This window comes from Specibacter sp. AOP5-B1-6 (assembly GCF_052376555.1).
In the GTDB taxonomy this organism is placed as follows: domain Bacteria; phylum Actinomycetota; class Actinomycetes; order Actinomycetales; family Micrococcaceae; genus Specibacter.
The window spans coordinates 57,672-101,145 of sequence record NZ_JBQSVT010000016.1; the positions used below are offsets into that span (position 1 = coordinate 57,672).

The 43,474-nt window shown below is 63.2% G+C and carries 41 protein-coding genes, 1 other RNA gene, 1 pseudogene and 1 riboswitch (1 of these 44 running past the window's edge); of the genes and pseudogenes, 28 read left to right on the forward strand and 15 right to left on the reverse strand.

Annotated elements, in window-relative coordinates; translation table 11 throughout:
• The 7 genes from ACT3TS_RS10225 to ACT3TS_RS10255 form a co-directional block, all read left to right on the forward strand.
• Positions 1-153, forward strand: partial view of a hypothetical protein gene (locus tag ACT3TS_RS10225; protein WP_444531406.1) — the final stretch only. The gene continues 813 nt to the left of window position 1, outside the view; the window shows 153 of its 966 coding nt (coding positions 814-966); its start codon lies off the left edge, out of view; it ends in the stop codon at positions 151-153.
• A complete protein-coding gene (locus ACT3TS_RS10230) occupies positions 150-1,493 on the forward strand; it encodes a glycosyl transferase (protein WP_444531407.1) in 1,344 nt (447 codons plus the stop codon). The genes ACT3TS_RS10225 and ACT3TS_RS10230 overlap by 4 nt, the downstream gene beginning before the upstream one ends.
• The gene (locus ACT3TS_RS10235) at positions 1,490-1,975 is read left to right on the forward strand and encodes a hypothetical protein (RefSeq protein ID WP_444531408.1); all 486 of its coding nucleotides are present in this window, start codon (positions 1,490-1,492) and stop codon (positions 1,973-1,975) included. The genes ACT3TS_RS10230 and ACT3TS_RS10235 overlap by 4 nt, the downstream gene beginning before the upstream one ends.
• An 85-nt stretch (positions 1,976-2,060) precedes the next feature.
• Positions 2,061-2,699, forward strand: coding sequence for a glycosyltransferase family 2 protein (locus ACT3TS_RS10240; RefSeq protein ID WP_444531409.1), 639 nt, complete (start codon positions 2,061-2,063; stop codon positions 2,697-2,699).
• A gap of 4 nt (positions 2,700-2,703) precedes the next feature.
• On the forward strand, positions 2,704-3,141 hold the full coding sequence (locus tag ACT3TS_RS10245) for a DUF2304 domain-containing protein (protein ID WP_444531410.1): 438 nt from the start codon (positions 2,704-2,706) through the stop codon (positions 3,139-3,141).
• Between the two features lie 53 nt (positions 3,142-3,194).
• On the forward strand, positions 3,195-4,247 hold the full coding sequence (locus tag ACT3TS_RS10250; protein WP_444531411.1) for an acyltransferase: 1,053 nt from the start codon (positions 3,195-3,197) through the stop codon (positions 4,245-4,247).
• Between the two features lie 58 nt (positions 4,248-4,305).
• Entirely contained in the window at positions 4,306-5,436 is a 1,131-nt protein-coding gene (locus ACT3TS_RS10255) for a glycosyltransferase (RefSeq protein ID WP_444531412.1), read from the forward strand.
• Positions 5,437-5,491: 55 nt separating this feature from the next.
• Here the strand turns inward: ACT3TS_RS10255 and ACT3TS_RS10260 are convergent, their stop codons facing one another.
• Entirely contained in the window at positions 5,492-7,270 is a 1,779-nt protein-coding gene (locus ACT3TS_RS10260) for a cell wall-binding repeat-containing protein (protein ID WP_444531413.1), read from the reverse strand.
• Here ACT3TS_RS10260 and ACT3TS_RS10265 point away from each other — a divergent pair.
• The 16 genes and pseudogenes from ACT3TS_RS10265 to ACT3TS_RS10340 all read left to right on the forward strand — a co-directional run bounded on the left by ACT3TS_RS10265 (position 7,269) and on the right by ACT3TS_RS10340 (position 24,204).
• The gene (locus ACT3TS_RS10265; RefSeq protein WP_444531414.1) at positions 7,269-7,745 is read left to right on the forward strand and encodes a hypothetical protein; all 477 of its coding nucleotides are present in this window, start codon (positions 7,269-7,271) and stop codon (positions 7,743-7,745) included. The two genes, ACT3TS_RS10260 and ACT3TS_RS10265, sit on opposite strands and share 2 nt — an antisense overlap.
• 493 nt (positions 7,746-8,238) lie before the next feature.
• A complete protein-coding gene (locus ACT3TS_RS10270) occupies positions 8,239-9,462 on the forward strand; it encodes a CpaF family protein (RefSeq protein WP_444531415.1) in 1,224 nt (407 codons plus the stop codon).
• Positions 9,462-10,316, forward strand: a complete 855-nt coding sequence (locus ACT3TS_RS10275) for a type II secretion system F family protein (protein WP_444531416.1) — start codon at positions 9,462-9,464, stop codon at positions 10,314-10,316. The genes ACT3TS_RS10270 and ACT3TS_RS10275 overlap by 1 nt, the downstream gene beginning before the upstream one ends.
• Positions 10,313-11,251 carry a type II secretion system F family protein gene (locus ACT3TS_RS10280; protein WP_444531417.1) on the forward strand — a complete coding sequence of 313 codons (939 nt, stop codon included), beginning with the start codon at positions 10,313-10,315 and terminating at the stop codon, positions 11,249-11,251. Before ACT3TS_RS10275 ends, ACT3TS_RS10280 begins: the two co-directional genes overlap by 4 nt.
• Before the next feature lie 73 nt (positions 11,252-11,324).
• Positions 11,325-11,588 (forward strand): hypothetical protein, encoded by a 264-nt coding sequence (locus ACT3TS_RS10285; RefSeq protein WP_444531418.1) that lies wholly within the window; start codon positions 11,325-11,327, stop codon positions 11,586-11,588.
• Between the two features lie 182 nt (positions 11,589-11,770).
• A complete protein-coding gene (locus tag ACT3TS_RS10290) occupies positions 11,771-12,118 on the forward strand; it encodes a TadE/TadG family type IV pilus assembly protein (protein WP_444531419.1) in 348 nt (115 codons plus the stop codon).
• A complete protein-coding gene (locus ACT3TS_RS10295) occupies positions 12,099-12,560 on the forward strand; it encodes a hypothetical protein (protein WP_444531420.1) in 462 nt (153 codons plus the stop codon). The genes ACT3TS_RS10290 and ACT3TS_RS10295 overlap by 20 nt, the downstream gene beginning before the upstream one ends.
• Positions 12,557-13,066, forward strand: a complete 510-nt coding sequence (locus ACT3TS_RS10300) for a pilus assembly protein TadG-related protein (protein ID WP_444531421.1) — start codon at positions 12,557-12,559, stop codon at positions 13,064-13,066. The genes ACT3TS_RS10295 and ACT3TS_RS10300 overlap by 4 nt, the downstream gene beginning before the upstream one ends.
• A gap of 56 nt (positions 13,067-13,122) precedes the next feature.
• Positions 13,123-14,241, forward strand: a complete 1,119-nt coding sequence (prfB, locus tag ACT3TS_RS10305) for a peptide chain release factor 2 (RefSeq protein ID WP_444531422.1) — start codon at positions 13,123-13,125, stop codon at positions 14,239-14,241.
• Positions 14,242-14,674: 433 nt separating this feature from the next.
• Positions 14,675-15,370: pseudogene (gene ftsE, locus ACT3TS_RS10310) on the forward strand (cell division ATP-binding protein FtsE); the annotation flags it as partial.
• A 239-nt stretch (positions 15,371-15,609) separates the two neighbouring features.
• Positions 15,610-16,524 (forward strand): permease-like cell division protein FtsX, encoded by a 915-nt coding sequence (gene ftsX, locus ACT3TS_RS10315; RefSeq protein ID WP_444531423.1) that lies wholly within the window; start codon positions 15,610-15,612, stop codon positions 16,522-16,524.
• Positions 16,525-16,672: 148 nt separating this feature from the next.
• A complete protein-coding gene (locus tag ACT3TS_RS10320) occupies positions 16,673-18,130 on the forward strand; it encodes a peptidoglycan DD-metalloendopeptidase family protein (RefSeq protein WP_444531445.1) in 1,458 nt (485 codons plus the stop codon).
• Between the two features lie 150 nt (positions 18,131-18,280).
• Positions 18,281-18,763, forward strand: a complete 483-nt coding sequence (smpB, locus tag ACT3TS_RS10325; RefSeq protein WP_444531424.1) for an SsrA-binding protein SmpB — start codon at positions 18,281-18,283, stop codon at positions 18,761-18,763.
• A 103-nt stretch (positions 18,764-18,866) separates the two neighbouring features.
• Positions 18,867-20,201, forward strand: a complete 1,335-nt coding sequence (locus tag ACT3TS_RS10330; protein ID WP_444531425.1) for a glycoside hydrolase family 3 N-terminal domain-containing protein — start codon at positions 18,867-18,869, stop codon at positions 20,199-20,201.
• 129 nt (positions 20,202-20,330) lie between these two features.
• Positions 20,331-20,696: a transfer-messenger RNA gene (gene ssrA / locus ACT3TS_RS10335) on the forward strand.
• Positions 20,697-21,027: 331 nt separating this feature from the next.
• Complete coding sequence (locus ACT3TS_RS10340; protein WP_444531426.1) at positions 21,028-24,204, forward strand: SpaA isopeptide-forming pilin-related protein; 3,177 nt, start codon at positions 21,028-21,030, stop codon at positions 24,202-24,204.
• A gap of 114 nt (positions 24,205-24,318) precedes the next feature.
• On the opposite strand, the gene ACT3TS_RS10345 is transcribed toward ACT3TS_RS10340, so the two are convergent.
• From ACT3TS_RS10345 to ACT3TS_RS10360, 4 genes are all read right to left on the reverse strand, one after another.
• Positions 24,319-26,916: a LuxR C-terminal-related transcriptional regulator gene (locus tag ACT3TS_RS10345; RefSeq protein ID WP_444531427.1), complete on the reverse strand. Its 2,598-nt coding sequence runs from the start codon at positions 26,914-26,916 to the stop codon at positions 24,319-24,321.
• Positions 26,917-27,186: 270 nt separating this feature from the next.
• Positions 27,187-27,894, reverse strand: coding sequence for a hypothetical protein (locus ACT3TS_RS10350; protein ID WP_444531428.1), 708 nt, complete (start codon positions 27,892-27,894; stop codon positions 27,187-27,189).
• Positions 27,891-28,625, reverse strand: a complete 735-nt coding sequence (locus ACT3TS_RS10355) for a hypothetical protein (protein ID WP_444531429.1) — start codon at positions 28,623-28,625, stop codon at positions 27,891-27,893. Before ACT3TS_RS10355 ends, ACT3TS_RS10350 begins: the two co-directional genes overlap by 4 nt.
• Positions 28,626-28,735: 110 nt before the next feature.
• Positions 28,736-29,128, reverse strand: a complete 393-nt coding sequence (locus ACT3TS_RS10360) for a hypothetical protein (RefSeq protein WP_444531430.1) — start codon at positions 29,126-29,128, stop codon at positions 28,736-28,738.
• Between the two features lie 290 nt (positions 29,129-29,418).
• Here ACT3TS_RS10360 and ACT3TS_RS10365 point away from each other — a divergent pair, with 290 nt between their 5' ends.
• From ACT3TS_RS10365 to ACT3TS_RS10375, 3 genes are all read left to right on the forward strand, one after another.
• Positions 29,419-29,718 carry a DUF4193 domain-containing protein gene (locus tag ACT3TS_RS10365; protein ID WP_444531431.1) on the forward strand — a complete coding sequence of 100 codons (300 nt, stop codon included), beginning with the start codon at positions 29,419-29,421 and terminating at the stop codon, positions 29,716-29,718.
• 80 nt (positions 29,719-29,798) lie between these two features.
• Positions 29,799-31,448 carry an AMP-binding protein gene (locus tag ACT3TS_RS10370; protein WP_444531432.1) on the forward strand — a complete coding sequence of 550 codons (1,650 nt, stop codon included), beginning with the start codon at positions 29,799-29,801 and terminating at the stop codon, positions 31,446-31,448.
• Between the two features lie 15 nt (positions 31,449-31,463).
• Positions 31,464-31,868 (forward strand): DUF2568 domain-containing protein, encoded by a 405-nt coding sequence (locus tag ACT3TS_RS10375; RefSeq protein WP_444531433.1) that lies wholly within the window; start codon positions 31,464-31,466, stop codon positions 31,866-31,868.
• Here the strand turns inward: ACT3TS_RS10375 and ACT3TS_RS10380 are convergent.
• From ACT3TS_RS10380 to ACT3TS_RS10415, 8 genes are all read right to left on the reverse strand, one after another.
• The gene (locus tag ACT3TS_RS10380; RefSeq protein WP_444531434.1) at positions 31,865-32,620 is read right to left on the reverse strand and encodes a metal-dependent transcriptional regulator; all 756 of its coding nucleotides are present in this window, start codon (positions 32,618-32,620) and stop codon (positions 31,865-31,867) included. The genes ACT3TS_RS10375 and ACT3TS_RS10380 overlap by 4 nt on opposite strands.
• Positions 32,621-32,636: 16 nt before the next feature.
• Complete coding sequence (locus ACT3TS_RS10385) at positions 32,637-33,893, reverse strand: Nramp family divalent metal transporter (RefSeq protein WP_444531435.1); 1,257 nt, start codon at positions 33,891-33,893, stop codon at positions 32,637-32,639.
• A 117-nt stretch (positions 33,894-34,010) separates the two neighbouring features.
• Positions 34,011-34,781 (reverse strand): class I SAM-dependent methyltransferase, encoded by a 771-nt coding sequence (locus ACT3TS_RS10390; RefSeq protein ID WP_444531436.1) that lies wholly within the window; start codon positions 34,779-34,781, stop codon positions 34,011-34,013.
• Between the two features lie 133 nt (positions 34,782-34,914).
• Positions 34,915-36,360: an aminotransferase class V-fold PLP-dependent enzyme gene (locus ACT3TS_RS10395; RefSeq protein ID WP_444531437.1), complete on the reverse strand. Its 1,446-nt coding sequence runs from the start codon at positions 36,358-36,360 to the stop codon at positions 34,915-34,917.
• Between the two features lie 41 nt (positions 36,361-36,401).
• A riboswitch (SAM riboswitch) is annotated at positions 36,402-36,515 on the reverse strand.
• Between the two features lie 159 nt (positions 36,516-36,674).
• Positions 36,675-37,490, reverse strand: a complete 816-nt coding sequence (gene hisN, locus ACT3TS_RS10400) for a histidinol-phosphatase (protein ID WP_444531438.1) — start codon at positions 37,488-37,490, stop codon at positions 36,675-36,677.
• A 472-nt stretch (positions 37,491-37,962) separates the two neighbouring features.
• Entirely contained in the window at positions 37,963-39,081 is a 1,119-nt protein-coding gene (gene rsgA, locus ACT3TS_RS10405) for a ribosome small subunit-dependent GTPase A (RefSeq protein ID WP_444531439.1), read from the reverse strand.
• A gap of 3 nt (positions 39,082-39,084) precedes the next feature.
• Complete coding sequence (aroA, locus tag ACT3TS_RS10410) at positions 39,085-40,425, reverse strand: 3-phosphoshikimate 1-carboxyvinyltransferase (protein ID WP_444531440.1); 1,341 nt, start codon at positions 40,423-40,425, stop codon at positions 39,085-39,087.
• Between the two features lie 6 nt (positions 40,426-40,431).
• The gene (locus ACT3TS_RS10415; protein ID WP_444531441.1) at positions 40,432-40,947 is read right to left on the reverse strand and encodes a DoxX family protein; all 516 of its coding nucleotides are present in this window, start codon (positions 40,945-40,947) and stop codon (positions 40,432-40,434) included.
• Between the two features lie 277 nt (positions 40,948-41,224).
• Here ACT3TS_RS10415 and ACT3TS_RS10420 point away from each other — a divergent pair, with 277 nt between their 5' ends.
• Positions 41,225-41,920 (forward strand): sigma-70 family RNA polymerase sigma factor, encoded by a 696-nt coding sequence (locus tag ACT3TS_RS10420; RefSeq protein ID WP_444531442.1) that lies wholly within the window; start codon positions 41,225-41,227, stop codon positions 41,918-41,920.
• Positions 41,921-41,922: 2 nt separating this feature from the next.
• Complete coding sequence (gene rsrA, locus ACT3TS_RS10425) at positions 41,923-42,183, forward strand: mycothiol system anti-sigma-R factor (protein WP_444531446.1); 261 nt, start codon at positions 41,923-41,925, stop codon at positions 42,181-42,183.
• Here the strand turns inward: rsrA and ACT3TS_RS10430 are convergent.
• The gene (locus ACT3TS_RS10430) at positions 42,180-42,809 is read right to left on the reverse strand and encodes a group III truncated hemoglobin (protein ID WP_444531443.1); all 630 of its coding nucleotides are present in this window, start codon (positions 42,807-42,809) and stop codon (positions 42,180-42,182) included. The genes rsrA and ACT3TS_RS10430 overlap by 4 nt on opposite strands.
• 6 nt (positions 42,810-42,815) lie before the next feature.
• Positions 42,816-43,283: a hypothetical protein gene (locus ACT3TS_RS10435; protein ID WP_444531444.1), complete on the reverse strand. Its 468-nt coding sequence runs from the start codon at positions 43,281-43,283 to the stop codon at positions 42,816-42,818.
• Positions 43,284-43,474 lie beyond the last annotated feature (191 nt).

Genomic DNA, 43,474 nt, shown 5'->3' on the forward strand with positions numbered 1-43,474 from the left:
GTGGGGGAAGCCGTGCGTGAGTCGTTGGCGGATCCTGCCGCGTTGTCGAGGGAACTGGCGAGTGTCGACTACATCCGCCGGACACACTCCCCGGAGGTTTTGCTGCCACGCCTGATCTCAGGGTACGAAAAGGTGTTGGGGGCCAACGCGTGAACCGCCCCCATCTGCTGTATATCGCCTTCGCATTTCCGCCAAGCTCGGCATCGTCCGTCTATCGCTGCACAGCCGTCGCCAATGGTTTTGTTGACGCTGGTTGGGACGTCACCGTGCTGACCGTGGAAGCGGAGATCTGGGCAGAGCTGACCGGCATGGACAACCAACTGCTGGAGGCTGTCGACCCCCGCATCAACGTGGTGCATGTTTCCGACGGCGGCTCCGAGGAGCCGGGGCGGCGCGACATACGCCGCTACTCCCGGTTCCGCATTGAAGCTCCTTATATATGGAAGGAAGTGTTCCGGCGCCGCAGCCGCAAGGGATTCCCCGAAGACTTCCATGCCCTGTGGCACAGGCCTGCCAGCCAAGCCGCACAGGAAATTCACCGCGGCAAGCCGGTGGACCTGGTCATGGCATCAGCCAGCCCGTATGTCTCCTTCAAGGTTGCCGGGGAATTGGCAGACGTTCCGTATGTGCTGGACTACCGGGATGCCTGGGCCTTCAACACCTTCACGGGGGCCGAGATTTTCAGTGTGTCTTCCGAGCGCGGACAACTGGAACATGGATATCTGCGGGGCGCACTGCAAAGCTGGTTCGTCAATGATCCAATTCACGACGAATATGCCCGCCGCTACCCCGAGGTGAGTGCCGAGATGAGGGTTGTGCCCAATGGTTTTGACCCCCAGCCCGGCCATGGCAGGCCGACGGCGGGGGCAACCGCTGAACCCCGCTTCGGATATTTGGGCACCCTGCAGTACACGGCCGTTCCACTGGCCGAATTCCTGGCCGGCTGGGACAACGCATTTGGCAATGAAGCCACAGCCCCGGCCCACGCCATCTTCAAGGGGAAGTTGAGCCCCACCGGCCTCGTGCCAGGCAATGTCCTGGAGATATTCAATTCAGGTCGACACCGGGGGTTGGCTTATGAGGGCCCGATCTCCAAGCGTGACGTCGCCAGTTTCTATCAAAGTGTCGACGCGTTGCTGCTCATCCTTCCGCCCGGAAAATATGTCACCGGCGGCAAGACCTCCGAGTATTTGGCTACCGGGCTGCCGATCGTTTCCATCCACGCAGCCGACAGCGCCGCCGCAACAATTCTGCGGGAATACCCGCTGTGGTTTGAAGCCAAGGACCTGTCCGAAGAAGGCATTGCGGACGCGCTGAAGGCCTGCGCCGCGGAACTGGCATCCCCGGACCCGCAACGCTGGGCTGCGGCGTGGGAGTACGGCCAGAGCTTTGAACGTTCTGCCACCTTGCGTCCCGCAATTGCCGAACTCCGGACCATGATCGAGGACGACTCCTCGACCGGCCCACAGACTGCCGATAGGAACAACACGTGAGCAAGACAATCCATGTGGCAATGCTGGTGGCCGGCAAGGACAGGGCTGATCTTGCGATCCAGGACCTGTGGCGCACTGCCCAACTGGCCGTGCCTGCACACGTTCGGCTGACAGGCACCGCTGTCTACGTTGCCGGGCCGGGCGAGCCAGTATTGGCAGGACAGCTCGGGCTCGATGTCGTGCAGCTTGAAATCCGTGGTGAAAGCTTCGCCGGACGGGCGGCGTTGGCCTTGGCAACAAGGCCCGGTCCGCTGGGCGTTGTCGGCCGCCTGCTGGACTACAACCTCGCGTCGCGCCGCCCCGCAAGGGCCATGGCCCGAAACCAGGCCTTGACTGAGCGGTTATGTGCCTCGGACATCGTTGTGTCAGCCGATCAGCGGGCTGATCGGGCCCTCTGGAAGCTGCGCAACAAGACGGCGGCCTCGCTTATCCATGGGCCCTTTGCCATGGCCAATGTACTCTCAGCGATGGCCCGCGATTGAAGAACCGTCCAGCGGCAGCAGGCCCGGTCGAGGCGCGCTTGTGTGGGATACTGTCTTGGTGAGTCGAACTTGGATAGTCATCCCCATGTATAACGAGGTGTCGGTGGTTGGCACCGTTATTGCGGGGCTGCGAGAGGTATTTCCCTTCGTGGTGTGCGTCGACGACGGCAGTACCGACGGCTCCCAACAAGCAGCACGTGAAGCCGGAGCCGTGGTCATTCAGCATCCAGTCAATCTGGGACAGGGCGCCTCGCTCCAGACCGGCTTTGAATACGCCTTGGGCGATCCGGAATTGGATTGCATTGTCACCTTTGACGCGGACGGGCAGCACCGGGTCGTTGACGCGTTGGCAATGGCCGGGCGCATCAAATCCGGTGAAGCGGATGTTGTGCTTGGATCGCGTTTCCTGGACAAGCGCACCCAGATGTCCTTCGCCAAGCGGACTGTATTGAGAACCGCGGCAATCCAGTCGCGAATGGCCACCGGCATGGCACTGACGGACGCCCATAACGGACTTCGGGCCTTCAGCCCCCAGGTGGCCCGCAAGATTCACCTGACTCAGAACAGGATGGCACATGCCTCCGAGCTGGTCCACCAGCTGGCTGAGATGAAGCCGGTATGGGTTGAACATCCTGTAGAGATCATCTACACCGATTACTCCAAGGCCAAAGGTCAGTCTCTGCTGAACTCAGTCAACATCCTCGCAGACCTCTTGTTTAGGTGACACAGTGCAAATAGTCGTCCAAATCGCCCTTGTCCTTGCCGTCATTGTCGTTTCCCTTGCCTTGATGCGGGGAGGATCCAACGCCAGGCACTTGGCCATTCGCCGGATCCTGCTCATCCTCTTTGCCTGCATCGCCGCATTGTCCATCTTCTTTCCTGGTCTATTGAGCCACGTTGCCCGCTTCTTTGGCATCGGCCGTGGCACGGATCTGGTGCTGTACGGACTGATAGTCAGCTTCCTGGTGTTCATGGCCACCACATACCAGCGGTTCCGGCATATGGAGACAGCATTGACCAAACTCTCCCGCAGGATCGCAATTGACGAGGTCAACAGAACGGCATCCCCGGTGGCCGTGGCCGCTGGAATGTCCACGCAGCCCGTCGAAGGTGCTGCGTCGGGTCCCAGACCAGAGACTGAGCTTGGCAGCCAAGCTTCCGGATGAGTGACGCGTGGAAAGCCGCACGCGGAATCCAAAGCGAGCCAACTGCACCGGCCATGGCCGGTCAGCGCAACTATGGCCTGGATATCTTGCGCATCGTCAGTATTTGCGGTGTGGTGGCCATCCACGTTTTCGGGCTTCGAGTGGGCTCCGAACCCAAGGAAGGACAGGGCTGGTGGGCCGCGACCGCCATCGACATATCCTTCATCTGGGTAGTGCCGGTGTTTGTGATGATCTCCGGAGCATTGATCCTTGGCTCCCGGCTCGTGGCGGCCTCGCCGGCGTCCTTTTATCGTAAACGGGCAGCGCGGCTCATTCCGGCACTGATTTTTTGGAATGCCGTGTACTTGATTGGCGTGCGAATTTGGATGCGTCACGAGGATTTGTCAGCCGTACGGATCGCGCAACTGCTGTATGACAGCTCCGTGTTCACTCAGCTGTACTTCCTGTGGCTCATTCTAGGCCTCTACGCGATATCACCACTGCTGGCATCATTTATCGCAGGCAAAGGCAGCCGTCGCGCATTGACCACCGCCGGCGTGCTGCTGGCAGTGAGCGTTTTGGCGTTCATGGGGTCGGGAATAATGGGATATTTCGGTGTCTCTCGACCCATATCACTGAATGTTTTCACGTATTGGCTCCCCTATGTGGGTTATTTTGCCGCAGGCTATGCCTTGCGAAACCTGCGCCTCAAGGGACTTGCCTTAGGTGCTGCGGCCTTGGGCACCGCAGCGTTGCTGGCCTTCACCGTGTGGCACTTCGGACATCGGGGCGTGTTTCCAATGCTGGACGCCCTGCTGCCGGTTTCCTATCTGGGTGCGGGGGTTGCCCTGGCAGCGTTGGGGGTGTTCGTCGTCGGACTTTCGGTGTGCGGGTTCATTGCAGTCCCTGCGCCGACCGGCAAAGTGCTTGTCGCCCTGTCCAACGCGTCCTTTGGCGTGTTCCTGGTCCACCTCGTGGTTTTTGAAGCGATCCGCCTGAACGTGCCGGTTGTTCGTGACGCAACGTCGTTCCCGGCAATTGCCTGCGCATATCTGGTGACATTGGCAGTTAGCTTTCTCATTTCCCTGCTTGCCGCGAAGTTACCGCTGCTCCGCCGGGTCTTTTGACGGCCTGCAGGGGCCCCGGCTTTCACTGGTGGCCCAATAGTCGGCAATAATGGGAGGCATGACGCACCTTCCTTCGCTGCTTATCCTGACTTTTTCGCCCATTCGTTCCGACCCCCGGGTCTTGAAGCAAGTGGAGTTGTTCAAGGACAAGTACCGCGTGAGCACCTGCGCCTATGGCGATGCCCCCGACGGCGTGGAGGAACACTTTGCCTTGCCAGCGGACTCACGTGGCTGGCCCTCTGACAAGGTCGGTCTGATCAGCCACCAGTACGGGCGAGTGTATGACGGACTGCCTGCCGTACAGTCTGCGCGGGCAATCCTGCCCAAGGGCAAATTCGATGTGATCCTGGCCAACGATCTCAACACGCTGCCGCTCGCCTTGGAACTTGAGCCGCGGCTTGGCGTGCACGCCGATCTGCATGAGTTCGCGCCGCGGGAAAAAGAAGACAACGTCAAATGGCGTTTGTTTATTGCGCCCTTCATGCGCTGGCTCTGTTCCCGCTACCTCCCGCTCGCAGCCTCGGTAACAACGGTTTCCCAAGGGATCGCGGATGAATATACCAAGGACTACGGCATGCCGGTGAAAGTTGTCACCAACGCCGCCCCCTACGCGGCCGGGACAGTGCGCCCCGCTGGCGAGCGGATCCGCCTCATCCACAGTGCTGCGGGGCAGCGCTACCGCAAATTGGAGAACTTTGTCGAGGCCATGAAGGACGCACCTGCGTGGTTGACCCTTGACATGATCGTCATGCCCAACGAGCCGGACTATGTTGCCGAACTGAAGGCCCTGGCAGCCGACGTTCCGGCGATTACTTTCCGGGACCCGGTGCCGTACAAGGACCTGGTCCGTACGCTGACTGAATACGATGTCTCCATAGTGTTTCTGCCGCCCACCAACTTCAACCTCAAGAACGCGTTGCCCAACAAGTTTTTCGAGGCGGTGCAGGCCCGCATTGCACTCATTGTTGGCCCATCACCTGCCATGGTGGGCTTGGTAAAGGAGCACGGATTGGGTGCCATTACCAAGGATTTTTCGGCGCAATCGCTGCGTGAAACGCTCTTTGCACTGACTCCCGAAGCGATCGACCGTTGGAAACAGTCAGCCGATGCGGCGGCCAGGCCTTTGTCAGCAGAGTCGCAGGTTGCCGTCTGGGAGACTGTGATTGCTGACATTGTGGGAGCTGGCTAATTTACTGCCAATGCGGTGGGTGCAGCCGCGGCCGGCACAACCATGGCAGGTGGAACTAACGCCCGTAGTTCTGCAGCTCCTGCAGCACTCCGTTGCTGACGCTGCCGGTGCCGCCCAGGATGACGATGCGTTGCGGTTTGATGCGCTTGAGTTCGGCGCGGACGGAGTTTGGCAGGACATTGGGGGCAGTCAGCAGGACCGGGCTGCCCTTGCGGGCTGCTGCGGCTGAGCCGGAGAGTGCATCAGAATACACCGCCCCGCTGGCGATGTAGACGGTTTGGGTCCCCACCCAATAGCTCGACCTTGATACGGAGGCCGAGACCTCGTACCTGTCGGCTCCGCTAATCCGGCTGACGGAAGTGCTGTACCGCTTCAACAGATTCATGACACTGTTGCTGACACTGCCTGTGCCGCCAAGAACCACAATCCGTTGGGGCTTGAGCCGGATCAGTTCTGCGCGGATGGCATCGGGAAGGATGGTCTTTGCGGTCAGCAGCACGGGGCCGCCCTGGTGGCCGGCCAAAGCCGACGCCGAGAGAGCGTCCGTATAGATTGCTCCGCTGGCAACATAGGCGATGCCTGTCCCGGCCTTGAACGTCGACTTCGAAACACCCGCAGAGACAACGTAGCGGTCCTTGCCGCTGATACGGCTGACGGAGGGGCTGTACTTCTTCAGCAGGCCCATGACGCTGTTGCTGACGGTGGCGGGCCCGCCAAGGATGACGATGCGTTGGGGCTTGAGCCGGGTGAGCTCTGCCCGGATGACATAAGGCAGCACGCCTGTCCCGGTCAGCAACACGGGGCCGTCGTTGTGCCCTGCCGCTGCCGAACCTGAAAGGGCATCGGTGTAGACCGCGCCGCTGGCGATGTACGCGGTTTTGGTGCGGGCCGGGAACGTGGATTTGGACACGGCCGCCGAGACTTCATATCGGTCCTTGCCGTTGATTCGTGTCACGGTGGTTCCCGCGGCAAACTTTTTCAGGCTGGCCAGGGATCCGTTCCAAACGTTGGAGTCGCCGGCAAAGGGACCGGTGGAACTGAATTGCCACATGCTGTAAACGGGCCAACCGGCCGGAAGCTGGAGTTTTGCACCACCGGTGTATGCGGCGATGTGGAGGGGCTGATTCTTGAACACTGTCGAATCGCCTGTGCAGGATTGCCACCAACCCAGGTTCGTGTAGATCATGGGCAGCCGCCCGGTCTTCGCCTGCACCCGGTTGGAGAAGGTCTTGATCCAGTTGACCATTTCACTGGAGTTCAGGCCGTAGCAGTTGGCGCCGTAGGGATTGTTTTCAATGTCAAGCAGGGGCGGCAATGTTTTTCCGTCTGCCTTCCACGCGCCGCCATTCTTGACGAAATAGTCCGCCTGCGAAACGGCAGAGGACTGGTTGGGCCGTGCAAAGTGGTAAGCCCCGTGCAGCATGCCCACCTTGGCGGCGCCTGCAAGGTGGGAGTTCCGGGAAGCGTCCGTGAAGTTGTTGCCCTCGGTGGCCTTGACGTACACAAAGCGGGCGCCCTTGGACCATTCGCCCGCCCAGTTGACGGTGCTTCTTGTATAGCCTGAATCGGCCTGCCAACCGCTGACATCCATGCCGAGAATTCCGCCGGCAGGTGTCCACAAGGGGGCTGCCGCCGACTTCACTGCCAACTTGGCACTGAGGGCTTTCGCGGTGATGGGGGCGTCGGCTGCGATGCCCACCTCTTCCTTCGCGAGCCCCTGGCCCATGAAGGCACCCGGATTCGGCAGGTTGTCGTCGTCTTCGGCTGTCGGTGACGCCTCGGCCGTCGGTGATGCCGTGGCGGTCGGTGACGCGTCGGCAGTGGCCGAAGGCATGGCTGTCGGTTCCGTGGTTTCCGCCGGTGTCGCGGAAGCCTCGGGTGCGGATTCGTCGCCAGAGTCGCCAGCGTCAGCGGGGACCGGCGTGGTTGTGTCCACGGGGGCCGATGGTGTGATCTCTTCCGGTGGTGCGACGACTTCCGGAGAGGTCTCCGGCGCGGGGGCGGGATCGGGCGCGTCCACGGGCGGAACCGCGGGATCTGTCGTCTCCGCTGGCGGTGCCGTCTCTGTTGGCTCTGCGCTCTCGGCAGGATCCGGCGACGCCTCCGGCTCAGCGGAAGGCTCGGGTGCGGCCGGGGTCTCAGGTGATGCCGCCGTCGTGCCTGGCAGTGTTGCAGCATGGGCGGGGACAGCTCCCAGCGAGAAGACTAGGGAAAATGTGAGCAACCCTGCCGCTGTGAACGAACCGGTCCGGCGTACCGAAGCCTTGCTCGGGGTGGTCAACAACTTGGAGAGTGTGGCAGGCAATTGAAAGCTCCGGAACATCGCAGGGGACCAAAGCTTTTCATTGCGGGGGCTGCAATGGGCGGCTTCAAGACGTGGGGTCAATGCTGCCAGCCTACTATCGAGTTGCAGGCATTGGCAGGGTTGGCAGTTTATCGTCCATGGGGCATGGTTGCTGCGGCGGGCTTGAAATAGAACATGCCGGCTTCGAAATGTTGGGTCCGCGTCGAAGGGAGTGGACGCGTATTCGTCCGTCATCGGATAGCGTGGCGCCCCGGCACTGGCGCATTTGTTACGGCACCTAATTTCCTCACGAGTCCCCGCAATGTCGGATGTCCGGGACTGGTGTCCGGGCGACCTCGGCGGCGCTGTTCGACACCGGGGCTCCGTTGGGGGCTGTGCCGGTTCCGGTGAGGTACTTGTCCACAGAACATATTTTCGCTCTGGCGCGCCTTCCCCACCGGGTCTAAGCTCCTGAACAAAGAGTGGACAAACACCGCAAAGGGGCGGACGTGGTCTGATTGGATGCATTTGCACTGCTGGAGGATGAAGTCAGGGAACTCATCCGCAGAAAGGGACTAGATCCGCTCAGGCAGGGTCCGGAAGTGCTTGCCCTAATTGATGCAGCGTTCAACGACTACGGCGAAAGGGCGCTTCTTGGTGCAGTCCCGGCCCTGGGCCAAGGAGACGACGTCAAGCGGCACGTGTTCAACGCCGTCGCCGGTTTCGGTGCCTTGCAGCCGTTCCTTGACGATCCCGACATCGAGGAAATCTGGCTCAATGCGCCCGACCGGGTGTTTGTGGCCAGGCAGGGGGAGTCAGAGCTGACGGGGCTGGTATTCACGGCCCAGCAGGTGCGCGACCTGGTGGAACGGATGCTGAAGAGCTCCGGCAGGCGCCTGGATCTCAGCTCGCCGTTTGTGGATGCCGCGCTCCCGGACGGCAGCCGCCTGCACGTGGTGATTCCGGACATCACCCAAAACCATTGGGCCGTGAACATCCGCAAATTTACTGCCCGGGCCAGCCGGCTTGACCACCTCGTGGAACTGGGATCGCTCACCCCGCAGGCGGCCCGTTTCCTGGGTGCTGCCGTCAGCAGCGGACTGAACATCCTGGTGTCGGGTGCCACCCAGGCCGGGAAAACCACCCTGCTCAACTGCCTTGCGGCCGGCATCGGCTCACGCGAGCGCGTCGTGACCGTGGAGGAGATCTTTGAGCTCAAGGTGCCGCTGCGCGATGTTGTGGGCCTGCAATGCCGCCAGCCCAACCTTGAAGGTGCAGGTGAAATTCCGCTGCGGCGCCTGGTCAAGGAGGCTCTGCGCATGCGGCCCGACAGGCTCATTGTCGGTGAAGTTCGCGAGGCCGAGAGCCTTGACATGTTGATTGCACTGAATTCTGGGCTTCCAGGGATGGCGTCCGTTCATGCGAACTCGGCCCATGATGCCGTCGTGAAGATCTGCACGCTGCCGCTGTTGGCCGGCGAAAATATCACCGCAGCCTTCGTGGTCCCCACCGTGGCGGCCTGCATCGACCTGGTGGTGCACTGCGTCAGGGCGCCCAACGGCAAACGCAGCGTAGGCCAAATCCTTGCCCTGGGACGACGCGTTGAGAACGGCATCATCGAATCCGGCCTCGTGTTCAGCACGGTCAACGGCCTCCTGACGGCCTCCGAAACCGCGATGCCCGCAGCTGAAAAGTTTGCCGCGGCCGGCTACAACGTGGCCACGCTCATGGGGGACTCCTGATGTCGGCCGTCGTGGGGCTGCTCGCCGGCATGGGTCTCTTCCTGATCTGGAACGCCTGCTGGAGCGAGCCCGCCCGCCAACCGCAGCCCGGGCGGCGCAGCAGGCTGGAACAACTGCTGCAACAGGCCGGCGTCCCTCAGGTGACGCCGACCTCCCTGGTCGTCAGCGCCGCCGGGCTGGCAACGGTGATGGCCCTGCTGGTTTTCGTGCTTAGCGGAGTCCCCGCCATAGCCCTGTGTTTTGGCCTGTTCAGCGGCTATGTTCCGTTTGCGCTCCTGAACATGAGGGCACGACGCCGGGCCGCCGTCATGCGCGAACTCTGGCCCGACGTCGTGGACCACTTGCGCTCGGCCATCCGGGCCGGGTTGTCCCTGCCGGAGGCGCTGGTCCAGCTGGGCAGCAAGGGCCCGGTCCAGCTGCGTGCGGAGTTCAAGACATTTGGTGCGGACTACAGGGCAGGCGGCCACTTTGAAGGTGCCCTGCAAAGGCTCAAATCCACCCTGGCCGATCCGGTCTCGGACCGGATCATTGAGGCGTTGCGGCTCACCCGAGATGTAGGCGGCTCGGACCTGGGCAAGCTGCTGGGCACACTCTCTGAATTCCTGCGCGACCACGCCCGCACGCGCAGTGAGCTGGAAGCCCGGCAGTCCTGGACGGTCAACGCCGCCCGCCTGGCAGTGGCCGCGCCATGGATTGTCTTGATGCTGATGGCCACGAGACCGGAAGCGGTGGGAGCGTACAACTCCCCGGCCGGCTGGGCCGTCCTGGGCGGCGGGCTGCTGGTCTCGGTGATCTGCTACCGGCTGATGCTGCGCATTGGCGCGTTGCCTGAAGAACAGCGGGTGCTGCAATGAACACGCACGCGGTGCTCGTGCTCGGCGTCGGCCTTGTGCTGGGCGCAGGGTTGTGGCTGAGCTTCACCCGGCTCCCAGCCATGCGCAAACCAAGCTTCGCCCAACGCGTGGAACCACAGCTGCGCTCAGTGGCCATCCGGTCCAAGCTCCTGGACGGCGACGAATCCGCGACGCTGTTTGGTCCGCTGGAACGAATCTTTCGGTTGGTCCTTTCGGACGCGGTGCATCGGCTGGGAAAATTCAATGTCAGTGTGCACGGCCTCAGCGGACGGCTGGAGCAGGCGGGACGCAGCGAGACGGCCCTGGAATTCAGGGCTGTGCAGTTGCTGTGTGCCGGTGCGGGGCTGATGGCAGGGGCACTGGTCTCGCTGTTTCTGCTCTGGCAGGGCAGCATCAACCTCATGGGTGCCGTGGCGTTGACCCTGGCACCCATGCTGGGCGGGTACCTGCTCTACGACTATCTGCTGGGCGTCCGGATCAAACGCCGGCAGGCGCTCATGCTCATCGAGTTCCCTGCACTGGCCGAACTCATGGCCCTGGCGGTCAGCGCGGGGGAGAGCGCAGCAAGCGCCCTCGACAGGGTGGCGCGGTCATCCAACGGGGTCCTGTCAGCTGAATTTGGGAAAGTCCTCGCGCAGACCCGCACCGGAATGCCTTTGGTGGAAGCCTTGAACGAATTCTCCGCGCGCGTGGACGTTGCCGCCCTGGCCCGCTTTGTTGACGGGATCAGCGTTGCCGTCAACAGGGGCACACCCCTGGCGGAGGTGCTCCGCGCCCAAGCCCAGGACGTGCGGGACGTGGCAAAACGGGAGTTGATGGAATCTGCTGGCCGGAAGGAAATTGCCATGATGGTTCCGCTGATTTTTGGGGTCCTGCCGCTCACCGTCGTCTTCGCCGTGTTCCCCGGCATTGCCTTGCTGCAGTTTGGCTTTTAGATGACGGCTGCACATGGCATGAGAAGGCATTCATCACAAGTAACCACGCATCACCGCTCGGAGGGAAGAGACCATGCAGGAAACGAACAAGTTCATCGGGATGGGGATGACTCTGCTGATTGCCGCGGGGCAATGGCTGGGCCGGTTCAGGGAGAACCTGGCCGCACGCTTTCCGGCGCTGGCGTTGCGCCCGGACACGGAGAGATCGCGCGGGGACGTGCCTGGTTGGGTTTTAATCACATTGATGAGCGCCGTCCTGGTGGCAGGTTTGCTGGCCATCGCCGGACCCGCCCTGGAACGGTTGTTCAACCAGGCGATGGAACAAGTCCAGCCGTAACGGCCGGGGACGGACAGGCAGAACCGAGCCGCCTCAGCGGAAGCTTCGCGGCTCAGCACCGTACCGGCGGGAGCCGCCCCGGTGCCGGCTCCGCCGGGACCAGACCCAGGCGGACCGGACCAGGGCGGTCCGCCAGGCGGCACGCCAAGCGGCCCGCCAGCGTGCGGGAGGCGGGCGCCGCCGTGGTGGACTTCGTCCTGGTGGGTGCGTTGGTGACGGTGATCTTTGTGGCCTTGATCCAACTGGCCCTGGTGCTGCACGTGCGCAATACTGTCGCCGATGCGGCGTCGTCGGCCGCCCGCTACGGCGCCCTTGGCGACAGAACTGCGGCAGACGCACAAGCACGGGCTAGCCTGCTCGTGGGCACCGCACTGGGTTCCGACTATGCCCAGGACGTCTCCGTCTCGGTGCAGACCAGCAACGGGATGGACATCCTCGTCGTCACCATCAGCGCGCCCTTGCCGGTCGTGGGCTTGTTTGGGCCGTCGCGCACTTTGGAAATGACAGGCCATGCAGTCATTATCAAATGAACCGCAACGAACCGGACCAAGCCGGCGCCCGGCCGCGGAATCAGGGTCCGCCATTGTGGAGTTCATCTTCCTTGCCGTGCTGCTCATGGTGCCTGTGGCGTACTTGATCCTTACTGTGGGCCAGGTCCAAGGCGGTGCCTACGCAGTCGTGGGGGCCGCCGACCAGGCAGCAAAGGTTTTTGTTCTGCACAAAGACCTGCCCGGAGCCCACCTCGCCGCGGAGCAGGCGGTTCAACTGGCCATTGAGGACATGGGCTTTGACCCCGCAAGTGCTGAACTGACCATCAGCTGCGACGGCGGCTGTCTCACGGCGGGATCAACCATCAGCGCCCACGTGCAGCTGCGCGTTGAATTGCCGGTGGTTGGCTCACTGCCAGGTGTCAATGCCACCGCCGCCACGGTTGATTCAACCGCCACCCAGAAAGTGGGCCGGTTCAGGTGATCCGGACCTGCCAGCGACAGCGCGCGACCGCCGGCAGCGGCGTGTTCCAGCGCATGCTCCGGCGCGGGCCGAACAAGGGCGGGGACGCGGGTCATGTCATGGTGCTGCTGATCGGCTACGTCCTCCTGGCGCTGCTGCTTGTCACGGTCGTCGCCGCGGCGGGCAGCATCTATCTGGGCCACAAGAAACTGCTGTCCATGGCCGACGGTGCTGCGCTCGCAGCCGCCGACACGTTCGAACTCAACGGCGGCAGTGCCGACAGCGATCCCGGCACCCTGCTCACCGACCAGGGAGTTCTCGCCGCGGCCCAGAGCTACCTCGCAGGCGTCGAAACTCCGGAGGGGCTGGGCGGCATTGCCCTTGGCCCGACCACCGGAGCCGGGGACGGCCGGACAGCGCAAGTGGGCATGATCGCCGTCGTGCATCCCTTGTTCATTAACTTTCTGGTGCCGGAGGGCATCGCCATCAGCGTGACAAGCACGGCCCGCGCGAACCTGGTGATGTAGCCCCGGCGCGGCGCTCCGACCCAACCACCGCCGCACATGCCGTAGGCTTGAATATCATGGCAGAGATCGACTTTCCCGCAGAACTCCGGGCGCTACGCGCCACCTACACTTCGATTGAGCAAGTCTCCGAGGTGGAGAAGCTCATGGAGGACATCGAGGATTTGTCCGACCAGGCCGGCTCTCCGAACCTGTGGGACGACCCCGCCGCGGCGCAAAAGGTGACCTCCAAGCTCAGTCACGCCCAGTCGAAACTGGAAAAGCTGCGCAAGCTCCAAGCCCGGATCGATGACCTTGAGGTGCTGGTCGAGCTCGCCCAGGAGGAGGGCGACGCCGATTCCCTCGCCGAAGCTGCCAAGGACCTCCCGTTGTTGCAGAAGTCGCTGGAGGACCTGGAAATCGTGACGCTGCTGGCCGGCGAATACGACGAACGTGAAGCAGTCATCACCATCCGTTCGGGTGCCGGCGGGGTGGATGCAGCCGACTTCGCCGAGATGCTGCTGCGCATGTACCTGCGCTGGGCCGAACGCCACGGCTACCCGACCGCCGTGTTGGACACGTCCTACGCGGAAGAAGCCGGACTGAAGTCAGCCACCTTTGAGGTCAAGGCGCCGTATGCCTTTGGCACCCTGAGCGTTGAGGCCGGCACACACCGCTTGGTGCGCATCAGCCCCTTCGACAACCAGGGCCGGCGCCAGACCTCCTTTGCCGCCGTCGAAGTCATCCCGCTGATCGAGTCCACCGACAGCATCGAGATTCCGGAAAACGAAATCCGCGTCGACGTGTTCCGGTCCTCCGGCCCCGGCGGCCAGTCGGTGAACACCACCGACTCTGCCGTGCGCATGACCCACATTCCCACCGGCACCGTGGTGTCAATGCAGAACGAGAAGTCGCAGATTCAGAACCGTGCGGCGGCGCTGCGTGTGCTGCAGTCGCGCCTGTTGCTGCTGAAGAAGGCCGAGGAAAACGCCACAAAGAAGGCCATGGCCGGCGACGTGAAGGCCTCCTGGGGGGACCAAATGCGCTCCTACGTGCTGAACCCGTACCAAATGGTCAAGGACCTGCGCACCGAACATGAAGTGGGCAACGCCGCATCCGTGTTGGACGGCGAGATCGACGACTTCATCGACGCCGGCATCCGCTGGCGCGCCGACAACCGGAACGCGGAGAAGGACTAACCACCTTCGACTCGGCGTCTGGACCGTGGCCGGGAAGGGCCGGGGATTGCGTTGCGGCCCTGAACGATATCTGACGGGTTTGGCCCCTTCTCGCGGCTGCACAGTGTTGGCATGTGAGGCGGGACCATCTTCACGGTCACGCCAACGCCAACGGCCAATTCCAACGCCAGGGTAGCGGTGGCGCCGCAGGAGCAGCTGCACCGGGGTGCGAAGTTCGGGAGGCTGGTTCCAGTGAAACGGTCCGCACACCATGCCATCCAAAGCCGGAAACCCCGCGGATTCACAGGAATGATCGAGCCTCGACACACCGGCACGGAACCAGCAATCGCTGTGTCCGACGCCTATAGTCATTATGCTGGCGGTTTCTTCCCCCAAACTACTGCCCGGCCGTCAGCATGCCAGCAATTATCGCTGGACGGGCAATGAAAAAGTCATGATTCGTTTTGAAAATGTGAGCATTGCTTACGATCGCAAGTCCAAGCCTGCGCTCGATGACGTTTCCCTGGATGTGCAGCGCGGCGAGTTCGTGTTCCTGGTGGGCTCGTCCGGTTCCGGCAAGTCGACGCTGCTGCGTCTGGTGCTGCGCGAACACAAAACCCCGCACGGGCAGATCTACGTTGCCGGCCAGAATGTGGCCAACGTGCCCAGCTGGCGCGTGCCCAAGTTCCGCCGCGGAATCGGCGTGGTGTTCCAGGACTTCCGCCTCATCCAAACCAAGACCGTTTTCGCCAACGTCGCCTACGCCATGCAGGTGCTGGGCAAGTCCCGCGCCGCCATCCGCGCCGAGGTCCCGCGCGTGCTCGAGCTCGTCGGCTTGGAAGACAAGGGCCACCGCAAGCCCACCGAACTTTCCGGCGGTGAGCAGCAGCGCGTCGCCATTGCCCGCGCCATCGTGAACCAGCCCGGCATCCTGCTCGCGGACGAGCCCACGGGAAACCTCGACCCCATCACCAGCGCCGGTATCATGGACATCCTGGACAAAATCAACCAAAACGGCACCACCGTGGTCATGGCCACCCACGACGACGACATCGTCAACTCCATGCGCAAGCGCGTCATCGAGCTGCGCCACGGCAAAGTGGTGCGCGACGAGGCCAAGGCCCAATACACCTCCATGATCCCGGTCGTCCCGGCGGCAGGTGGGGGATCCGCCGTCGGACCTGCAAAGAAGGACGACGCCGAACCCCAGACCCGCCGCCAGCGTGCAGTAAGTGCCGCGGCCGCAAGCAACGGCCCGGCCGCCGACTCCATGCCGCCGCGGCTTGAGCGCCGGCGCGGACTGCCGCTGGAGGATGAACCGAAGCCAGCCGGCGGAAACACCCCCAGCGGGCAGGCCGGCACCGAGAATTCAATGAATGAGGACCAACTGTGAGACTTGCTTTCATTATGAGCGAGTTGGGGAGCGGCCTGCGCCGCAACCTGACGATGGTCATTTCCGTCATCCTGGTGACGTTTGTGTCCCTGACCTTTGTGGGCGCGGCCGGGCTGCTGCAGATGCAGATTGGCCAGCTGAAGGGATTTTGGTACGACAAGGTCCAGGTCACCATTTACCTGTGCACCGATGTGCCGGCGAACAGCAACTGCGTGGCCGGCCCCGTCAACGACGAGCAAAAGTCGACCATTGAAGGCCTGCTGGAATCCGAGGCCGTCAAGCCCTACATCGAGAACTGGACGTTTGAAACCCAGGACGAGGCGCTGTCGCACTTCCAGGAACAGTTCGCGAACTCACCCATGGTTGATTCGGTTGAGGCGGCAAACCTGCCCTCCTCCTTCCGCATCAAGCTGACGGATCCGGAAAAGTACCAGATCATCAACGAAACGTTCTCGGCAACCCCTGGCGTGGACTCGGTGGTTGATCAGCGCAAGGTCCTTGAAAAGTTGTTCTCGTGGATGAACATCGCCACCTATGTCGCCATTGGTGTGGCTGGGCTGATGACTGTCTGCGCGGCCCTGCTGATCGCCACAACCATCAGACTTTCCGCCCAATCGCGCACCCGGGAAATTGAAATCATGCGTCTGGTGGGCGCATCCAGAACGGTGATCCAGCTGCCGTTTGTGCTCGAGGGTGTCATTGCGGCAACCATCGGGGCGGTGTTGGCCTCGGGGGCGGTGTGGTCCATTGTGCACTTCTTCATGGGCGGCTACCTGGCCGAATCCAACTCCGGGACGCCATTTATTTCCGCCGCCGACGCCTTTGCGATCTACCCTGTCCTGATCCTGCTGGGCGTGGTGTTGGCTGGGGTTTCTTCGGCAGTTTCCTTGCGCAAAAACCTCAAAGTGTAAGGTTAGTGGGGGCACTGTTACTCACGGTGCTCATGTGACTGGTGTTATCAGGCTGTTTCGGCAGCGATTCTCGAAGGAGCCACAAGGCATGAATTTGAAATCAAGCGGGGGAATTGGATCCGTGAAATCCCCCCGGCTTGGGCGCAACATGCCCGGCTCCCGCTCCTCCCGCCCGGTGGTGCGCCGCCTTGGCGCCGCGGTGACGGTGCTTCTTGCCGTCGGGCTGCTCGGCCTGGTCCCGCCGGCACAGGCCGACGACGCCAGCGACAAGGCAGCAGCCTTGGAACAGCAGTCCGCCCTGGAACAGCAGGCCCACGACGTCCAGTCGTCGCTGGAATTTGTGGATGCCGGCATTGCCAAGTCCGCAGCAGACCTTGTCACCTACCAAGGCCAGCTGCCCGGAGCCCAGGCGGCACTGTCCGAGGCGCAGACCCGCGTCAGCGCCGCCACCGGTGAAGTCAACTCGCTGGCTGCCCGGATCGACCTTGCCCAGCAAAGCAAGGACAAGATCACCGCGCAGATTGCTGCCGACGCCGAGAAGGCCACCGAAACCAAGGCAATGATCGGACAGATTGCCGCCCAGTCGTACAAGGCAGGCGGACTGCCGGCAAACCTGACCTTGATCCTGGGCGCCGGATCCAGCACCGACCTTGCCAACTCCATTGACCTCGCCGAACAAGCACTGCGAAGCCAAACCGCCGCCCTTGAACAGTTGACGGCGCAAAAGGCCACGAACAAGAATGCCCAGGTCCGCCTCGTCGCCGTCGAAGCGGAAATCAAGGACCTGAAGCAGCAGGCTGAAGCTGCCCTTGCCGCCGAGCAGGTCGCCAGGGACCAGGCCGCTGCGCAGAAGGCCACCGTGGACAAGCTGATCAGTGACTCGGCCGCGTTGAACTCCAAGCTCGAAGCCGAAAAACCGCGCATCCAGTCCAAGCTGAAGAAGGTCCAGGCAGAAAAGGACGCAGTGGGCGCCCAGATCGCGGAGATTCAGCGCAAGGAACGCGAAGCTGCAGAGGCGGCCGCCAAGGCCGAGGCCGAACGGGTTGCCCGGGCCCAAGCCGAGGCAGCGGCTGCTGCAGCCGCGGCCGCTGCGGCAGAGGCAGGCAACAACAACTACGTCCCGCCCGTCTTCGTTCCGCCGCCCTACGTCCCGCCGGCACCCGGCAATGTCTCGGCGTTTGGCCTGCAGCACCCCTTCGCAGGAAATATTCCGATCACCTCCCCGTTTGTGCGCAACCGCCCAGTTCCCGCCGGAACGGCCGACTTCAACGGAACCGGCTACTATGACCACACGGGCATCGACTTTGGCGCCCAGTGCGGCACCCCCGTTTATGCCCCTGCCGACGGCGTGGTGCAAATTGCGGGCCAAACCAACGTCGTCTACGGCGGCGGCAACGTGTTGTACATCAGCCACGGAGTCGTCCAGGGCAACGCCTTGATGACGGTTTTCTATCACAACTCCTCCGTCGTCGTCTCCGCCGGACAGTCCGTCAAGCAAGGCCAATTGGTGGCATACTCGGGCAGCACGGGAAACTCCACAGGCTGCCACGCCCACTTTGAGACCTGGCTCAACGGAACCCCGGTTGACCCGATGGGCCTGCTGTAGTCGTCCGCACCGTCAAGCTTGCTAAACTAAGGGTTCGCGCCGGGATGCTTTGCAGCAGCCCAGCGCGAACCCGCAGTTTTTTCAAGACCGCAGTATTTCACAGCGGCACCATTTCAAGTCCGCATCATTTCAAACAAAAGGGAGCCAGCTGTGCCTAAGGAAAGTGGCCTGAAAGTGGTGGCCACCAATCGCAAGGCCCGGCATGATTACCTCATCATGGACACCTTTGAGGCCGGACTGGTCTTGATGGGCACCGAGGTGAAGTCCCTGCGCGAGGGCCGGGCCTCCTTGGTTGACGGCTTTGCCACGTTCTACAGCGACGAACTGTGGCTCGAGGGCGTCTACATCCCTGAATACCTCAACGGCAGTTGGACCAACCACACGGCCCGCCGCCGCCGCAAGCTGCTGCTGCACCGCGAGGAGCTGGAGAAGATCGACCGCAAAACCCGCGAATCCGGCTTCACCATTGTGCCGCTGCAGCTGTACTTCAAGGACAGCCGGGCCAAGGTTGAAATCGCCATCGCCCGAGGCAAGAAGGACTACGACAAGCGCCACGCCCTGCGCGAGCAGCAGGACAACCGCGAGGCGCTGCGGGCCATGCGCGCAAAGAACCGCGGCGGCAGCGGCGAGTAGCAGTCCCTGCCGACGGCCCGGAACGTGCGCACGCCCGTAGTTTGACCTGCGCCGGCTTTGACCTACGCTGGCAGGGACGGCAGCTCATACCGAAAGGCCAATAGTGGTTGCGCTTGGAAACAAACGCTGGTGGATCATCGGCGCGTCCATAGTGGGCGTGGCCCTGGTGGTCACCCTGGTGGTGCTGTTTTTCAATGACAGGCTGGCAGGACCTGCATCGTCTGCCGGCAGCAGCTCCGCCCCCGCCCCGGCCACCAGTGGGGCAGCATCCCCAACGCCCTCGCCACCAACGCCAGTTCCGTCGCCCTCAGTGCCGACCCCTGCGCCGACCACTGCGGCACCGCCGCCAGCCAGCGCAAGCCAGGGTCCGACGTCGGACAGTCCGGCCGGGGGAGTGGCTGCGGCCAAGCTTGCTGCCATGAGCCTGGAACAAAAGGTGGGGCAGGTGCTCATGGTGTCCTCGCCGGTCACCGGGGCCGACGCGGATTCGCTGTATGCGGTGGACACCTTGTATGTGGGCAACGTGTTCATGAAGGGGCGCAGCGAAGCCGGGCAGGCGGGGATCGGCGCGGAGGTTTCGGCCATCGCCGGACAGGTTTCGGGTGCGCGGACGGAAGGCGTGCGGCCGTTTGTGGCCACCGACCAAGAGGGCGGTTTTGTACAGATCATGCGCGGGCCTGGTTTTGCCGACATGCCGCAGGCCATTGAACAGGGCCGGCTGCCGGCGCCGGAGCTGCTCGCGGACGCCACTGCCTGGGGGCAGCAGCTGGCCGGGGTGGGTGTCAATGTGAATCTCGCACCCGTGCTGGACACCGTGACGAGCGCGGCATTCGCCCCGCAGAACGCCCCGATTGGCGCGTTTGGCCGCGAATTCGGCTACACACCCGCAGCGGTGTCCAGCGCGGGGCTCGCCTTTGCTCAGGGGATGATGGCCGCCGGTGTTGACCCGGCTGTCAAGCATTTTCCGGGGCTGGGGCGCGTCACCCTCAACACCGATGTCTCGGCCGGGGTGGTGGATGACACCACGGTGCGCCACGACCCCTATATCGAGCCTTTTCGGGATGCGGTCGATGCAGGGGTGCCGTGGCTGATGATTTCCAACGCGTCCTATCCATTGATTGACCCGGATGACATGGCTCCGTTCTCGCCGGTGATTGTGCACGACATGGTGCGCGGCGACCTCGGGTTTGACGGAATAATTGTCAGCGACGACATTTGCGATGCCGTGCAGGTGGCGGCGGTGCCGGTCTCCGAGCGCGGGGTCCTGTTCCTGAAGGCCGGAGGCACCATGGCGCTGTGCACGAACCAGTCGCTGATGCCGCAGATGTACCAGGGCTTGGTGGACGCGGCGGAAGGTGATCCCGGTTTTGCGGCCCAAATTGATGCCGCGGCGCTGCTGGTGCTGCAGGCCAAGGCTGACAAGGGATTGATCGATTAACGGTGCCCGCCTCCTTGTTTGTGCCCCGGGGCATGGCTGCCGGAATAAATTCCCGGCAGGATGCGCTAGCATGGATAGTCCACGAACAGTTCCCTTCAAGGCGCTGGGCGTGGGTTTGAAAAAACAATAGGGGATGATCGGTTTCGACGGTGTTAGTCGAGACAGGTGAAGCGGGTCGAGGATACAGGGTTATCTCGTTAACGATCTCTGTAAAACACAAGTGCTGACTCAAATCGCACTGACTTCGCTCTTGCTGCCTAAGCAGTAAGACAGTCCGTCAGCCCGGGAATGCTCTCGTCCCGGATACTGGCGTCATCTAGAGGGCCACTGCTCTAAGTTCTTGTTGTAGGCGCTTAGGGGACTCTTATACAACTGGGCCTGGCAGCTACTTGTTTGCGAGATAGCTGGGGCCGAGAAAAACCGCTGCAAACTGCACCCGGAGAAGCCCTGACAACACAACATCGGACGGGAGTTCAATTCTCCCCATCTCCACATCCCTATTGGGACCTGTTCCCCGCCATTGCGGCGGGGGACGGGTCCTTTTTTCATGCCCGGACAGTGCCCGGTTTCCCTGGCGGCCGGGGGTGAAGTGCGGGGTCAAATAGGGTCGGATTTGCCGTTGCGCCGTGGCGCCACTGCCAAACTCTGATTGGACAACCTTGTGCTTTGCGGGAACGGCTGTGACGATGCGGCCCCGGACACCACGGGTTTCCGCACACTTTTCACCGGCAAGTCGATACAAAGGAACACAATGCACGGACGAGTACCAGAGGCAGTGTCGCATTCTCCTGGGGGGATTGGGGCAACCAAACTTACTAGGGGGTGGATGGCTGCACTGGCAGGTGCACTTGCTGTTGCCTTGGCGTTCGCAGCCCTTATCGGTGTTGGCAACGGCGTGGCCGCCGCGGCAACGCCCGGGATCACTACGACAGTCACGGTAGGCGGTGAAACTTACGACGGCACGCCCGTGGTCACCGAAGGCCAGACGCTTACCTTGAGCATGCAATACGGTCAGGAGGTGAAAGCTGGCTCCACGGTGGAGATCATCCTCGGGGCGAATGTCACTTTGGGAGATGTGCCGGCGGGGAACGAACAGATCGAGTCGATCACGAAGGACCCCGACGATCCAAACAAGGTCCTGATCAAATTCAAGGATGAGCTGCCCGGTACCGTGCAGGGCCTGGTCTCTTTCAACTTCACCGTGAATGAGGTCGAGGGGAGCTCCAAGGAACAGATCAACTGGACCGTCGACGGCGAAGAGAAGTGGCTCGACGTCATCGTCAAGAATGACGGTGACGAGTTTGCCAGTGTCAACGACTACCAGTCGAAGGGGGTTGCCAACAACGGCAACCTGAACCGGTTTGTCAGCGTTGACGCCGAGACCGGCAAGGTAACCCTCGCTGCCGGTGTGATTGGTGCTCCGGTCACATACACCTTGAACGTTGACACGAAGGCTGCCCAGGCCGGGTACACCATTACGGATGCGCTTCCTGCCGGCATGACGTACAAAGAGGGATCCTTCACAGCCTCTCAAATCACCTGGGATGCGGACGGTCTGAACAGAACCGATGGTGCCGTCACGTTCGCACCGATCATTTCCGACAACACCTTCTCCGGTTCACTGGATCTGCCGGGGCCGTCGAAGACGACCATTAACTACACCGCCCACGTTGCCGATGAGGCAGCCCGGGTGGCACTCGAGGCACAGCTGCAGGCCGCTGCCGACAAGGTGACAGGACCCACCGGCGGGAATTTCAACGTCAACCTGAAGAACACGGCCACTTTTGGGGACTCAGGCACCAAGGAAGCGTCAGTTTCCATCGGTGGAAAAAAGGCCGGCATGGAAGGTCCGGGCATAGGCAATGCCTTTACGAAGACTGCCGACTGGTCGAATAAGAAGGTTGAGCCGCAGGAAGACGGTTCGCTGGTTCCTCCCGCGGATGTCACCTATACGCTGAATACCGATCTGACCCCGTGGGACGGCGGCAATGTACTGAAAACACTGACAGCCAATGTTGTCATTTCCGACAAGCTGCCGACGCAGGCCAGCTGGAATACCGAGGATGCCGCATTCCTCACCGCCACAGGCATCGAACTGGAAAAGATCGAGCCCGTGGATGCAGCCGCATTTGCCGGCAACGAGTACGTTGGAAAGTACTTCGTGGACGGTCAGTCGCTGTACATCAACGTTGGACAGGACAACACACTTGTCTCCGCCATCGCGGTGAAGGCCCACATTAATTCAGTGGTCGGGCTGCAGAACGAATGGACCCCTATCCCGGGTGAAACGAAGCAAAAGCTCACCAACAGGGGTGAGTGGAGCTACGCGGATCACAAGCCGCAGAAGACCGGGTACAACCGCGACGTCTTTGTCACCTCGCAGGAGGAGAACGAAGACGGCTTCAACGCTCCTGACTACTTCAAGAAGGAAGCAGTCACCAAGGACGTTGTTGTCAAGCCAGGTGAATCCACCAAGGTTGACTACAAGTTCACGGTGGGCGCCGGCAAGGGCATTGACCTCACGAAGAGCTCCATCGTCGACTACGTTGACACGAACGTCTTTGACATCTCAGATCTCGACGCCGTCAAGGCTGGCATCAACGCCAAATATGACTGGTCAGTCGAGATGGCTCCGGGTTCTTTCGACGTGGTGCTCAACGATGACGGCAACCTTGTCATCTCGCTCAGCGCTGCGGGCCTGGAGCTCGTCAACGCGCGGGGCATCGACAAGCAGTTTGAGCTGACGCTGACCCTGGACACCCATCCCATCGTCGGCAAGCAGACGCTGCAGATCAAGAACAAAGCGACGCTCTTCGGCGAAGACGACAAGGCCCTGTACTGGTCCGAGGTCGAGTCGGATGCCACCACCTACGGTGATGAGGCTGAAATCCGCAAGACCGTCCGCGACACTCCCAACACGGAGTGGACGCAGAACCTGCGCGCCGAAGTCGACGCCGACGGCAACCTGATTAATGACCTGTTTGTTTACAACGTGGCCCTGGTGCCACACGGCAAGTACACAGGTGTAAAGATCTTTGATGTTGTGGATGTGCTCCCCGAGGGACTTGAGTTCGTGGGCTTCGTCTCCGCCGACCACGTTGATGATGGTGCCAACCCGAGCAGCGATGTGCAGGATCTGGTCGGCAACGTCCAGGCCCGGTTCGATGAACCCACCGATGATGCTCCCGCCGGAAAGGTAGTGCTCTTCCAAAAGGATGGCACAGTCCTGGACGCCAGCCAGGGCGTTCCCGCCGCGAACATTTTGGTCCGCATCAAGGACTTTGCCCTTGACGAAGCGATCATCAACAGCATTGGTTCAACCAAGGCAACGATCACGCCCTCTGACGGCTACCCGCTGTCGATCTCCAAGGTTGATGCCGTGGATGCTGAAGCGGTCATTAGCGATCCTGATGCCATCTTCCAGATCCTGGATGCAGACCTCAATGTTGTTGTTGACAACGTCTTCGTTGGAGATGGCGCACTGCGTGTCACCGATGCCGAGGGAAACACCAAGAACGTGAAGGTTGCCAAACCAGGCACCTACACGGTCAAGGAGATCAAGGCGCCGGTTGGTTATGAACTCGCGGAAGAGACGATTCAAGTTGTTGTGGGAACTGACGGGACCTCTGACGCCGTGACATTCCTCAACACGCCCAGTGATGAGCCGACGACGCCGCCGACTGATGGGCCGACGACGTCTGCTCCGACTGAGGATCCGACGACGCCTGCTCCGACTGAGGATCCGACGACGCCTGCTCCGACTGACGAGCCGACGACGTCTGCCCCGGCAGTTGACCCGACCGTTGATCCGACTGATGGGCCGACGACGTCTGCTCCGGCCGTTGACCCAACCGTTGACCCGACGCAGCCTGCCGATGGTGATTTGGCCAATACCGGTTTCAGCAGCGTTACACTGATGGGCTTTGGTCTGCTCTTGGCACTGTTGGGAGTTGGCGCCGTGGCGCTGTCCGCCCGACGCCGCCGAGCAGCAGCACGTCACTAGTCTGACAGTGTGCTAAAAGGGCTGCGGCCCCGTTCCGAAAGGAACGGGGCCGCAGCTCTTTTGCGGTGAATGGCACGCACACAAGGAGGAGACGGGCACTTTCGGCCGGGTGTTTCAGCCTGTGAGGAGGTGTTCCTGGTGTGCCACCACGAGAGCGTCTTCGCGGGTGCCAACACCAAGTTTCTTGTAGAGCGTGCGCAGCTGGGATTTGATGGTGTTCAGGCTGACAAAGTGGATGCGTGCGATCTCGGCCCTGTCCGGGGTGGTCGCCAGGGTGGCCAGAATGGAGGCCTCCCGCGGTGTCAGGGAGACCTTGGACAGCGACGCCGGAATGCGGGCCTCGGACGGAACCGGGGCCGCAGGCAAGGGCACGCCGTGCTCTTGCCATGCGGACGTCAGCAGCTCCAGGGCCTCTTCCGGCAGCAGGGCCAGGGGCCACTGGTTTCCGAGCGCCGTGACGGCTCCGGCGACCTTCTCAATATCCGCCTGGAGTGTCTCCGCGTCCTGCAGCTGGAGTCTGGCGACCGTCAGGAGGACCCAAGCGTCCAGTGCCTGCACAGCTGTAGTCTGGCGGAGATCGGTGCTGAGCAGTTCGACAACCTCGGCGGGGCGGCCCAGCGAGAGGCTCAGCCGTGCCAGGGCAATTCTGGCTGGTGGGCTCTTCGACGTCGACCGGCCAAGAACGGCCGCAGCACCGGTCGCGTTGCCGCGGGCCAGCAACAGGGCCGAGCGGGTCACGGGCAGGGCAGCCGCGTCGAAGGGGTTGAGGGCCGGCAGTTCCTTTTTTTGGGCCAGGATCAGGTCCAGTCGTCCCATGGCCATGCCGGAGTGGCCGCGGAGCAGATCTATCTGCGCCTCGATGATCCGCAGCCGGCCCCAGAATTCACTCGTGGCCGCCTCGGAGAGCACCTTGTCCAGGTGCGCTGCAGCAGCTTCCGGCTGCAGCCTGCCCAGCTCGACCATGGCCAGTGTCATGCAGAGGGGCGTCTGCTCATACAGCGGAGCTGGCGGCGCAACCGGCATGCACTCCAGCGCGGAGGCGGCGAGGTCTGCTGCGGTGACCAGGTCGCCGTCGAGCGCATAGCGGTAGGCCAACAACGAGGTGGCGAAAAAGAGCGTCTGGTGTGCCTCGGCAGCATGAGCTGTGGACACGGCCGACTGCAGGGCGGCGGTGGCGGTGGTGAAGTCGCCGGTGAAGATGAGCGCCAACCCCCATTGTGCCAAGGCCACGGACTCAAAGGGGGCTATCTGGTCGCGGTCGGCCAGCGGGAGCTCGCTGCGATCCCTGAGGCTGGTGCGGGAAGATGCAGCTGCCAGCTTGAATTGACCCGTCATTCGCAGGGCCACTGCCTGGGCCATGTTCATGGCCAGCCTTTCCTCTGGCGGCAGGGCCCGGCCGAGGAGCTTCGATGACGTCAAGGCGAGCGAAAGATATTCAGCACCCTTCGAATGGGTGAGCTTGTCGGCGTTGTAGACCAAACCCAACGCCAGGGACAACAGCGGGTATTTGACGATCTCGGTGTGCGGAATGGTTTTTAGCGCGGCCGCAAACCCGGCGTGGGCCTCGAGCAGCAGTGGCAGCCCGGAGCGGAGCAGCATGCTGGAGCTGCGCTGGTAATCGCCAATGGCCACGGTGTAACTGAAGGCCGGCAGATACTCGCCGCGGGCAAATTCCACGGCCGCTGCGATGTCCAGCGTGACATTGCGGCGATCAGCAAGCTCTTCAAAAAAAAGAGCCGTGAGCGCGTTGGCCACGATCACCGGATAGCTGTACCTGAGCGTTCCGTTGACTGTGGTTGACCACAGTGTGCCGGCTTCAACCAGCGCATGCAGCAGGGACTCGGGATCGGGGCAGTCAGGTTCCACCGCGCGCGCCAAGGCCAGGTCAAAGTGCGACAACGGCAATGTAGCCGCCATGAAGCCAATCAAGGGGCCACTGTGCGGGATCTCTTGGCTGGCCGTCAGCCGTTGGTGCAGGGACGTGGTGACCTTGTCGACAATGTCGTCGATGAGCCCAAGAGTGCTCCGGCGAGGTTCGAGCGCCGCGTAACGAGCCGACTTGTGCAACACCGGGGAGCCGTTCAGCTGTTCGTTGAGCCTGGCGCTGACGGGCTCCAAGTCAGTCCCTGCGTGAAAATCCCTGGCCTCGGTGTCATTGAATTGCAGGCTCTCGGGGCCGATGACGTGAAAATCTGTGGTGATCGTGGGGTATTCGACCTCAATGTCGAGAGCGGAACGGGCTGCCACAATGATGTTGAGTTCCGGGGCGTGCGCCAGCAGCTCCAGGAGCCCCGCCTGCACAGGGGCGTCCTGGACCCGGTAGAAATTTTCCAGCACCAGGGTAAACTGGCCGGTTCCTCCCAGCCGTGCGGCCAGCTGATGTGCGGGGTGGTTGGGCCCCGCTGCCCCGGGGGACCGCGGGAGCAATTTGGGGCCCAGTGCCATCTGGAGCTGCTGCCAAAACCGCGTGGGTGCTGCTGATTCTTCGGTCAAGTGGAGCCACAGCACCTCGCGCCGGGTGCCGGCTGCCCAATGGCCCAGGGCCACCGATTTGCCCAGATCGCGTGGTCCGCGCACGATGCACAGTGCAGCGGCAGCGCCGGCGTCGATCAAGGCCGTGACCCGGGGTCGCGGAATCGTTGAGAGGGGGTTTGGCGGCCGCGGCGGGCGGCTGAGCAACGCGGCAACGTCGCCGTCTTCAGCAAAAACCATCGGACTTGCGGTACCTTCCCGGGACACCATGAGAACACAACAAATTGCAGTCTACTTCAGTGGATGCCCAGTCTGCCTGTCCGTCCATCGGCGCTGGCCCGGGCCGAGCTGCTTAAACATTTGAGTGGTGGACCGGTCATAGACCAGGCCACCACTCACCCCCAAAAACTTGTGTGACGCATTGCCAGGCGCTGTTCACACATTCATTATTATGCCATTACTAATGGAAAAGTGCACATTGTGTTTCCTGTGTCTCCGCGACTGCTTCCTTTAGCGGGCGGCCTTGCTGCGCAGGGGGCTGCGAAGAAAGGAGAGCCATATCAGGGCCAGACCTGCTGCCACGAACAAAATTGCGCTGAAGGAGATGGCGCCAAGGACGGCGTAGTTGGTGTTTGGGAAAAGCTGGATGGGCACTGTGGTCACGACCAGGATGAAGCCAACGCACATGAGCAGCGCGGACACCCGGTCCAGGACGGGGCGCCGGGAGAACGCTGCCTTGGCGGTTGGGGCCACGAGACAGGCGGCCGCATAGGCCATATAAGCCATGCCGAACCACATGTATGCAGTCAGCGCCGGCTCGTGCCCAAGCTCCGACAAGCCAGTGCTGGAGGGCCCCTTTTCGGAGAGGAAGAAGCTTATCCAGATGCCCAGGGAGCAAACCACCAAAACGGTTGTCCCCGCCGGGCCGCGGACCAGCGCCTTGGCGAGCGGTGACTTGTAAGCGGCGGCGACTTTCCCGGCGAGAAGGAAAAACACCGCAAACAAACTCAGCCGCAACACCACGTTGGCGACATTAATACCACCCAGCAGTGCATCGACGGGCAGGTAGATTGCCGGGATGCTCAGCCCGACGGCCAGCGAGGCCATCGCAAAAATCCAAAACAAGCTGCGGTTTCGCCGTTGGAGCATGGCCGGGATGCGCCAGGCAGCGCACGCCAGGCAGACCGCAAGTGCTGCCCATTGCAGAATCGATGTCATCCCAGGTTCTCCCATATGCTCCGCGTGGCAGCGGTCTCGTCTTCCGAGCGGCGCAACGCGCGGCCCAGTACTTCCAGCCGGTGTGATGCCAGCAGGGCCAGCGCACTGTCGGAGGCACCCTCCAACGCGAGCTCCCTGGCATTGGCCGCCCACCCGGCTTCAGCGGGTGAGAGGAAACCAGTGGCAACAAGTCCGTTGGTCAGCCCAACTCCGGCGATTCGCGCGCTCTCAATGGCCAGCTCCGCGGTCAGTCGGTTCGCCGTGATTTGTGCCGACAGGTTTTGTGGCGCAATCGAGGCCTGTCGGGCAACTTTTTGACGCAGCTCTGCCGTGTCCACGGCGTCAAGCCAAGCGCGTACGGAAGAACTGTGGTGGGGAGGTGCCAGCGTGACCGGAAGCTGTGCCGTCAAGGTTTCCGCTGCCGTACGGCGGTTCAGGATTTCCCGCAGCAGATCCGCATCGGCTATTTGGCTCAACGCCTCTGCCTGGGTCGGTGCCTGGATGCCCGTGGCCAGATCGTTGAACGGGGCGAACTCGGCCAGGGAAGCAACAACGGGCAGTCCCAGTGAACGGCTCACGGCGGCAACCGTGGCCACCGACACCCGACCGCGCACCAGCTGTTGGGCCAGTGTTGACCGCTTGATGCCGGCGGCGCGGCAGACGGCCGCATGGCTGGTGGAACCAGCCACCGAAGTTAGCCAGTGTTGAAAATATTTTGCCGAAACTGTCACGGCGTGAATCCTACTCGACATTCGGGCGGCAGCGTCAAGCCACCGGGGTGCGCGGCTCCCGGCCCAGTCATCGAGCTGGGACGCCAGGGGGCCCAGCCATTCTGGGAAGCTTAGGCATCCTGGGAGTCGACGATGCCGCGGAAGCGGCTGCCGACGCCGTCGTACTCGCTGCGCCGCCAGCCGGTGCTGGGGGCGGGAAGCTCGTCGTTGTCATGGAAGTCGCAAATCACGTAGGTGAATTCGGGCCACCACTTCTTGGGGCGGGCCACCTCAAGGAAGTCGCAGAGGTAGCAGCGCAGATCCACCCAGACCGGGCGCTTGCCGGTGGAGTTCGCGCGTGACTGTGCCAACCAGGCCGGCGGATTGGCGTCGATGGCAGCCACATCAGCAGCACTCATGCGCGAGGGGATGCCGTTTCGGGCGGCCATTTCCGGCGGAATGTTCAGGGCCTGGGCCACTTGCCGGCGATTGAGCGAAGAGTGGGGGGAATTGTTGTTTGCCATGTTCCCTCAAGGATAGGGCGAAGCGTGGCCGGTGGCGATTCTGGGTGGCCGGAAACGTGCCTGCAAACCCCGCCACAGTGCCGCTGGGAGGGTGATAATGGCCACAAGTGACGCCAGGGGAAAGCAATATTTGCAAAAATTCGGCGAGAATACACCAAATATTCAGACCATCCCCTATGCTGTGGGAAAACAACAGGGAATTAAGGGCGCAATTCCAGCTTCCAGGGGCTAGTATGAGGCGCTGAAACACCCAGCCAATACCACGAGCATCTCAGGAGTTTGAAAACCGCATGGCAACGGATTACGACGCACCCCGCAACAAGGACGAAGACCACGAGACAGAGTCGCTTCAGGCGCTCCAGGTACAGCGTGGCGGTGCTCAGACGGCGCACATCGACGTCGAAGATTCAGATACGGCCGAAGGCACAGACCTGCCCGGTGCAGACCTCTCCAACGAGGAACTCATCATCCAGGTCATCCCGGCACAGGACGATGAATTCACCTGTTCCTCCTGCTTCCTGGTCCGCCACCGCAGCCAGGTGGCGCGCGAGAAGAACGGCCTGTTCTTCTGCAAGGACTGCGAAGGCTAAACTGCCTTTAATCATGCGGCGTGCCTCGTGCGGCGCCGCGTTTTGAGGGCAGCCAACAAGGCAAAAGCAGGGAGCGGATCATGACTGAACGTGTGCAGGAGCTGTTGGACACCTTCACGGCGCCCGGGGCCAATGCAGCCGAGCTTTTGTGCGACAGGCATCCCGCAGGCGACACCGCCTTCACCGTCATCACCGCCGACCTGGGCGCTGTCGACATCAGCTACGGCGAACTGCGCGAGAAATCCACGCAGTTCGCCGCTGCCTTGACGTCATTGGGCATCAAGCGCGGCGACCACGTGGCGACGCTCATGGCCAAGTCGGCCGAACTCGTCATCGCGCTCCTGGGCATCTGGCGCCTCGGCGCGGTGGATGTCCCCCTCTTCACCGCCTTCGCCCACGACGCCATCGACTTCCGGCTGCAGGCCAGCAGCACCCGCCTGGTGATTTGCGACGCCGACCAGCGCAAGAAGCTGCTCCCGGCCGGGGAAGTCCCCACCGACGCCTCACGGCCCGTGGTTGTGGCCCGCGGCGAGGCGTTCGGCTACGACCTCGCGTTTGCCGACATGGTGGCCGGCACGGGCGCCTTCACGCCGGCGCATGACAAGCACGACGGCGGCTCCGTTGCGGTGGGCGGGGACGGCGCGCTGGTGCAGCTGTTCACCTCGGGCACCACCGGCTCACCCAAGGGCGTTTCCATCCCGCTGAATGCGGTGGCCTCCTTTGTGGGGTATCACCGCTTTGGCCTGGATGTCCGCGACGACGACGTGTTTTGGAACATGGCCGACCCAGGCTGGGCCTACGGGTTGTACTTTGCCCTCTTGGCGCCCATGGCTGCGGGCAACCGCTCCCTGCTCCTCTCGGCCGGCTTCAGCCCGGAACTGACATGGGCCGTCATGGAAAAATTCAGCGTGACAAACTTTGCCGCAGCCCCCACCGTCTACCGCTCCCTGCGGGCAGGCTCAGCACCCGGGCAGGGGCACGTTCTGCGCAGGGCCTCCAGCGCGGGCGAGCCCCTGACACCTGACGTCATCGACTGGGGCCGGGACGCGTTTGGGCTGGAGGTCAGGGACCACTATGGTCAAACGGAACTCGGCATGGTTGCAGGCAATGCGTGGGCTGACGGCCTGCAGGAAGAGCTGCGTCCCGGGTCCATGGGGGAGCCGCTGCCGGGATGGAGCGTTGACGTGCTTGCCGATGACAGCGACGAGCGTGCCGCCGATGGTGAACCGGGGCGGATCGCCCTCAACGTCAGGGAAAGTCCGTTCATGTGGTTCACCGGCTATGTGGACGCGCCAGTGAAAACCGCCGAGCGCTACAGTGCTGACGGCACCTGGTACATCACCGGCGACGCCGGACGCCGGGACCAAGACGGCTACATTTACTTTTCGGCACGCGATGACGACGTCGTCATCATGGCCGGCTACCGCATCGGGCCCTTTGACGTGGAATCGGTGCTGGTGACCCATCCTGCCGTGTCGGAGGCTGCCGTCATCGGCACGCCGGATGAAATTCGCGGTGAGGTCTTGGAAGCTTTTGTGGTGCTGCGCGAGTCCGGGGCCGCATCGGCTGCGCTGGTCGCCGAACTGCAGCAGCTGGTCAAGACGGGCTTTGCCGCCCATGCCTACCCGCGGCGGATCCACTTTGTTGCCGAACTTCCAAAAACACCCAGCGGCAAGGTCCAGCGCTTTGTGTTGCGCAGGGATCGTGCCGCCATGACAGATCTCGACTAGGGGCGATGGGGAACAGTGGGACGTCGCAGAGTCGCGGACGCGAAAGCCGCACGCATTGACCTGGCAACACTGACCCCTGTGGTGGACGTTGCCAGCAAGTTTCTGGGCTTTGCCCTGGAAGTTGCCATGGTGGCAGCGTTCTTGTTTTGGGGCTTTAAGCAGGACAGCCCGTGGAACTTGATCCTGGGGCTGGGGATTCCCGGCGTCGTTGTGGTGTTCTGGGGCGTCTTCCTGGCTCCGCGCAGTGAGCGCCGCTTGAATGGGCAGCTTGTCAGCTTGCTGTCACTGGTGCTGTTCCTGGCAGCCGCCGCGGCACTGCTCAGTGTTGGCTCAACGGGCCTCGGCATCGCCATGGCCGTACTGGCTGTGGCGCAATTCGGGGCGACACGATTCCTGGAACGGCCGAATCGGCGATCCTAGCGGGGTGCAGTGTGGCGGCTCATCAGCGAGCCGCCGGTCAACTCCTGCACGGCACAGTCAGCGTGGGTTCCCACCGATGTCAGCCACAGCGAGGCCGCGACCTCGTCACCCAAAGTCAAGGGTCCGGCGTCGTGCGTGGAATCAAGGAGGCGCACCCGGAAGCCGGCCACAAAGGGGAGCCGGCCCAGGATGCCGAGTTCCGTGTCGAGACCGATGCCGAGTTTCTCCAGGTGGCGCAAAAGCCCGGGGTCGTGGTCGCTGATGCGGCTGACGCGGCCCGTGTGCCCGGCGTCGAGCTCGTCGAGGCGGTGCGAGGGTGCCATCGTGATGCGGCCCTGCGCGTCGGGGATGGGGTCGCCGTGGGGGTCGCGGGCGGGGTGGCCAAGCTTGGTGCTCATGCGCTCGATGAAATGCTCGGAGACGGCGTGCTCAAGCATTTCAGCCTCGTCATGGACCTCATCCCAGGTGTAGCCCAACTCGCGCACAAGGTACGTTTCCAACAGCCTGTGGCGGCGCACCATCGACAGGGCCAGCGCCAGGCCGCGCTCGGTCAGGTGGATGGGGCTGTACGGCTGGTGGTCGACGAGGCCCTGGTCCTTGAGCTTGCGCACCATCTCCGACACCGATGAATTCGCGACGCCGAGGCGGGTGGCCAGGGCGGAGGAGGTGATGGGCTTGTCCTGCCATTCCGTATAGGCATAGATGACCTTGACGTAGTCTTCGATGCTGGAGGAGGTGGCAGTTTGTTTCACACTCCCAGCCTACCTGTTAGCCCTGCCCGGTGAAGGTCAGCCACAGCAGCAGGGCGTTCAAGGCAACGATGAGCGCCACGCTGACGAGGGCGGCCAGCCGCAGCGCCAGGCCGTCCCGGTGCTCGCCCATGAGCTGCTTGCTGGCCGTCAGGCGCAAAAGCGGGATGAGGGCGAACGGGATGCCGAAGCTGAGCACGATTTGGCTCACAATCAACGCCCAGGTCGGGTCAATGCCCACCGACAGCAGGACGATTGCCGGGATGAGGCTGACCAGGCGCCGGGCCTGCAGCGGGATCCGCACCTTGAGCAGGCCGTTCATGATGGTGGCCCCGGCATAGGCGCCCACCGAGGTGGAGGCCAGCCCCGAGGCCAGCAGGCCAATGGCGAAGACGACGCCGATCACCGGCCCCAGACTGTTGACGATGGCCGTGTGGGCGCCCTCGATGCTGTCGGTTCCGGAGATCCCGCCCAGGGTTGAGGCGGCCAGCAGGAGCATGCCAATGTTGACGGCGCCGGCCAAAATGAGGGCCAGCACCACGTCAAGGCGGGTGGCCTTGATGATCCTGCGCAGCCCTGCCGGGGTGCTGCGGGCGTCGGGGTGCCTGTCCTTGGCCAGCTGGGAGTGCAGGTAGATGGCGTGTGGCATCACGGTTGCCCCCAACATTCCGGCCGCGAGCATGACGCTGCCCGAGCCGTCGAAGCGGGGGATCAGGCCGGCGGCCACGCCCGCCGGGTCGGGCGGGCTGAGCACCAGCCCGGCAAGGAAACCGATGGTGATGATGACGAGCAGGAAGATGATGATGCGTTCAAAGTGCCGCTGGCCGTGGCGGTTTTGCACCGTGAGAAGAACCATGGAGGCCAGTCCCACGATCAGCCCGCCCACCGGCAGCGGCAGCTGAAACAGCAGGTGGAGGGCGATGGCCCCGCCAACCACTTCGGCCAGGTCCGTGGCCATGGCGACCAGTTCCGCCTGTGCCCAGTAAAGCCGCCGGCTGCGTGTCGTGAACCGTTCGCCCAAAATTTCCGGAAGCGACTTGCCTGTCACCACGCCCAGCTTGGCCGACTGGTACTGAACGAGCATGGCCATGACGTTGGCCGCCACCAGGACCCAGACCAGAAGGTAGCCGTAGCTGGCACCCGAGGTGAGGTTGGCTGCAACATTGCCGGGGTCGACATAGGCAATGGCGGCCACAAAGGCAGGGCCCAGCAGCAGGAGCAGTCCGCCGCGCGGTTTGCGCAGCGGCTTTTTCCCGGTTGTGGCAGTCTCGAGCACAATCAACCCTTCGAAGTGCCTAAATCAATTTTGTAGGTATGCCGAAATCATATGCTTTTTGGGCTGCCGTTGTCGAGGTGCGGTTCTTGGGGCGCCGGTTCCTGCTGACGGGACGGCCTACAACTTCCGGGTGCGCCAGGTCTGGGTCACATAGGGAAGTTGTAGTTCGGTGCCGGGGACGTGGCCCAGGTGCTCAAACAAGTACCAGCGCAGATTGGCTGTCACTTTGGCGCGGACCTGCTCCGAGGCCTTGAGGTAGTAGCTGCGCGACTTGGCCAGCTCCATGAGCTCCTCGGGGGTCAGCGTCTGGCCCCACCGGGTGTTGTGGGGCTCGGCGGGCGCGAATTCCGGGCCGAGGGTGGGGCGGAAGTCGGGCTTGTGGACATCACCGGCGTGCATGATGCGGGCCAACCTGTGCACCCAGGGGAGTCCGACGTCGAGCTGGTTCCAGACCAGCCCGAGGGTGCCTCCGGGGCGCAGCACGCGGGCAATCTCGGTGCTGGCCGTGAGGGGATCGCACCAGTGCCAGGCCTGGGCGACTATGGCAAGGTCCATGGTGGAGTCGGCCAGTTCGAGGTTTTCGGCCGTGCCCACAAGCGCGGTGGCCTGCGGGACAGCGTGGGAAAGCTGAGCGAGCATGTCGGCCGAGGGGTCGACGGCGGTCAGGGTCCAGCCGCGCCCGGCAAGCAACTGGGTGTACTTGCCCGTTCCGGCCCCCACGTCTAGGACGTCATGAAGGGGGTGCGCGGCGACTTCGGTCAGCCAGTCAAGGGATTCACGCGGGTAGCCGGGGCGGACCTTGTGGTAGTGGCCACCGCCCTCAAGGAAGGCTGTTGCCATGCGTTGGCGCCGTTCGGCGTCGAAGACCGGTCCGCCGGTGCCTGCCATGTTCGCTCCTGGGGTGTTGTGCGTTGGTGCCGTTCAACTTTACCCTCTACCCAACCCTCGCTCTCTCTAATGGCTATTGGCAGGCCTGGTGCCCGCTGGCAGGATTGAAACGCCCCCGTATGTGATCGAGCGTTTATTGGTCGGTGGTGCAGGGGGCGGCACCGGCCGTGCCCGGGGTGTTTGGCGCCCAGCCGGGGTAGACGCGGTTGTCGTCGGCTGGGACCCAGCGGCCGGCGTCGACCACGTAGTCCCAGCCCAGCCCGTCCCGCAGCAGCGTGCTGATGCCGTCGAGCAGTCGCTGGGCGTCCTCGAGACGGGAACCGACCCCAAAGCTGGCTCGCAGTGAACCGGCGGGCAGCCCCAAACGGTTCAGCAGCGGGTGGGCGCAGAACTTGCCGTCGCGTACGCCTACGCCATGTTCGGCCGACAGGTATGCCGCAACCAGTCCGGCGTCGTACCCGGTGACGGAGAAATTAACGACGCCGATGCTGCCGCAGTCCGGGTGGGTGTCGGCGTCGCTGAACAGGGTGTGGACGGTGGCGCCGTCGAGCGCGGACAGTCCGGCGACCAGGTGGCTGCGCAGGAGTTGTTCGTGGGTGTGCCAGTCGTTGGCGTCGAGGGCGGCCAGGGCGGTGGCGGCCTTGGCCAGCGTGGCCGCGCCGAGCACGTTGGGGGAGCCGGCCTCGTGGCGGGCCGGGCCCTCGGTCCAGCGCGTTGACTCGAGCTTGACGTCCTTTACGGCGCCGCCGCCGGCCAGATGGGGCGTGCCGGCGTCGAGCCAGTCGGGGCGGCCCACCAGGACTCCGGCGCCGAACGGTGCGTAGAGCTTGTGGCCCGAGAACGCGAGGTAGTCGATGCCGCTGGCGGACAGGTCGATCCGGCGGTGCGGTGCCAGCTGGGCAGCATCCACCACGATGCGCGCGCCGTAGCGGTGCGCCAGCGCGGCCAGCTCGTCCACGGGAAGCACCTCGCCCGTGACATTTGAGGCACCCGTGACAGCCAACAGCAGCACATTGCCGGCACGCAACTGGGTTTCCACCCGTGCAAGGGTGGCCGCAATGGAATCGGCGGCGACCACCGAGCGGTGCGGCAGAGCCTGCCACGGCAGCAGGTTCGCGTGGTGCTCGATGTCAAGGTAGAGCACCTCGCCGTGGACGTTGGCGCGGCCCTCCGCATAGCCCTGCTGCTTGAGGATGCTTGCCACGCACCCGGCCAGCAGGTTCAGTGAGTCTGTGGTGTTGCGGGTGAAGATCACGGTGTCGTCGGGGCGGGCCACCACAAAGTCCGCAACGATCCGCCGGGCGTTTTCATACACCGACGTGCTTACCTGGGAGGCGAAGCCGGCGCCCCGGTGCACGCTGGCGTAGTACGGCAGCACCTCGTTCAGGTGTGCCGCCACTTCTTCAATGGCCGGCGCCGATGCTGCATAGTCAAGATTGGCATACCGCACGTGCCCGCCCTGGATCAGCGGGGCAGGCAGGTCCTGGCCCACGACAGGCAGCAGGGGGCGGCTGGCAAGGGAGGTTTCCGCCAGTTGTGTGTTCTCAAGCAGTGTTTCCTCAAACAGGGCGTTGCTCATGAATGTTTCCTTCGACGGAAGGACGCTTGGGGGTGCCAAGGAGTCCGCGCTTGCCATGACCGTTCCGGCCTGGCCAGGTCGTCACCCGGGGCACCCCGCCGCGAAAGGAGGGTTGCCGGCCAGCAAACCGGGGTTTAGCGCTGGCACTCGTGACCTATGCCCAAAAGGTTAGCCCAAGAATTCCGACGGCGCATTTGTTACGTTGCGTAACGGGCGCCCGCATTCGCCCGAAGCAGCCCCGCGCCAGGCGGACAAAAAGAACGACGGCGGGAGGACGCCGTCGTTCTTAACTCACCTGTGCTTCTTGGTTGGGGTCAGCCCAGCAGGTCATCCCAGTTGGGGTTGAGGCGGTGCAGCACCTCTGTGTGCAGGATCGAGTTCGTGGCCAGGGCGTTGCCGCCGAAGGGGCCGTCGGCGCCCTCGAGCGAGGTGAAGCGCCCGCCGGCCTCGGTGACGATCGGGACGAGTGCGGCCATGTCGTACAGGTTCAGTTCGGGCTCGCAGGCAATGTCAACGCTGCCCTCGGCGACCATGCAGTAGGACCAGAAGTCGCCGTAGGCCCGGGTGCGCCAGACGTCGTCGGTCAGGGAGATGAACTCGTCCCGGTTGCCGCGCTCGGCCCAGCCGCTCAGTGACGAGTAGGACAGGGAAGCGTCCTTGAGTTCGGCGACGTTTGAAACGCGGATGCGGGTGGCTGCCGCGAGCGACTTGCCCATGTAGGCGCCGGTTCCCTGGGCGGCCCACCAGCGCTTGCCCAGGGCCGGCGCGCTGACGAGGCCAACGACGGGGACGCCTTCATCGACGAGGGCGATCAGCGTGGCCCAGACGGGGACGCCGCGGACGAAGTTTTTGGTGCCGTCGATCGGGTCGATGATCCAGCGGCGGGAACCGTGTCCACTGCTGCCGAACTCCTCACCCAGCACGGCGTCGCGCGGGCGGACCCGGGCCAGCTGGCTGCGGATGGACTCCTCTGCGGACTTGTCTGCGTCCGTCACGGGGGTCAGGTCCGGCTTGGTTTCAACACCCAGGTCGAGGGCCTTGAAGCGGGACATCGTCAGGGAGTCGACGCTGTCGGCCAGGACATGTGCCAGGCGGAGGTCATCGTTGTACGTCTGGGGTTCGATCGTCATACGCTTCACGCTATCGCGATTTGGCGCAAACACCCGTCAGCGCCACCTTCGTGAACTTATACGCACAACTGGAGCTCAGTGGTGTATATGCGGTGACGAACCAAAACTCATGCGCACCACCCGCTGTGAGTGGCGCGTACAAGTTCACGGGCAGTGGCGCCTGGGCATCCTGCAAGCGCCTAGCCGTGCGCAGAAGCCAACTGAGCCGCGGGCAGCTGGCCAAATGTTCCAAGCTGCGCAGAACCCACTGCGGGTGTGCCGCATAACACAGTTTTGCGGCACAACCGCGGCGAGTTCCACGCAGATTAGGACAGCGGGGGCCGGTTGTGCGCAGCTTGGGACAGCTGGGGCCGGTGGATGGGCCCACGCCGGCAGGGATCCCTGGCCGAGGAACGAGCTTAAGGTGCCGGTGGATGGGCCCACGCCGGCAGGGATCCCTTGCCGAGGAACGAGGTTAGGGGGCCGGTGGGGACTACTCGAAGATGCCCAGTTCCTTCGCCTCGGCGCGGCCTTCTGTCCTGTCGCTGGTGCCCAGCAGGCGGCGCAGCGACGCAAGGCGGGCAGGTCCGGCGTCGCCCGCGTTCCCGGACGCCACATAGGGGTCCAGCCCGCAGTTCACGGCGACGCTGTCGTGCTTGCAGCCGCGTTCGCAGTCGTCGGTGCCGGGCTGCAGGTCGGGGAAGGCCTGCAGGATCCTGTCGGCGTTCACATGTGCCAGGCCAAAGGACCGGATGCCCGGAGTGTCAATGATCCACGAGCCGGGCAGCCCGTCCTGCAACTGCAGGGCCAGCGCGGACGAAGAGGTGTGGCGCCCGCGGCCGGTAACGGCATTGACGCCGCCCGTGGCACGCTGCGAACCTGTCAGCGCATTGACCATGGTTGACTTGCCCACGCCCGAATGCCCGACCATGACGCTGACTTTGCCGTCAAGGTAGCCGTGCAGCTGCTCCACGGCACCGCCAGCCAGCAGGGCGGAGTCGCCGTCGTCACTGCGGGCGTCGATGCCGGAAGCCCCCGCAGCGGCAGTGCGGCTGATGATGACTGTCATGTCCAGGTGTTCGTAGTTGGCGAGGAGTTCGGCCGGATCCTTGATGTCAGTTTTGGTGATCAGCAGCAGGGGTGCGATGCCGGAGTCGTAGGCGGCGACCAGCGCCCTGTCAATGAATCCGGTGCGGGGTTCGGGGTTGGCTGCCGCGACGACGATGACCAGCTGGTCGGCGTTGGCCACCACCACCCGCTCCACGGGATCCGTGTCGTCGGCACTGCGGCGCAGCAGGGTGCGGCGTTCCTCAACCCGGACCAGGCGGGCCAGGGTGTCGGGCTTGCCCGTCACGTCACCCACCAGTGCCACAAAGTCGCCGGCCACCACGGGATTGCGCCGCAATTCCCGGGCGCGGGCGGCAATCAAGGTGCGTTCGGTGGGCAGGTCCTCGTCCACAATGGCCGTGTACCGCCCGCGGTCCACCGTGATGATCCTGCCAATGACGGCGTCCTCATGGGCGGGCCTGTCTTTGGTGCGCGGCCGGCTGCCCTTCTTGTTGGCCCTGACGCGGACGTCTGATTCGTCCCAGTTGCTGTAGTCCCGTGCCATTCCCTAGGCCTCGGCTTCAACCGCCGCAGTGCCAACTCCAGCTGTGCCAGCAGTTTGCGACACCATGGCCGCCCACATGGCTGGGAAGTTGGGCATGGTCTTGGCGGTGGTGGCGATGTTTTCAACCTCGACGCCGGGCACGGCAAGTCCGATGATGGCGCCGGCCGTGGCCATGCGGTGGTCATGGTAGCTGTGGAAGACGCCGCCGTGCAGGGGAGCGGGGTTGATGATCAGCCCGTCCTCGGTTTCCTCGACGTTGCCGCCAAGGGCGTTGATTTCAGCGGCAAGCGCCGCCAGCCGGTCGGTCTCATGGCCGCGCAGGTGCGAGATGCCGCGCAATCGTGACGGGGTCGAGGCCAGGGCGCAGATGGCCGCCGTTGAGGGGGCCAGCTCGCTGGTGTCGGAGATGTCGACGCCGAGGATGTCCGGACCGCCGGTGACCGTCAGGACACCGTCATTAAGCGTCACCGTGGCACCGAACTGCGGCAGGATTTCCCGCCACTTGTCGCCCACCTGTGTTGTGTTTGACGGCCAGTTCGGGATTCGCACGGTGCCGCGGGTGGAAAGGGCGGCGGCAAGGAAGGGTCCGGCGTTTGAGAGGTCCTGCTCCAGCGAGACGTCAAAGCCGGGGATGGGTCCGGGCTGCACCTTCCAGTGCTTGGGCGTGGAGGAGTCCACCACAACCCCCATGGACCGCAGGATTTCCACTGTCATTGAAATGTGGTCGAGGCTGGGCACCGAATCGCCGGTGTGCTCAAGGTGCAGCCCATTGCTGAAGCGCGGTGCAACCAGCAAAATGGCTGAAATGAACTGGGAGGAACCGCCTGCGTCGACCTGCACGTGACCGCCCTCAACAGCGCCCGTGCCGTGGACGGTGAACGGCAGGAAGCCGTCGTCCCCGTCCTCGACCCGCACCCCGAGCCCTTCCAACGCAGCCACAATCGGAGCCATCGGGCGCACCAGGGCCGCCGGGTCGCCGTCGAACTTTACTGGGCTGGCAACGAGCGCGGCCAGCGGCGGGACGAAGCGCATGACGGTCCCGGCAAGGCCGCAGTCGACCTCGATGGTGCCGGGCGCTGTGGAGCCGGCCGGGATGGGCGTGACCACGAGGTCGGGGACGTCGCCGGTGCCGGGAACTTCGGTGATGACAGCGCCCAAGGCCCGCAATGCGCCGATCATCAGGTCCGAGTCGCGTGATTGGAGCGGCGCGCGCAGACGGGATTCACCGTCGGCGATGGCTGCGAGCACGAGATACCTGTTGGTCAGCGATTTGGAGGCCGGAATGGTGACGGTGGCATCCAGGGGTGTTGTGGAGAAGGGTGCGGGCCAATGGGCGCTGGTCATCGGGAGTTACTGTCCTGTCACGTCGTGGGCTAGCGCGCGGACTGACTTGTCCGCCTTCTTGAGTTTGGTCTGGGCGTTCTTTTTGCCGCTCTCAAGCAGTTTCTCGGTGCGCCAGGCCAGTCCGGGGCGGCCGGCGGTGTCAACGCTTGCCAGCAGTGCGCCGCCGATCAAGCCGATGTTCTTGGTCAGCTGGTTGCGGCGGTGGCTGCGGTTTTCCTTGGTGGTGGTGTCGGCGGTGCGGTATTCAACCACCGCGCCCAGGCCAGCCGTGAGGGCCAGCACGACGGCGGCGGGGCGGGAAAATTTTCCGATGGCCAGCAAAAAGCCTGCACCCACCTGGGTTCCGGCAAGCGCGCGGGCCAGGGTTTTCTCGCTGGCGTCCACCGGCAGGGCAGCGCTCAGCGGGCGCAGCACGGGTGCCAATTGCGCCGCCGTCTGGTCTGCGTGGCGCAGCCGGTCGAGGCCGGAGAGGATGAATGATGATGCCAACATGGGGCGGGCGAGTACGCGAACAATGGACAAGGAAGCCTCCTTAGTGATTCGGTCAGCCTCCCAAAACACGGCCGCGGCCGCCTCGCGGGAGGCTCATGCTGTGTATAAGTCTCCCACGACTCTTTCGCTGTTGCGGTGTTTGCGGAATATCCGACGGCGTTGGCGGGTTTGCATGGTTAGTGGCGGCTTGGGCAGGGGCTGGCCAGGCAACACGAACTGCAACACCCAAAGCGACGGAAAGGCGGCTATGCAGACACTGGTCCAAGCGGCACCCTTGAAACTGACTCTGAGCATAGACTCAGTAGTGATGAACACTTCCGAGCCTGAGCAAACCACCAACTCCGAGCCAGCACCCGCCAGCCGCAGCGCTGTGGTGAATACAGACGTGGCAGAAGTCGATGTTGCCAATGAGACTGCCGATGCCAGACGTGCGCGCTTTGAACGCGACGCCATGGTCTATGTGGACCAGTTGTATTCGGCGGCCATGCGCATGGCCCGCAACCCCAGCGACGCCGAAGATCTGGTCCAGGAGGCCTACACCAAGGCATTCTCTGCCTTCCATCAGTACAAGCCCGGCACGAACCTGAAGGCGTGGCTGTACCGGATCCTGACCAACACCTACATCAACCTGTACCGCAAGCGGCAGCGTGAGCCCTTGCAGTCCAATGCGGACTCCGTTGAGGACTGGCAGCTGGCACGGGCGGAATCACACACGTCCAAGGGCTTGCGCTCGGCCGAGGCCGACGCCCTTGACCACCTGCCCGATTCGGACGTCAAAAAGGCGTTGCAGGCCATTCCCGAGGAATTCCGGCTGGCAGTTTACTTTGCCGACGTCGAGGGATTTGCCTACAAGGAAATCTCGGAAATCATGAACACCCCCATTGGGACCGTGATGTCGCGGCTGCACCGGGGAAGAAAACTTTTGCGTGAAATGTTGGCCGACTATGCCGTTGAACGCGGTTACGTCAAAGAGTCCAACCTAATGACTGAAACGGAGAAATGACCATGGGCGACTGCCAAAGCCTGGGCGATTGCGATGACGAACGCATCGTGCGGATTTATGAATACCTTGACGGTGCACTGTCCCGTGCTGATCTGGGCGAGATCAAGGGGCACCTCGACGGCTGCTCGGACTGCTCCCAAGAGTACGACCTTGAGTGTGTCATTCGCTCGGTTGTGAAGCGTTCCTGCAAGGAAGCTGCCCCGGAAACCCTCAAGGCAGCCATCCTTGCCCGACTGCATGAAGGCAAGCCGGCAGCGGTTTAAGCTTCCGGCGCGTCCGCTGTTTTCGCCTGGACGTCCGGCCCTTGGACGTCCGGCGCCTGGTCGTTAGGCGCGCCGATCTGTGGTCCCTGCGGCGGGCGCGTTGAGATGGTGCTGTACTGGCTGGCCGGCCTGCCCGTGACCCGTCGGTGCAGCGAACCGCCAATCAGGTGGGCCTGCACCTTGGCAAGCTCGGCCTTTTCGCCGGCAAAAAGACCATCCACGGTGTTGGTCCACAACTGCAGCCACCGGTTGAAGTGCTCAAGCGTCAGTGGTTCCTTGGCATGAATGTCGAAGTGGATTGCCAGCGCATTGCGGTTGTACAGGCCCGCCTTGAACAGCACCGTCTGCCAAAAGTCGGCCATGATGGGCATGTGCCGGACCAGGTCCATGTGCACCACGTCAGTGAAAATGTGCCCGATCAGAGGGTCTGCGAAGGCCCGCGTGTAAAAGGTCTCCACAAGCTTCACGACGTCGGCCCGGTCGGCGATGTCGCTGTGGGCCCCCGAGCTGTCGCATGAGCCGCCGCCCGGCTCCTGCGGTGGGGGCGCCTGCGGTGGGGCCGCCGTCGGCTCATAGGGGTTGAGGTTCGACGTCGTGCGCCCGGAGTTCAGTGGAATGGTCGCCATGGGTGGTTACGCCGCCACAGCCACGACAATGAGGATGCCGGCCACCGGCAGTGCAACAGCCTTCACCAGTTCCGAGCCAATGTAGGCAACGTGCGTGAGTGTGCCAACCTTGGCTGTCACGGCAGTGGTTCCGCTGTGGGCCAGCGCGGTTTCCGCCAGGGCCTTGGTGCGGTTGGCCATGGCCGGGCGCAGCGCCAGGGTTTGCAGAGCCAGGGCCAGCATGGGCACGCACAGGAAGATGCCGATGGGCACGGTGACCAGGTCCGGTCGCTGGGTCCATGCGGCGAGCAGAACAACTGCCAGGGCCGCCTCCACCAGGTTCAGCACCTTGAACACGAGCCTGCCAATGCCCACACCCAATGCGTGGGTCATGCCGGGGGCGCGAAACTTCAAGGGGGTTTCAATGAAGGAGATGGCGGTGATCATGCCAAACCAGACAAATGGCAGCATGGTGAGAAGTACGAGGGCGAACATTTCCGGCTTTCTTCAACGCGGGACGCTGGCAACAATTCCACTTTATCTTTAGAACAGTATTTTCCGTGTTTAATGCACTGCCTGTTTCGTCACACCAAATCCAATGATGGTTCCAGGGCACGGCAATGGCTCGTTGCGCGGGCCGTCCGGCAGGCAAAAGCCCGCCCTGCCAGGTGGCGGGGCGGGCTCTT

What these genes read in the sequence shown, in the direction of transcription:
- ACT3TS_RS10240 (WP_444531409.1), top strand. Translation starts at nt 2,061, where the DNA reads ATGTATAACGAGGTGTCGGTGGTTGGCACCGTTATTGCGGGGCTGCGA.
- ACT3TS_RS10250 (WP_444531411.1), top strand. Translation starts at nt 3,195, where the DNA reads ATGGCCGGTCAGCGCAACTATGGCCTGGATATCTTGCGCATCGTCAGT.
- ACT3TS_RS10255 (WP_444531412.1), top strand. Translation starts at nt 4,306, where the DNA reads ATGACGCACCTTCCTTCGCTGCTTATCCTGACTTTTTCGCCCATTCGT.
- ACT3TS_RS10265 (WP_444531414.1), top strand. Translation starts at nt 7,269, where the DNA reads ATGGCTGTCGGTTCCGTGGTTTCCGCCGGTGTCGCGGAAGCCTCGGGT.
- ACT3TS_RS10260 (WP_444531413.1), bottom strand. Translation starts at nt 7,270, where the DNA reads ATGCCTTCGGCCACTGCCGACGCGTCACCGACCGCCACGGCATCACCG.
- ACT3TS_RS10275 (WP_444531416.1), top strand. Translation starts at nt 9,462, where the DNA reads ATGTCGGCCGTCGTGGGGCTGCTCGCCGGCATGGGTCTCTTCCTGATC.
- ACT3TS_RS10280 (WP_444531417.1), top strand. Translation starts at nt 10,313, where the DNA reads ATGAACACGCACGCGGTGCTCGTGCTCGGCGTCGGCCTTGTGCTGGGC.
- ACT3TS_RS10285 (WP_444531418.1), top strand. Translation starts at nt 11,325, where the DNA reads ATGCAGGAAACGAACAAGTTCATCGGGATGGGGATGACTCTGCTGATT.
- ACT3TS_RS10295 (WP_444531420.1), top strand. Translation starts at nt 12,099, where the DNA reads ATGCAGTCATTATCAAATGAACCGCAACGAACCGGACCAAGCCGGCGC.
- prfB (WP_444531422.1), top strand. Translation starts at nt 13,123, where the DNA reads ATGGCAGAGATCGACTTTCCCGCAGAACTCCGGGCGCTACGCGCCACC.
- ACT3TS_RS10320 (WP_444531445.1), top strand. Translation starts at nt 16,673, where the DNA reads ATGCCCGGCTCCCGCTCCTCCCGCCCGGTGGTGCGCCGCCTTGGCGCC.
- ACT3TS_RS10340 (WP_444531426.1), top strand. Translation starts at nt 21,028, where the DNA reads ATGGCTGCACTGGCAGGTGCACTTGCTGTTGCCTTGGCGTTCGCAGCC.
- ACT3TS_RS10345 (WP_444531427.1), bottom strand. Translation starts at nt 26,916, where the DNA reads ATGGTTTTTGCTGAAGACGGCGACGTTGCCGCGTTGCTCAGCCGCCCG.
- ACT3TS_RS10350 (WP_444531428.1), bottom strand. Translation starts at nt 27,894, where the DNA reads ATGACATCGATTCTGCAATGGGCAGCACTTGCGGTCTGCCTGGCGTGC.
- ACT3TS_RS10360 (WP_444531430.1), bottom strand. Translation starts at nt 29,128, where the DNA reads ATGGCAAACAACAATTCCCCCCACTCTTCGCTCAATCGCCGGCAAGTG.
- ACT3TS_RS10365 (WP_444531431.1), top strand. Translation starts at nt 29,419, where the DNA reads ATGGCAACGGATTACGACGCACCCCGCAACAAGGACGAAGACCACGAG.
- ACT3TS_RS10370 (WP_444531432.1), top strand. Translation starts at nt 29,799, where the DNA reads ATGACTGAACGTGTGCAGGAGCTGTTGGACACCTTCACGGCGCCCGGG.
- ACT3TS_RS10390 (WP_444531436.1), bottom strand. Translation starts at nt 34,781, where the DNA reads ATGGCAGGCACCGGCGGACCGGTCTTCGACGCCGAACGGCGCCAACGC.
- ACT3TS_RS10395 (WP_444531437.1), bottom strand. Translation starts at nt 36,360, where the DNA reads ATGAGCAACGCCCTGTTTGAGGAAACACTGCTTGAGAACACACAACTG.
- hisN (WP_444531438.1), bottom strand. Translation starts at nt 37,490, where the DNA reads ATGACGATCGAACCCCAGACGTACAACGATGACCTCCGCCTGGCACAT.
- rsgA (WP_444531439.1), bottom strand. Translation starts at nt 39,081, where the DNA reads ATGGCACGGGACTACAGCAACTGGGACGAATCAGACGTCCGCGTCAGG.
- aroA (WP_444531440.1), bottom strand. Translation starts at nt 40,425, where the DNA reads ATGACCAGCGCCCATTGGCCCGCACCCTTCTCCACAACACCCCTGGAT.
- ACT3TS_RS10420 (WP_444531442.1), top strand. Translation starts at nt 41,225, where the DNA reads ATGAACACTTCCGAGCCTGAGCAAACCACCAACTCCGAGCCAGCACCC.
- rsrA (WP_444531446.1), top strand. Translation starts at nt 41,923, where the DNA reads ATGGGCGACTGCCAAAGCCTGGGCGATTGCGATGACGAACGCATCGTG.
- ACT3TS_RS10430 (WP_444531443.1), bottom strand. Translation starts at nt 42,809, where the DNA reads ATGGCGACCATTCCACTGAACTCCGGGCGCACGACGTCGAACCTCAAC.
- ACT3TS_RS10435 (WP_444531444.1), bottom strand. Translation starts at nt 43,283, where the DNA reads ATGTTCGCCCTCGTACTTCTCACCATGCTGCCATTTGTCTGGTTTGGC.